35 protein-coding genes and 3 pseudogenes are annotated in these 42,679 nt (G+C 64.0%); 21 read left to right on the top strand and 17 right to left on the bottom strand.

Annotation, left to right across the window (positions count from 1 at the left end; all coding sequences use genetic code 11):
- On the bottom strand, nucleotides 1–1,609 hold a 1,609-nt coding region (gene prpR / locus G3N64_RS22660), incomplete at its 3' end, for a propionate catabolism operon regulatory protein PrpR (protein ID WP_205785911.1).
- A gap of 170 nt (nucleotides 1,610–1,779) precedes the next feature.
- Here prpR and prpB point away from each other — a divergent pair.
- The 4 genes from prpB (at nucleotide 1,780) to prpF (ending at nucleotide 7,901) form a co-directional block, all read left to right on the top strand.
- Nucleotides 1,780–2,673: a methylisocitrate lyase gene (gene prpB, locus G3N64_RS22655; RefSeq protein ID WP_205785910.1), complete on the top strand. Its 894-nt coding sequence runs from the start codon at nucleotides 1,780–1,782 to the stop codon at nucleotides 2,671–2,673.
- A gap of 165 nt (nucleotides 2,674–2,838) precedes the next feature.
- The gene (prpC, locus tag G3N64_RS22650; protein ID WP_205785909.1) at nucleotides 2,839–4,011 is read left to right on the top strand and encodes a 2-methylcitrate synthase; all 1,173 of its coding nucleotides are present in this window, start codon (nucleotides 2,839–2,841) and stop codon (nucleotides 4,009–4,011) included.
- 78 nt (nucleotides 4,012–4,089) lie between these two features.
- The gene (gene acnD / locus G3N64_RS22645) at nucleotides 4,090–6,684 is read left to right on the top strand and encodes a Fe/S-dependent 2-methylisocitrate dehydratase AcnD (RefSeq protein ID WP_205785908.1); all 2,595 of its coding nucleotides are present in this window, start codon (nucleotides 4,090–4,092) and stop codon (nucleotides 6,682–6,684) included.
- Nucleotides 6,685–6,710: 26 nt separating this feature from the next.
- Nucleotides 6,711–7,901: a 2-methylaconitate cis-trans isomerase PrpF gene (prpF, locus tag G3N64_RS22640; protein WP_205785907.1), complete on the top strand. Its 1,191-nt coding sequence runs from the start codon at nucleotides 6,711–6,713 to the stop codon at nucleotides 7,899–7,901.
- 58 nt (nucleotides 7,902–7,959) lie between these two features.
- Here prpF and G3N64_RS22635 read toward each other — a convergent pair whose 3' ends face one another.
- The 7 genes from G3N64_RS22635 to G3N64_RS22605 all read right to left on the bottom strand — a co-directional run bounded on the left by G3N64_RS22635 (nucleotide 7,960) and on the right by G3N64_RS22605 (nucleotide 15,459).
- Nucleotides 7,960–8,898: an alpha/beta hydrolase gene (locus tag G3N64_RS22635; protein ID WP_205785906.1), complete on the bottom strand. Its 939-nt coding sequence runs from the start codon at nucleotides 8,896–8,898 to the stop codon at nucleotides 7,960–7,962.
- 33 nt (nucleotides 8,899–8,931) lie between these two features.
- Nucleotides 8,932–10,086 (bottom strand): acyl-CoA dehydrogenase, encoded by a 1,155-nt coding sequence (locus G3N64_RS22630; RefSeq protein WP_205785905.1) that lies wholly within the window; start codon nucleotides 10,084–10,086, stop codon nucleotides 8,932–8,934.
- A gap of 38 nt (nucleotides 10,087–10,124) precedes the next feature.
- Nucleotides 10,125–11,447, bottom strand: coding sequence for an MFS transporter (locus G3N64_RS22625; RefSeq protein ID WP_205785904.1), 1,323 nt, complete (start codon nucleotides 11,445–11,447; stop codon nucleotides 10,125–10,127).
- 10 nt (nucleotides 11,448–11,457) lie between these two features.
- On the bottom strand, nucleotides 11,458–12,510 hold the full coding sequence (locus G3N64_RS22620) for a porin (RefSeq protein WP_205785903.1): 1,053 nt from the start codon (nucleotides 12,508–12,510) through the stop codon (nucleotides 11,458–11,460).
- Nucleotides 12,511–12,594: 84 nt separating this feature from the next.
- A complete protein-coding gene (locus G3N64_RS22615; RefSeq protein ID WP_205785902.1) occupies nucleotides 12,595–13,395 on the bottom strand; it encodes an enoyl-CoA hydratase-related protein in 801 nt (266 codons plus the stop codon).
- Nucleotides 13,392–14,612: a CoA transferase gene (locus tag G3N64_RS22610; protein WP_205785901.1), complete on the bottom strand. Its 1,221-nt coding sequence runs from the start codon at nucleotides 14,610–14,612 to the stop codon at nucleotides 13,392–13,394. Before G3N64_RS22610 ends, G3N64_RS22615 begins: the two co-directional genes overlap by 4 nt.
- A gap of 64 nt (nucleotides 14,613–14,676) precedes the next feature.
- Nucleotides 14,677–15,459: a crotonase/enoyl-CoA hydratase family protein gene (locus tag G3N64_RS22605; RefSeq protein ID WP_205785900.1), complete on the bottom strand. Its 783-nt coding sequence runs from the start codon at nucleotides 15,457–15,459 to the stop codon at nucleotides 14,677–14,679.
- Between the two features lie 134 nt (nucleotides 15,460–15,593).
- Between G3N64_RS22605 and G3N64_RS22600 the strand changes: the two genes are divergently transcribed.
- Both G3N64_RS22600 and G3N64_RS22595 read left to right on the top strand, forming a co-directional pair.
- Entirely contained in the window at nucleotides 15,594–16,361 is a 768-nt protein-coding gene (locus tag G3N64_RS22600) for a helix-turn-helix domain-containing protein (RefSeq protein ID WP_205785899.1), read from the top strand.
- Nucleotides 16,362–16,447: 86 nt separating this feature from the next.
- Nucleotides 16,448–17,500 carry a CaiB/BaiF CoA-transferase family protein gene (locus G3N64_RS22595; protein ID WP_205785898.1) on the top strand — a complete coding sequence of 351 codons (1,053 nt, stop codon included), beginning with the start codon at nucleotides 16,448–16,450 and terminating at the stop codon, nucleotides 17,498–17,500.
- Between the two features lie 22 nt (nucleotides 17,501–17,522).
- Here the strand turns inward: G3N64_RS22595 and G3N64_RS22590 are convergent, their stop codons facing one another.
- A complete protein-coding gene (locus G3N64_RS22590) occupies nucleotides 17,523–17,966 on the bottom strand; it encodes a PaaI family thioesterase (protein ID WP_205785897.1) in 444 nt (147 codons plus the stop codon).
- A gap of 271 nt (nucleotides 17,967–18,237) precedes the next feature.
- Between G3N64_RS22590 and G3N64_RS22585 the strand changes: the two genes are divergently transcribed.
- Nucleotides 18,238–19,857, top strand: coding sequence for a methyl-accepting chemotaxis protein (locus G3N64_RS22585; RefSeq protein WP_205785896.1), 1,620 nt, complete (start codon nucleotides 18,238–18,240; stop codon nucleotides 19,855–19,857).
- On the opposite strand, the gene G3N64_RS22580 is transcribed toward G3N64_RS22585, so the two are convergent.
- Nucleotides 19,830–20,939, bottom strand: coding sequence for an AGE family epimerase/isomerase (locus tag G3N64_RS22580; protein WP_205785895.1), 1,110 nt, complete (start codon nucleotides 20,937–20,939; stop codon nucleotides 19,830–19,832). The genes G3N64_RS22585 and G3N64_RS22580 overlap by 28 nt on opposite strands.
- Before the next feature lie 115 nt (nucleotides 20,940–21,054).
- On the opposite strand from G3N64_RS22580, the gene G3N64_RS22575 reads away from it, so the two are divergent.
- A complete protein-coding gene (locus G3N64_RS22575) occupies nucleotides 21,055–21,753 on the top strand; it encodes an MgtC/SapB family protein (RefSeq protein WP_205785894.1) in 699 nt (232 codons plus the stop codon).
- 69 nt (nucleotides 21,754–21,822) lie between these two features.
- On the opposite strand, the pseudogene G3N64_RS22570 reads toward G3N64_RS22575, so the two are convergent.
- The 4 genes and pseudogenes from G3N64_RS22570 to G3N64_RS39865 all read right to left on the bottom strand — a co-directional run.
- Nucleotides 21,823–22,251 (bottom strand): annotated as a pseudogene (locus tag G3N64_RS22570) (YqaJ viral recombinase family protein); the annotation flags it as partial.
- A 70-nt stretch (nucleotides 22,252–22,321) separates the two neighbouring features.
- Entirely contained in the window at nucleotides 22,322–22,522 is a 201-nt protein-coding gene (locus G3N64_RS22565; RefSeq protein ID WP_205785914.1) for a hypothetical protein, read from the bottom strand.
- On the bottom strand, nucleotides 22,519–23,487 hold the full coding sequence (locus G3N64_RS22560; RefSeq protein ID WP_205785893.1) for a DUF932 domain-containing protein: 969 nt from the start codon (nucleotides 23,485–23,487) through the stop codon (nucleotides 22,519–22,521). Before G3N64_RS22560 ends, G3N64_RS22565 begins: the two co-directional genes overlap by 4 nt.
- Nucleotides 23,488–23,580: 93 nt before the next feature.
- Nucleotides 23,581–24,177 carry a hypothetical protein gene (locus G3N64_RS39865; RefSeq protein ID WP_346778834.1) on the bottom strand — a complete coding sequence of 199 codons (597 nt, stop codon included), beginning with the start codon at nucleotides 24,175–24,177 and terminating at the stop codon, nucleotides 23,581–23,583.
- Nucleotides 24,178–24,464: 287 nt separating this feature from the next.
- Between G3N64_RS39865 and G3N64_RS22550 the strand changes: the two genes are divergently transcribed.
- From G3N64_RS22550 to G3N64_RS22525, 6 genes are read left to right on the top strand one after another with little or no spacing between them, the layout of a single operon-like run.
- The gene (locus tag G3N64_RS22550) at nucleotides 24,465–26,996 is read left to right on the top strand and encodes a type VI secretion system Vgr family protein (protein ID WP_205785892.1); all 2,532 of its coding nucleotides are present in this window, start codon (nucleotides 24,465–24,467) and stop codon (nucleotides 26,994–26,996) included.
- Between the two features lie 4 nt (nucleotides 26,997–27,000).
- Complete coding sequence (locus tag G3N64_RS22545; protein ID WP_205785891.1) at nucleotides 27,001–27,966, top strand: DUF4123 domain-containing protein; 966 nt, start codon at nucleotides 27,001–27,003, stop codon at nucleotides 27,964–27,966.
- Nucleotides 27,967–28,006: 40 nt separating this feature from the next.
- On the top strand, nucleotides 28,007–30,868 hold the full coding sequence (locus G3N64_RS22540) for a T6SS effector BTH_I2691 family protein (protein WP_205785890.1): 2,862 nt from the start codon (nucleotides 28,007–28,009) through the stop codon (nucleotides 30,866–30,868).
- An 8-nt stretch (nucleotides 30,869–30,876) separates the two neighbouring features.
- Nucleotides 30,877–31,614, top strand: a complete 738-nt coding sequence (locus G3N64_RS22535) for a putative type VI secretion system effector (protein ID WP_205785889.1) — start codon at nucleotides 30,877–30,879, stop codon at nucleotides 31,612–31,614.
- A gap of 52 nt (nucleotides 31,615–31,666) precedes the next feature.
- Entirely contained in the window at nucleotides 31,667–32,401 is a 735-nt protein-coding gene (locus tag G3N64_RS22530) for a putative type VI secretion system effector (RefSeq protein WP_205785888.1), read from the top strand.
- A gap of 36 nt (nucleotides 32,402–32,437) precedes the next feature.
- A complete protein-coding gene (locus G3N64_RS22525; RefSeq protein ID WP_038789787.1) occupies nucleotides 32,438–32,689 on the top strand; it encodes a PAAR domain-containing protein in 252 nt (83 codons plus the stop codon).
- A gap of 50 nt (nucleotides 32,690–32,739) precedes the next feature.
- On the opposite strand, the gene tssF is transcribed toward G3N64_RS22525, so the two are convergent.
- On the bottom strand, nucleotides 32,740–34,551 hold the full coding sequence (gene tssF, locus G3N64_RS22520) for a type VI secretion system baseplate subunit TssF (protein ID WP_205785887.1): 1,812 nt from the start codon (nucleotides 34,549–34,551) through the stop codon (nucleotides 32,740–32,742).
- A gap of 789 nt (nucleotides 34,552–35,340) precedes the next feature.
- Here tssF and G3N64_RS22515 point away from each other — a divergent pair.
- From G3N64_RS22515 to G3N64_RS22500, 4 genes and pseudogenes are all read left to right on the top strand, one after another.
- Nucleotides 35,341–36,538: pseudogene (locus tag G3N64_RS22515) on the top strand (IS3 family transposase).
- 32 nt (nucleotides 36,539–36,570) lie between these two features.
- Nucleotides 36,571–37,794 (top strand): annotated as a pseudogene (locus tag G3N64_RS22510) (ribonuclease domain-containing protein); the annotation flags it as partial.
- 10 nt (nucleotides 37,795–37,804) lie between these two features.
- Nucleotides 37,805–38,197, top strand: coding sequence for a barstar family protein (locus tag G3N64_RS22505; RefSeq protein ID WP_205785885.1), 393 nt, complete (start codon nucleotides 37,805–37,807; stop codon nucleotides 38,195–38,197).
- A 59-nt stretch (nucleotides 38,198–38,256) separates the two neighbouring features.
- Nucleotides 38,257–38,850 carry a hypothetical protein gene (locus tag G3N64_RS22500; protein ID WP_205785884.1) on the top strand — a complete coding sequence of 198 codons (594 nt, stop codon included), beginning with the start codon at nucleotides 38,257–38,259 and terminating at the stop codon, nucleotides 38,848–38,850.
- Nucleotides 38,851–39,009: 159 nt separating this feature from the next.
- Here G3N64_RS22500 and G3N64_RS22495 read toward each other — a convergent pair whose 3' ends face one another.
- A complete protein-coding gene (locus G3N64_RS22495; RefSeq protein WP_241021152.1) occupies nucleotides 39,010–39,507 on the bottom strand; it encodes an Arm DNA-binding domain-containing protein in 498 nt (165 codons plus the stop codon).
- A gap of 124 nt (nucleotides 39,508–39,631) precedes the next feature.
- On the opposite strand from G3N64_RS22495, the gene G3N64_RS22490 reads away from it, so the two are divergent.
- The 3 genes from G3N64_RS22490 (at nucleotide 39,632) to G3N64_RS22480 (ending at nucleotide 42,012) form a co-directional block, all read left to right on the top strand.
- Nucleotides 39,632–41,020 (top strand): flagellar hook-length control protein FliK, encoded by a 1,389-nt coding sequence (locus tag G3N64_RS22490; protein WP_205785883.1) that lies wholly within the window; start codon nucleotides 39,632–39,634, stop codon nucleotides 41,018–41,020.
- A 175-nt stretch (nucleotides 41,021–41,195) separates the two neighbouring features.
- Nucleotides 41,196–41,351: a hypothetical protein gene (locus G3N64_RS22485; RefSeq protein WP_185658149.1), complete on the top strand. Its 156-nt coding sequence runs from the start codon at nucleotides 41,196–41,198 to the stop codon at nucleotides 41,349–41,351.
- A 181-nt stretch (nucleotides 41,352–41,532) separates the two neighbouring features.
- Complete coding sequence (locus G3N64_RS22480) at nucleotides 41,533–42,012, top strand: GNAT family N-acetyltransferase (RefSeq protein ID WP_205785882.1); 480 nt, start codon at nucleotides 41,533–41,535, stop codon at nucleotides 42,010–42,012.
- A gap of 192 nt (nucleotides 42,013–42,204) precedes the next feature.
- Here G3N64_RS22480 and G3N64_RS22475 read toward each other — a convergent pair.
- On the bottom strand, nucleotides 42,205–42,679 hold a 475-nt coding region (locus G3N64_RS22475), incomplete at its 5' end, for an HAD-IC family P-type ATPase (protein ID WP_205785881.1).

Genomic DNA, 42,679 nt, shown 5'->3' with positions numbered 1-42,679 from the left:
CGGCGGCGTCGCGCAGGCGTTCGGCGAGGCGCGGTTCGCGCCGTGCGGCCTGCATGAGCAGCGTGGCGGCGAGCGCCGGGATGTCGGCAGCGCGCTCGCGCAGCGGCGGCAGGCCGACGTTCAGGATGTTGAGCCGGTAATAGAGATCCGCGCGGAACGTGCCGGCCTCGACGGCCGCGAGCAGCGGACGGTGCGTCGCGGCGATCACGCGCACGTCGATGCGGATCGGCTCGGTCGAGCCGAGGCGGATCACCTCGCGTTCCTGCAGCGCGCGCAGCAGCCGGCTCTGCAGCGACGGCGGCATCTCGCCGATCTCGTCGAGAAACAGCGTGCCGCGGTGGGCGGCTTCGAACAGGCCGGTCTTGCCGCCGCGCCGCGCGCCGGTGAACGCGCCTTCCTCATAGCCGAACAGCTCGCTTTCGAGCAGCGCTTCCGGAAACGCGCCGCAATTGACGGCGACGAACGGGTAGCTGCGCCGCGCGGACAGCGCGTGCAGGCTTTGCGCGATCATTTCCTTGCCGGTGCCGCTTTCGCCGAGCACGAGCACGGTCGCGTCGGATTTCGCGTAGCGGCGCACGAGATCGCGCACGCGCGCCATCGGCGCTGATGCGCCGACCACGTCGTCGAGCGCGTAGCGCGCCGCGAACTGCTGCGTGGTGGGCTGCGAACGCAGCGCGCGGTCGAGCCGCTCGACCGCGCGCGATTCCTGGAACGTCAGCACGCTGCCCGACGTGACGCCGCGGTCGACGAGCGGCCCGCGATGCACGACGTAGCGCACGCCGCGCACGGTCGCGAGCGCGTCGCCGTCCTCGCCGCGCAGCGTGCGCAGCTCGGGCCTCAGGTCGACGAGCGCGCGGCCGACGGCCGCCGCGGGTTCGACCCCGAGCGCCGACGCGAGCCGCTCGTTGATCGCTTCCACGCGACCGCGCGCGTCGAGCGCGACCACGCCGTCGCGCAGGTGCTGGAGCAGGTTGTCGAGCCGCTGGCGGCGGAACGCCTCGGCATGCGTCGCATACGCGACTTCGAGCGCCGTATCGACGGCCTTGCGTACCGATGCGTGCGAATACAGGAACACCGCACCCATGCCGGCACTGGCCGCGAGATCGGTGACGAGGCCGGGGCCGACGATCGTCTCGATGCCGCGGTCGCGCAGGTCGTGCACGCAGGCTTCCGCTTCCTGCGCGGACTGATATGACGCAAACTGCACGTCGAGGCCGTACGCGGCGACGAAGCGGCGCACTTCGGGCGGCGTTTCCCCGGCGCTGACGAGCGCGATCCGCGACGCGTCGCGCCGTGCGCGCGCGAGCGCCTGCATCACGTCGAAACCGGTCGGCGACACGACCACCACCGGCACCTGCGCACGCGTCTTCAGGAAGCCGCCGTTCGAACCGGCCGCGACGATCACGTCGGGCCGCGCGGTGCCGGCCTCGGCGATCGCGCTGAGTGCATCTTCATAGGCGCGCGTGACGATGCGCACGTCGGCGCGTTCGTCGAATTCGCCGGCGATCTCGCGAAAGAGATCGCGCAGGCGGCTGATGCCCATCGCCCAGATGCGCGGGCGCACCGCGCGATCGGCCGGGCCGACGGGCTTGGTCGAGGAGAGGTCCATGACGGTCGATTATGCGCGTGAGATTTCATTTTTGAAACATGGAATTGCCAAATTGAAATCGCCAGGCGCTGCCTCGCCCGTGCCGGTTGCTTAAGAATCAGTGGGTTAGCGGCGTTGCGCGCGCTGGCCCGGTCCTTGCTGTTAATGGTCGTTCCTTCAGGAGGCCGTTCATGAGCAATACGCATCTTCAGAGCGCCGGCGCGAAATTCCGCGCGGCAGTCGCGGCGGAGCAGCCGCTGCAGGTGGTCGGCGCGATCACCGCCTATGCAGCCAAGATGGCGCAGGCCGTCGGCTTCAAGGCCGTGTACCTGTCGGGTGGCGGCGTCGCCGCGAACTCGCTCGGGATCCCCGACCTCGGCATCAGCACGATGGAAGACGTGCTGATCGACGCGAACCGGATCACCAACGCAACCGACCTGCCGCTGCTGGTCGACATCGATACGGGCTGGGGCGGCGCGTTCAACATCGCGCGCACGGTCCGTTCGTTCATCAAGGCCGGCGTCGCGGCCGTGCACCTGGAAGACCAGGTCGGCCAGAAGCGCTGCGGTCACCGTCCGGGCAAGGAAGTCGTGCCGATCGAGGAAATGGTCGATCGCGTGAAGGCCGCGGTCGATGCGCGTACCGACGACCAGTTCGTGATCATGGCGCGCACCGACGCCGCCGCCGCCGAAGGGATCGACTCGGCGATCGAGCGCGCGGTGGCCTATGTCGAGGCCGGCGCGGACATGATCTTCCCGGAGGCGATGAAGTCGCTCGACGACTACCGCCGCTTCAAGGCAGCCGTGAAGGTGCCGATTCTCGCGAACCTGACCGAATTCGGCTCGACGCCGCTGTTCACGCTCGACGAGCTGCGCGAGGCGAACGTCGACATCGCGCTGTACTGCTGCGGCGCGTATCGCGCGATGAACAAGGCCGCGCTGAACTTCTACGAGACGCTGCGCCGCGACGGCACGCAGAAGGCGGCCGTGCCGACGATGCAGACGCGCGCCGAGTTGTACGACTTCCTCGGCTATCACGAATACGAGCGCAAGCTCGACGAGCTGTTCGCGCAGGGCAAGAAGTAACGCGCCCGCGCGCCGGGATTCGGTTCCGGCGAGCGTTGCATGGGGCCGCACCAGGCGCTGAAGCGCCCAGTCCGGCCGACCGCGAAGCATGGGGCCGGACTAAGCGCTAAAGCGCCAAGTCCGGCCGACAGCTGATACCCCCGATACACATTGGAGAGCAGAAACATGAGCGAGACGAAAGACGCAGCAGCACCGGCCACCGCAGGCGCATTCAAGCCGAAGAAGTCGGTGGCGCTGTCGGGCGTGACGGCCGGCAACACGGCGCTGTGCACGGTCGGCAAGACCGGCAACGACCTGCACTATCGTGGCTACGACATTCTCGACGTCGCCGAATCGTGCGAATTCGAGGAAATCGCGCACCTGCTCGTTCACGGCACGCTGCCGAACCTGACCGAACTGGCCGCTTACAAGACCAAGCTGCGCGCACTGCGCGGCCTGCCGAGCGCACTGAAGGCGGCGCTCGAGCAGATCCCGGCGTCCGCGCACCCGATGGACGTGATGCGCACGGGCGTGTCGGTGCTCGGCACCGTCCTGCCGGAGAAAGACGACCACAACCTGCCGGGCGCGCGCGACATCGCCGACCGCCTGATGGCATCGCTCGGCTCGATGCTGCTGTACTGGTATCACTTCTCGCACAACGGCAAGCGCATCGAGACGGAAACCGACGACGACTCGATCGGCGGCCACTTCCTGCACCTGCTGCACGGCAAGACGCCGTCGAAGTCGTGGGTCGAGGCGATGCACACGTCGCTGATCCTGTACGCGGAGCACGAATTCAACGCATCGACGTTCACCGGCCGCGTGATCGCGGGCACGGGCTCGGACATCTACTCGGCGATCACCGGCGCGATCGGTGCGCTGCGCGGCCCGAAGCATGGCGGCGCGAACGAAGTCGCGTACGAAATCCAGAGCCGCTACAGCTCGCCGGACGACGCCGAAGCCGACATCCGCCGCCGCGTCGAAAACAAGGAAGTCGTGATCGGCTTCGGCCACCCGGTCTACACGATCTCCGATCCGCGCAACAAGGTGATCAAGGGCGTCGCGCACAAGCTGTCGAAGGAAGCGGGCGACCTGAAGCTGTACAACATCGCCGAGCGCCTCGAGTCGGTGATGTGGGAAGCGAAGAAGATGTTCCCGAACCTCGACTGGTTCAGCGCGGTGTCGTATCACATGATGGGCGTGCCGACCGCGATGTTCACGCCGCTGTTCGTGATCTCGCGCACGTCCGGCTGGAGCGCGCACATCATCGAGCAGCGCATCGACAACAAGATCATCCGCCCGAGCGCGAACTACACCGGTCCGGAAGACCTGCAGTTCGTGCCGATCGAAAAGCGCTGAAACGCCCACCGTGCACACCGGCCGCCCGCGTGACGGGGGCCGGCGTGCGCCGGACGCCATACCCGAGTTCCCCACATCATGAATACCGCCAACCGCAAACCCTTGCCCGGCACGTCGCTGGACTATTTCGACGCGCGCGCCGCAGTCGAAGCGATCGCGCCCGGCGCCTACGACACGCTGCCGTACACGTCGCGCGTGCTCGCCGAAAACCTCGTGCGCCGCTGCGATCCGGCGATCCTTGCCGATTCGCTGAAACAGATCATCGAGCGCAAGCGCGAACGTGATTTCCCGTGGTTCCCGGCGCGCGTCGTGTGCCACGACATCCTCGGGCAGACGGCGCTCGTCGATCTCGCCGGCCTGCGCGACGCGATCGCCGACGGCGGCGGCGACCCGGCCAAGGTGAACCCGGTCGTGCCCGTGCAGCTGATCGTCGACCACTCGCTCGCTGTCGAATGCGGCGGCTTCGATCCGGACGCGTTCGCGAAGAACCGCGCGATCGAGGATCGCCGCAACGAGGATCGCTTTCACTTCATCGAGTGGACGAAGAAGGCGTTCGAGAACGTCGACGTGATCCCGCCGGGCAACGGCATCATGCACCAGATCAACCTCGAGAAGATGTCGCCGGTGATCCAGGCGCACGACGGCGTCGCGTATCCGGACACCTGCGTCGGCACCGACAGCCACACGCCGCACGTCGACGCGCTCGGCGTGATCGCGATCGGCGTCGGCGGCCTCGAAGCGGAGAACGTGATGCTCGGCCGCGCATCGTGGATGCGCCTGCCCGACATCGTCGGCGTCGAGCTGACCGGCAAGCGCCAGCCCGGCATCACCGCGACCGACGTCGTGCTCGCACTGACCGAATTCCTGCGCAAGGAAAAGGTGGTCGGCGCGTACCTGGAATTCCGCGGCGAAGGCGCGGCGAGCCTCACGCTCGGCGACCGCGCGACGATCTCGAACATGGCGCCCGAATACGGCGCGACGGCCGCGATGTTCTTCATCGACGGCCAGACGACCGACTACCTGCGCCTCACGGGCCGCAGCGACGAGCAGGTGAAGCTGGTCGAGACCTACGCGAAGGCGGCGGGCCTGTGGGCCGATACGCTCGCCAACGCGCAGTACGAGCGTACGCTGACGTTCGACCTGTCGAGCGTCGTGCGCAACATGGCCGGCCCGTCGAATCCGCACAAGCGGCTGCCGACGTCCGATCTCGCCGCGCGCGGGATCGCCGGCCAGTGGGAAGAGAAGGCAGGCGAGATGCCCGACGGCGCGGTGATCATCGCCGCGATCACCAGCTGCACGAACACCAGCAACCCGCGCAACGTGATTGCCGCGGCCTTGCTCGCCCGCAACGCGAATGCGCGCGGCCTTACGCGCAAGCCGTGGGTGAAGAGCTCGCTCGCACCCGGCTCGAAGGCGGTCGAGCTGTACCTGGAAGAAGCGAACCTGCTGCCCGAACTCGAGAAGCTCGGCTTCGGCATCGTCGCGTTCGCGTGCACGACCTGCAACGGGATGTCGGGCGCGCTCGACCCGAAGATCCAGCAGGAGATCGTCGATCGCGACCTGTACGCGACGGCCGTGCTGTCCGGCAACCGCAACTTCGACGGCCGCATCCACCCGTATGCGAAGCAGGCGTTCCTCGCATCGCCGCCGCTCGTCGTCGCGTATGCGATCGCCGGCACGATCCGCTTCGACATCGAGAAGGACGTGCTCGGCCACGACCAGGACGGCAAGCCCGTCACGCTGAAGGACATCTGGCCGACCGACGAGGAGATCGATGCGATCGTCGCGTCGAGCGTGAAGCCCGAGCAGTTCCGCAAGGTCTACGAGCCGATGTTCGCGCGTAGCGCCGATGCGGGCGAGCGCGCGGCGCCGCTGTACGACTGGCGCGCGCAGAGCACGTACATCCGCCGTCCGCCGTACTGGGAGGGGGCGCTCGCCGGCGAACGCACGCTGCAAGGCATGCGCCCGCTCGCGGTGCTCGGCGACAACATCACGACCGACCACCTGTCGCCGTCGAACGCGATCCTGCTGGACAGCGCGGCCGGCGAATACCTCGCGAAGATGGGCCTGCCGGAAGAAGACTTCAACTCGTACGCGACGCACCGGGGAGACCACCTGACCGCGCAGCGCGCGACCTTCGCGAACCCGACGCTGATCAACGAGATGGCGGTCGTCGACGGCGCGGTGAAGAAGGGCTCGCTCGCGCGGGTCGAGCCGGAAGGCAAGGTCATGCGGATGTGGGAAGCGATCGAGACGTACATGAATCGCAAGCAGCCGCTGATCGTCGTGGCCGGCGCCGACTACGGCCAGGGCTCGTCGCGCGACTGGGCCGCGAAGGGCGTGCGGCTCGCGGGCGTCGAGGCGATCGCTGCCGAAGGGTTCGAGCGGATTCATCGCACGAACCTGATCGGGATGGGCGTGCTGCCGCTCGAGTTCAAGCCCGGCACGAACCGGACGACGCTCGGCATCGACGGCACCGAGACCTTCGACGTGATCGGCGAGCGCACGCCGCGCGCCGACCTGACGCTCGTGATTCACCGCAGGAACGGCGAGCGCGTGGAGGTGCCGATGACGTGCCGGCTCGATACGGCCGAGGAAGTGTCGATCTACGAAGCGGGCGGCGTGCTGCAGCGCTTCGCGCAGGACTTCCTCGAATCGTCGCAGGCGGCCTGACCGGGGCACACAGGGATAACGCAAACATGGCTCACATTCCTCAAATCAGGATTCCCGCGACCTATATCCGCGGCGGCACCAGCAAGGGCGTGTTCTTCCGGCTGCAGGACCTGCCGGACGCCGCGCAGGCGCCGGGCGCCGCGCGCGACGCGCTGCTGCTGCGCGTGATCGGCAGCCCCGATCCGTACGGCAAGCAGATCGACGGGATGGGCGGCGCGACGTCGTCCACCAGCAAGACGGTGATCGTGTCGAAGAGCACGCGGCCCGGCCACGACGTCGACTACCTGTTCGGTCAGGTCGCGATCGACAAGGCGTTCGTCGACTGGACCGGTAACTGCGGGAACCTGTCGGCGGCGGTCGGCCCGTTCGCGATCAGCGGCGGGCTCGTCGATCCGGCGCGCGTGCCGCGCGACGGCATCGCGACCGTGCGGATCTGGCAGGCGAACATCGGCAAGACGATCGTCGCGCATGTGCCGGTGACGAACGGCGCGGTGCAGGAGACGGGCGACTTCGAGCTGGACGGCGTCACGTTCCCGGCCGCCGAAGTGCAGCTCGAGTTCATGAACCCGGCCGCCGAGGAAGAGGGCGCGGGCGGGTCGATGTTCCCGACCGGCAACCTCGTCGACGATCTTGCGGTGCCGGGCGTCGGCACGCTGAAGGCGACGATGATCAACGCGGGGATCCCGACGATCTTCGTCGAAGCGGAAGCGATCGGCTATACGGGCACCGAGCTGCAGGACGCGATCAACGGCGATGCGAAGGCGCTCGAGAAGTTCGAGACGATTCGTGCGCACGGCGCGCTGCGCATGGGCCTGATCGACACGCTCGATGAAATCGCGACGCGGCAGCACACGCCGAAGATCGCGTTCGTCGCGAAGCCGGCCGATTACGTCGCATCGAGCGGCAAGCGCGTGAATGCGGGCGACGTCGACCTGCTGGTGCGCGCGATGTCGATGGGCAAGCTGCACCACGCGATGATGGGCACGGCGGCAGTCGCGATCGGCACGGCCGCGGCGATCCCCGGCACGCTCGTCAACCTGGCGGCGGGCGGTGGCGAACGCAACGCGGTGCGCTTCGGGCATCCTTCGGGCACGCTGCGCGTCGGCGCGGAAGCGCAGCTCGAGAACGGCGAGTGGACCGTCACCAAGGCGATCATGAGCCGCAGCGCGCGCGTGCTGATGGAAGGCTGGGTGCGGGTGCCGGGGGATGCGTTCTGACGGAGGCCGGTTGGTGCGGTGCAGATGCGGGCGGCTTCGGCCGCCCGCGTCGTTTTCGTCATCCGTGCAGGAACCGGCGCAGCGCGTCGTGGCTGAGGCGGCGTGCCGCTTCGGCCACGCGCGCGCCGGGCACGATGTCGAAACCGTGCACACCGCCGGGCAGCACATGCAGTTCGGTCGGCACGCCCGCGCGAAGCAGGCGCTGCGCGTAGTCGAGATTTTCGTCGAGGAACAGGTCGAGCGAGCCGACCGACAGGAACGCGGGCGGCAGGCCGTCGAGCCGCGTGGCGCGTGCGGCAGCAGCGTACGGCGACACGCCGTCGATGCCCGGCGCGTGACCGAGCAGCGCGCGCCAGCCGAACCGGTTGTTGGCCGCATGCCAGACGAACTCGCCGGCATGCGGGTGCGGCGTGCGCGTGCAGGTGCGATCGTCGAGCATCGGATAGATCAGGTGCTGGAACGCGAGCCGGCATTCGCCGCGGTCGCGTGCCAGCAGCGCCAGCGCGGCGGCGAGCCCGCCGCCCGCGCTTTCGCCGGCCACGCCGATCCGCGCTGCGTCGATGCCGAGCGCGTCGGCGTGGTGGAAGACCCACGCGAGCGCCGCGTAGCAGTCCTCGATCGCGCCGGGAAACACGGTTTCCGGCGCGAGGCGGTAGTCGATCGAGATCAGCGCGCAGCCGAGCTGCGTCACGAGCGACCGGTGCACGGCCTCGAGATCCTTCGCCGCGCCGCGCACGTAGCCGCCGCCGTGCATGTGGACGATCGCCGGGAGCGGTCGCGCGCCGGCCTCGGGCAGGTAGACGAGGACCGGCACGTCCGGCGCGCCGGCGGGACCGGGCACCGCGCGGCGTTCGAGCGTGCTGCCGGCGAGGTCGGGCGATGGCAGCGGCAGCACGCGTTCGCGCGACTGTACGAGGTTGTCGGCACTGAGCGTGACGGTCGGCCAGGCCGCGAGCAGCGGGCGGATTTCAGGATCGACGAGATGCAGGGTATCCAACGCATGGCTCCATCGCGACGGTGGGCCGCGCGCTCACAGCACGCTGCGCGCGACGACCCAACGGTGTACCTCGGTCGGGCCTTCGAAGATGCGCATCAACCGCGCTTCGCTGGCCATCTGCTGCAGCGGCATTTCCTTCGTCATGCCCATCGCGCCGAGCGTCTGCATCGCGTGATCGATGACGCTCGATGCCGTTTCGGTCGCGAACACCTTGACCATCGAGATCTGCGTGCGCGCGTCCTGCCCGGCGTCCACGCGCGCGGCCGCTTCGTAGGTCATGAGGCGGCACGCGTGGATTTGCGTGAGTGCGTCGGCGACCCACCACTGGACAGCCTGGCGTTCCGCGAGCGGCACGCCGAAGGTCGTGCGCTGTTTCGCATGGTCGCACAGCAGCGCGACCGCGCGCTCGGCGCGGCCGATGCACCAGGCGGCCATCTCCAGCCGCCGGTTCGCGAGCCGTGCCTGCATCGGCGCGAAACCGGCGCCTTCCCGGCCCAGCAGTTGAGCGGCGGGAATGCGGCAGTTCTCCAGCACGATTTCATAGGTGGACAGCCCGCCGATCATCGGGATCCGGCGCTCGATGATGAAGCCCGGCGTGTCGCGGTCGACGATGAACGCCGACATGCCTCCGCGCTTGCCTTTGCTCCGGTCGGTGAGCGCCATCACGATTGTCCAGTCGGCTTCGGTCGCATGGCTGATCCAGATCTTCCGGCCGTTCAGCACCCAGCTGTCGCCGTCACGCAAGGCCGTCGTGGACAACGCACTGGGATCCGAGCCGGCGCCCGGCTCGGAGATCGCCATCGCGGCACGCGTGACGCCGCGTGCGTACGGGGCGAGATAGCGCGCGCGCTGCGCGTCGTCGGCCACTTCGCACAGCATGCGCAGGTTCGGCGAGTCCGGCGGCAGGATGTACGGGGTCACAGTTGTGCCGATCGCTTCGTTCACGCCGACCATCGCGATGGCCGGCAGGTCGGCGCCGCCTGCGTCGAGCGGTGCGTCGAGCCCCCACAGGCCGAGCTGCCGCGAGCGCTCGTCGAGGTGCGCGCGCTCGTCGGCGAGCAGCCCGAAGCGCTGGCCGTCGGCCTCGCGCGCCATCACGGCCGCTTCGAGCGGAATCAGTTCGTCCTTCACGAAGCGTGCGACGAGGTCCCGGATCATCCGGTGATCGAGTTCGAGTTCGAAATTCATGAGAGTCGATGAGAGTGAGGGAGGAAATGCCGACGCGGTCAGCCCGCGTCCGGACGAGACGATGCGCGGGCGCGCAGCGTGCCGAGCAACGCGATGGCACCGGCCGCGAGCAGCGCGGCGTTGAAATAGAGTCCGCCGCGCATCGACCCGGTGGCCGTGTTGAGCACGCCCATCAGGAACGGGCTCGCGAACCCGCCGATCGCGCCGGACATCGTGATCGCCGCAATCGCGACCGCCATCGAGCGCTTCGGCAGCGCGAGTCCCGGCAGCACCCAGAACGCCGGTAGCGCCGCGGCATGCGTGGCGACCGCGAGGCAGAGCGCGAGCATCAGGTGCGGCGTGCCGCCGATGCTCGCCAGCCCGGCGAGCGCCGCCGCGCACGCGATCATTGCGATCGCGCCATGTCCGCGCCATTCGCGCCGGCGCTCGGTGCGCCAGCCCATCCCGAGCATGCCGACGATGCCGCACAGGTAGGGCAGCGCGGACAGCAGCCCGATCTGCATCGCGCCATGCAGGCCGCCGCGATGCAGGATTACGGGCATCCAGAACACCAGTGCATAGCCGGCGGCCGCGATCGCGAAATTGGCCGCGCACAGCAGCCAGAAATCGCGGTGGGCGAGCAGCGGCCGCGACGCGTTCGCATCGGGCGTGCCGGCTTCGGCTTGCGTGTGCGCGGCGCGTAGCGCGGCCTTGTCGGCGTCCGACAGCCAGCGTGCGTCGTCCGGCCGGTCATCGAGAACCCGCAGCGCGACGAGGCCGAGCACGCTGCTCGGCAGCCCTTCGACGAGGAACAGCCATTGCCAGCCGCTCAGGCCGGCGGCGCCGTCGAAGTACGAGAGGATGGCGCCCGACACGGGGCCGGCGATCATCCCCGCGAGGTACAGCGCCGTCATGAAGAGCGCGAACGCCTTCGCGCGTTGCTTCGGCGGATACCACGCGCCGAGATAGAACAGGATGCCGGGGAAGAACCCGGCCTCGAACACGCCGAGCAGGAAGCGGCACGCGTAGAACTGCGCGGGCGTCGTGACGAACATCGTCGCGGCCGAGCCGAGCCCCCACAGCACCATGATCCGTGCGATCGTCCTGCGTGCGCCGATCCGCGCAAGCAGTGCGTTGCTCGGGATCTCGAACGCCATGTAGCCGATGAAGAAGATGCCCGCGCCGAGCCCGTAGACGGCGTCGGAGAAGTGCAGTTCGGCCGCCATCTGCGCGTGCGCGAAGCCGATGTTGATCCGGTCGATGAACGACAGCGTGTAGCACAGGATCAGGAACGGCAGCAGCCGGCGCGAGATCCGGCGGTAGAGCACCGGCGTCGCGCCATCGTCGACGGCGGCCGGGTGGGTCGGAAGGGTCGGGGTCATGGACACTCCGTCAGAAGCGGTGAACGATGCCGAGCGCGAACACCTGTTCGGTGCCACCCGGTTGCGGCTGCAGGCCGACGACGACCGTGTTGCGGGCGTTGCCGCCGTTCTTCATATAGAGGTAGCGTGCGTAGAGCGACGTCCGCTTCGACAGCGGGTGGTCGTACCCGATGCCGAGCGCGGTCGCGTCGTTCGCCGAGCCTTTCACGTCGCGGCGCACGACCGACACGAGCACGCGATCGAGCGCACCGACGTCGATCGACGCGCCGGCACTCGCGGTCGAGAACGCGGGCAGGTTCGGCGCCGTGCCGACGCCATAGAGAAACGCGGCGTACAGCTTGACGTGCGCGAACGCGTAGTTGGCCGCGAACACGTAGTGGCGGGTCGTCGACGGGGACACGACGGGCGACGGGTTGCCGGCCGACGTGTCGCCCTGGAAGCCGGCGCCGACGTAGAGTCCGCCGATCCGGTACTGGAGCCCGGCGCCATAGTTGCGTCCGGCCTGCGTGGACAGCGCGTTCGGCGTCGGGAAGCCGTAGGTGGCCATCACGCGCAGGCCGTTCCAGTCGGGGCTCAGATACGACACCGCCTGGTTGAAGCGGGGAATCGGCGGCGTCGTGTTGGGGGTGATCGTGTCCGTCGACGTCGCGAGCAGCGCGAGCGGTGACAGCCGTTCGTTGAGCCCGAACGGATCGCCGTCATAGACGACGTAGAACGACGGCGTGTATTGCCGGCCGAGCCGGAGGTCGCCGTAGCGCGTGTCCTGCAGCGCGACATAGGCCTGCCGGTAGAACAGCGTGCCGCCCTGGAACGATCCGTCGGCCGGCGAGAAGCCGCTCTCCAGCACGAATTTCGTCGACGTGCCGCCGCCGAGATCCTCGACGCCCGTGAGCCCGAACCGGCTCGTCGACGCGCCGCCGCCGCTCTGCCGCACGCTCGACAGGCTGCCGATGCGATCGAATTCGACGTAGCTGTCGACGATCCCGTACAGCGTGACCGATGATGCGTGCGCCGATGTGGCGCATAGCACGCACGCGCCGACCAGGAATGCTTTCCGTTGCATGAAGGTGTCTCCGTTCCATGTTTTTTTCGCGCGCCCGCGTTCTGGGAGCGGTTGCGCGCGTGATGCCGCGGTGCTGCGCCGGGCTCAGCGTCCCTTGAACACCGGCTTGCGCTTCTCGAGGAACGCGCGGGCGCCCTCGATCCGGTCTTCGCTCGCATAGACGTCGGGGCCGACGTCCAGCCGCAGCGCAGCGGCTACCGGCAGCCCCTGGCTGCGTGTCGCGGTTTCCTTGATGCGGCGGATCGTGAGCGGCGCGTTCCCGGCGATCGTCTGCGCCAGTTCGCGCACGGTGTCGTCGAGTGCGGCGCCGGGGACGACGCGGTTCAGCAACCCGGCGCGCTGCGCCTCGTCCGCGTCGAAGCGGCGGCCCGTGAACAACAGCTCCATCGCGATCGCACGCGGCAGCATGCGCGGCAGCAGCACGCTCGCGAAGTTCGCGCCCATGCCGACGCGCGCTTCGGGCAATGCGAAGTACGCGTGGTCGGCGGCGATCCGCAGGTCGCACGCGAGCGCGATCTCGAAGCCGCCGCCGATCGCGTAGCCGTTGATCGCCGCGATGGTCGGCTTGCGCAGCTCGAGGATCAGCTCGTGCACGTTGCGTGCGAGCCCGCGCATCGGCTGCATGCCGCGCATCTCGGGGTCGCCGAGATCGACGCCCGCGCTGTACGCGCGTTCGCCCGCGCCGCGGATCACGATGACGCGGATCGACGGGTTGTCGTCGAGCGTGACGAGTTCGTCGCACAGCAGCCGGATCGCTTCGGCGGACAGTGCATTGGCGACGTGCGGTCGACGGATCGTCAGCCACGCGATGCCGCTTTCGTCGTTGCGCAGGATCGACGGGGCGTCGTCGCCCGTCAGCGAAGAGAACGCGCCGGATGGGGTCATGACGCGCTCCCGGTGGCGTCCGCACGCGTGTCGTGGAGCACGCCCGCTTGCCGCAGCGCGTCCCGGCGCGGCGCGTCGATGCCGAGCGCGTCGAGCACGGTGTCGGTGTCGGCGGCGAACGGCCGGGGCGGCCGGCGTATCGATCCGGGCGTGCGCGAGAGTTTGGCGGGGACGCCCGCGCCGGTGTACGTGTCGGTCTGGACGAACATCGCGTTGTGCGCGGCTTGCGGGTGGCCGAACGCATCGGCGACGGTGTTCACCGGGCCCGTCGCGACGCCGGCGTTCAGCAGCCGCTCGACGATGTCGTCGGCATGCAGTTCGGCGGTCAGCTGGCCGAGCAGCGTATCGAGCGCATCGCGATGCGCGACGCGCTTCGCGTTGGTCGCGAACCGGGGATCGCGCGCCAGCTCGGGCACGCCGAGCGTTTCGACGAGCCGCGCGAACGTGCGGTTGTTGCCGGCGCCGGTCGAGATCGGCTTGTCCTTGCACGGATAGACGCCGTACGGCGCGATCGCGCCATACACGTTGCCGGTCGCGACGGGCACGTCGCCGGTCGCCATCCAGGTCGTGCTGACCGGATGCAGCATCGACAGCGCGGTGCTGAACAGGTCGATGTCGACGTGCTGCCCGAGACCGGAGCGGGTCCGTTCGACCAGCGCGAGCAGGACGCTCGACACGGCGCTCAGGCCCGCCGCGTAGTCGACGACCGGGAACGGTACCTTCAGCGGCATGCCGCCCGGTTCGCCGTTGATCGACATGAAGCCGGCGAGACCCTGCGCGACGGCGTCGTAGCCCGGAAACCGCGCCAGCGGGCCGTCGGTGCCGTATCCGGAGATCGAGCAGTGGACGAGGCGCGGGAAGCGCTCGCGCAGGCAGTCTTCGTAGCCGATGCCCCAGCGTTCGAGCGTGCCCTGCTTGAAGTTGTCGATCAGCACGTCGGCCGTGTCGAGCAGGCGGAACAGCACGTCGCGCCCGTCCGGATGCGACAGGTCGAGCGCGAGATTGCGCTTGTTGCGGTTGAGCCCCCAGTAGTAGCTGGAGATACCGTTCGGCATCGCGGGCCCCCAGTCGCGCGTTTCGTCGCCCTGCGGCGGTTCGATCTTGATGACGTCCGCGCCGTGGTCGGCGAGCGTCTGCGCGCAGAACGGCCCGGCGTAGACGCGGCTCAGGTCGACCACGCGCACGCCTGCGAGTGCGCCTTCGTGACTGCTTGTCATGACGATGTTTCCTTCGATGTGGGATTCGGCTGGCCGGCATGCCGGCATGCGATGCGTCGCGGTTTCAACCGCGCGCGGCGAACAGTGCATTCACGGCTTCGCGGTGTTCGGGGGTGGCGTGCGCGAACGCCTGGTACGACGCCGACAGGTCGAGCAGCGTGTCGAGGCTCGCGTGGCGGCCTTCGCGCAGCAGCCGCTTGGTCAGGCGCAGCGCGGTGCCCGAATGCCGGGCGATGCGGCCGGCCAGTTCGTGCGCGTATGCCAGGAGGTCGCCATCGGGAACGACGCGCGACACGAGCCCGCAGCGCAGCGCGGCCTGTGCGTCCAGCGCATCGCCCGTGAACGACATTTCCGCGGCGACGGCGGCGCCGACGATCTGCGGCAGAAACCACGCGCCGCCGTCGCCGGGCACGAGGCCGAGGGCGATGAAGCTCTCGGCGAAGCGGGCGTGCTCGGCGGCGATGCGGATGTCGCACATGCACGCGAGGTCGGTGCCGGCGCCGATGGCCGGACCGTTGATCGCCGCGATGGCCGGCACTTCGAGATGCTGGAATGCATGCGCCAGCCGCTGGATGCCGCGGCGATAGCGCGTCCGGATCGCCGCGAGGTCGTGCGGGTCCGATTCCATGAACGCGCGCATCGCCTTCACGTTGCCGCCCGACGAGAACGTCGTGCCGGCGCCGGTCAGGACCAGCACGCGGATCGATTCGTCGCGGTTCGCGTCGTCGCAGCATTCGGTCAGCGCGTCGATCGCATCGATGTCCGAAATGGCGTTGCGAGTTTCCGGACGGTTCATCGTGACGGTCAGGATCGGTCCCTGCCGTTCACGGATCAGAAAGGCTGTCATGGTGTCTCCGAGAGTTCTGTCCCGCGGGGCTTCACGCCGCGGGCCGAAGCCTAGTATCGTCACGACGGTTGGCGGCGGGAAATTCCGTTCCACATATGTGGAGGGCTCGCCCGGTGGCGTGAGGAGACGACGGGATGAGCGGAAACGTGGTCAAGAGCGCGGCGCGCGTGTTCGAAGTGCTGGAGCTGTTCAGCGCATTGCAGCGGCCGCTGACCGTGCGGGAGATCGCCACGCGCTGCGGCTATCCGGGCTCGAGTGCGGCGGCGTTGCTGACCAGCATGAAGGCGCTCGGCTATCTCGCGTACGACGACGCCACCCATACGTATGCGCCCACTGCGCGGCTCGTCAATCTCGGCGAAGCGCTCGTCGATTCGACGGCAGGCAGCCGGCGGCACTGGCATGCCGTCGCCAAGCGGCTGGCGGTCCGCACGCGGGAGGCCGTCGTGACCGCGGTGCAGAGCGACTTGTACGTGCAGTACATCGATGCGGTCGAGGGCGCGCATACGATTCCGATCCAGTTCTACGCACCGATCGGTACGCGTCGCGAGATCTGCATGTCGAGCCTCGGCTGGGCACTATTGAGCCTGCAGCCGGACAGCGCGATCCGCCGGCTCGTGTCGCGCAGCATCCGCCGGCTCGGCAAGTCGGGCCGGACGATCGACGAGGATGTCGTGCTCGACAAGGTCGAACAGACGCGCCGGTTCGGCTATTCCTATTCGGCGCATACGGTCACGCAGGGCGCCGCGATGATCTCGATGGTGATCGCGGACGGCTGGAACGGCCTGCCGCTGGCCATGGGTGTGGCCGGGCCGGTCGAGCGGATCGACGCGCAGCGCGACGCGATCGTGCGGGCGATGCGGGAGACGCTGGCCGGGCAGGGGCCGGATGCCGCGGCAGGCTAGCCGGCCGGGGCTGGCGTGCACAGGCATTCGCATAGAATCGGGAGGTTTCGTTGCTCCTGTCCCGGCTGCATTTCAGCGAGGTCGCCATGCCATTGAACACGCCGCTTTCCGGCATCCACATCGTCGAATTCGAAGGTCTCGGCCCCGGCCCGCTCGCGGGCTGGATGCTCGCCGGAATGGGTGCGCGGATCACACTGATCGCGCGCCCGTCCGGCCGCACCAGTGCGCCGGACGCGCTGCGGGCCCGAGACGGCGATCTGCTGCGCGAAGGCAAGACGATCGTCGAACTCGACCTGAAGGCGCCGGCCGGCCGCGCTGCCGCGCTCGACCTGATCGCGCAGGCCGACGCGCTGATCGAGGGCTTGCGCCCCGGCGTGATGGAGCGGCTCGGCCTCGGGCCTGACGATTGCGCACGCCGCAATCCGACGCTCGTGTACGGCCGGATGACCGGCTGGGGCCAGCACGGCCCCCTCGCGGCCGCGGCCGGACACGACTTGAACTACGTCGCGTTGACGGGGCTGCTGTCGCTGTCTGCACCGCGCGACGGCCGGCCGGGGTTGCCGCCGACCGTCGTCGGCGACGCGGGCGGCGCGCTCGGGCTCGCGTTCGGAATCGTCTGCGCGTTGCTCGACGTGCGCGGCGGCGGCCCTGGGCGCGTGGTCGACGGCGCGATCGTCGACATCGTGTCGATGCTCGGTTCGCTGGCGCTGTGGGCGCGCGCGAACGGGCAACTCGACGGCGCGCAGCCGAGCCTCTTTCACGACGCGCCGTTCTACGACGTGTACCGCTGCGCGGATGGCGAATGCGTGACGATCGGCGCGCTGGAGCCGCCGTTCTATGCGCTGCTGGTCGAGCGGCTCGGGCTGACCGACGTCGATCCGGCGTCGCAGTACGACCGCGCGCGCTGGCCCGCGCTGAAGGCACGCTTCGCCGACGTGTTCGCGCAGCAGCCGTCCGCGCACTGGTGCGCGCTGCTGGAGGGGACCGATGTGTGTTTTGCGCCGCTGCTGAGCGTGGCCGACGCGGCCGCGCATCCGCACAACGCGGCACGCGGGATCTATCGTACGGATGAGAACGGCAACGTGCGGGCGCGCGTGGCGCCGCGGTTTCTGCCGTTGACGGGGGACGGGGCGGGTTAGCGCGAAACCGGCTGCCGGCCGCTCACGCCGTCTCCTCCGGCGCATCCGGCATCTTGCCGTCGCCGACGCGGTTGATCGTGCCCTGCGCGATCGCGACGAGCCGCTCGTGATCGCCGTCGATGACGAACACATGACACTGGCAGGTCGCATGATTCCGGCCCGCGTAAATGAGCTTCCCGCGGGCGACGAGCGTGCCGTTCACGGCCGGCCGCAGGTAGTTGATCTTGTATTCGGCGGTGATCACGCGCGGGCCGAGCGCCAGCGCGCCGGCGAACGTCAGCGCGTTGTCCGCGAGATAGCTGATGACGCCGCCGTGCACGAAACCGTGCTGCTGCCGCAGTTCCTCGCGCACGGGCAGGCACAGCGACACCTCGTTGTCGCCGATGTGCATCAGCTCCGTGCCCAGCAGCATGCTGAACGGTTGCGCACGCAATGCGCCGCGCGCGTGATCCGTGATGTCGGTCATCGAACTTCCCTCGAAATGAGTGCCCGCTTGCGCTGAACTCTAGGAAGGGGGATGCGGATAAGCAAGGAAATTCGTCCGCGTTTCCTGCAAATTCTGGCGCGATGCGACGCGATTATTGCGTCGAATGCCAGAGATATCCCTGTTTGCGGGCCATTCCGCGGAAATGCGCGGGCAACGTGCGCGTTGCCGCCATCCGTTCCTAAAGTCCGACGAAGAAATGCCGCTAATGCCGGGGCATTGCCTCATCGTCCGCTTTCCAGGAATCTCCCCCATGTTCGGAAAAATCAAGCTCGCGTCGGGTCTGCTCGGCGTGTTGACCGTGTTCTGCCTGTTCCTGTTCGCGATCGAGGCGCTCGGCTTCTGGGCGCTCAAGTCGACGCGCAGCGGCGTCGACGATCTGTCGAACATCGCGATCACGCAGGTCGATGCGGCCAGCCAGGCGACCCAGCAGCTGCTCGACGCGCGTATCAACCTGTCGCGCGCCGGCACGCGGATGGTGCGCGGCGGCCCGAAGCCGGAAGACATCATCCGCCATGCCGGCGCGTCGCTCGCGGAGGCGGACAAGGCGTTCGCCGCGCTGACGGCTGCGCAGCCGGTCGACGATACCAACCGCGCGCGCGTCGCGGCGCTCGTCGAGCGCTATCGTGCGCTGCGCGGCGCGCTGGGCGAACTCGTGCAGTTCCTCGACGCCGACAACATCCAGGCATTCCTCGATCAGCCGACGCAGAGCATCCAGGACGCCTATATCGCCGAGTTGCGCCGCTTCACCGACTACGGCGGCGCATCGAGCCGCACGGCGCTCGACACGATCGACGGCGGCATGCTCTGGTTCAAGTCGGTCGGCATCGTGCTGCTGGTGGCGATGCTCGTGGCGAGCGCGGCGATCTACGCGGCCGCGCGGCGCGTGGTCGTCGCGCCGCTGGAAGAAGCCGGCCGCCATTTCGAGCGGATCGCGCAGGGCCGGCTCGATGAAGTCGTGCGGGCGGGCGGCGTGTTCGAGATCGACCGGATGCTGCGCAGCCTTGCCGCGATGCAGACGAGCATCGCGGGCACCGTGCGCACGGTGCGCCACGCGTCCGACGCGATCCACCTCGGCGCGGGCGAGATCGCGGGCGGCAACGCCGACCTGTCGGCGCGCACCGGCACCCAGGCCGCGTCGCTCGAGGAAACGGCCGCGAGCATGGAGGAACTGACGGCGACCGTCCGGCAGAACACCGACAGCGCACGCGCGGCGAGCGCGCTGGCCGACGCGGCGCTCGAGGCGACGAGCCACGGCGGCGGCGTGGTCGACAACGTGATCGACCGGATGCGCGGCATCGCGCAGAGCTCGGGGCGGATCGCGGAGATCATCTCGGTGATCGACGGCATCGCGTTCCAGACCAACATCCTTGCGCTGAACGCAGCCGTGGAAGCCGCGCGCGCCGGCGAACAGGGGCGCGGCTTTGCGGTCGTCGCGGGCGAAGTGCGCTCGCTCGCGCAGCGCAGCGCGCAATCGGCGAAGGAGATCAAGGCGCTGATCGAGGATTCGGTCGCGCAGATCAACGGCGGGGCGGAACTCGTCGAGCGCGCCGGCGACGCGATGCGCACGGTGTCGGCGTCGATCACGCGCGTCGTGCAGACGATGTCCGAGATCACCGCGGCATCGGTCGAGCAGAGCGTCGGGATCGAGCAGGTGAACCAGGCCGTCACGCAGATGGATCAGCTCACGCAGCAGAACGCGGCGCTGGTGGAGGAGGTCGCGGCGGCGGCCGCGTCGCTGAACGACCAGACCGCGCACCTGATGCAGGCGGTGTCGGTGTTCGAACTGGGCGATGGCCGCGCCGCACGCGGCGAACGCGCGGCGCTGTCGGCCGCCGGGACGGGTTACGAAGCGGCCGGCAGCGCCGCGTAGGCGGTCGCGAGGTGGTAGGGCGTCGTCGACGGCATGTCGGCACGCGACACCTGCCCGTCCGCCGTCTTGCACTCGAACCAGCCGCGCGGATGCAGGAAACGCGCGGCGAAGCGTTCGATCTGCCGCGCGAGCGGCGCGGAGGCCGGCGTGCCGCCGTGCGTCGCGAGCGCGCGCAGGTATTCGGTCTGCGCCCAGATCCGCTGCGCGCCGTCGATGCACGCGCCTTGCGCGTCGAGCGACGCGCAGACGCCGCCTGTCTGCGCATCGACGCCGTATTGCTCCGCGAACGCGAACGCGCGCGCCAGCGCGCCGGGGAGCCCGGTCTGCGCGAGCCGCGCGCCGGCCGCATCGACCAGGTAGAACCACTCGAACTGATGGCCGGGCTCGAAACGGTTGTCTGCCGCGCCGAGCGGCAGCTCGGCCACGCAGCCGGTCACGGTGTCGACGAACGTGCGCTCGACGGCTTGCGCGGTGTGCGCGAGCGCGTCGTCGAATGCCGTATCGCCGAATGCATCGGCAGCCGCAAGCCACGCTTCGGTCAGGTGCATCAGCGGATTCTGCAGCGCCCCGCTGCCGGATGACGAGAAATCGGCGTGGCGCGCCGCGTCGAGCAGCGCATCGCCGGCGCGCGGCGCGAAACGGTCCTGAATCAGCGCGGCGGTCTCCTCGGCCGCCTGGCGCGCGGCGGCGTCGCCCGATGCCGCATACCACGCGGCACACGCGAATACGATGAAGGCGTGCGTGTAGAGATCCTTGGTCGTGTCGAGCGGCGCGCCCTGCGCGTCCACGCTGTAGATCCAGCCACCGTGGCGTGTATCGCGAAAGCGCCGGCCCAGCGCATCGAACAGCGTGGCCGCGTGCGCGGTGTCGCGGGCCTGCGCGAACACGAACAGTTGCCGGGCGCAGGCCATTGCGCGATAACGGCTCACGGGCAGCGGCGCGTGGGTGGCCGGATCGACGGCTTCGAACGGCAGTTGTAATGTGTGGTCGAACCCTGAACCCCGCCAGATCGGCAAGACGACGTGCGCGAAATGGTGGCGCAGCTGGGCGGCCTGGGCGGAAGCGGAGTCGAAAACGGACATGACGGGGTTGAGCGCTGGGTTCGAAACGTGTCGGCGCGGCCCGGAGGATCGGCGCGGCCGAGGCCAAGGATAAAACATTCCGCACGGCCGGCACCAAAAAAAGGAGATAAATCGCATGCTGAGCAACCTGGAACTCGTGATGCGGCTCGTTCTCGCGGCGGCGCTCGGCAGCGTCATCGGCTTCGAGCGCGAGCGCCTGTCGTGGGCGGCCGGCCTGCGCACGCACATGCTCGTTTGCGTCGGTTCGACGTTGATCATGATCGTGTCGGCGTTCGGGTTCGCCGACGTGCTCGGCAGCAGCGAGCACATCGTGCTCGATCCGTCGCGGATCGCCGCGCAGGTCGTGTCGGGCATCGGCTTCCTCGGCGCGGGCTCGATCCTGCTACGCGGCGAGATCGTGCGCGGGCTGACGACGGCCGCGAGCCTGTGGTCGGTCGCCGCGATCGGTCTCGCGGTGGGCGGCGGGCTCTACGTCGCGGCGATTTCGGCGACGATCATCATCCTGATCATCCTGGCCGGCATCAAGCCGCTGGAGCGGCGCTACTTCACGGTGCGCCAGCGGCGCCAGGTCGCGCTGACGGTCGTGAGCGGCGCGCTGACGTTCGATTCGCTGCACGCGGCGCTCGGCCCGGACAGTGCGCGCGTGAAGCAGTTCATCGTGCAGCGCGCCGACGACACGGGCGAGCACGACGAGGTGCGTATCGCGCTCGCGCGGGTGTCGGAACTCGAATACCAGGCGATCTGCGACAAGCTGCGCGCGCTGAAGGGCGTCACGCGTTTCGAAGAGGGTAACGGGCTGTCGGGCGACGAATAGGCTGAATCGGCAACGGGGCATGCGACAATGGCCGACCACCGATTCCGTTCGACATCCGGTTCCGCGCCCGCGGGCCCCGCCATCCGATTTCCATTCCAGAATCTGTACGTCCGGAGCGCCGACGATCTCGCGATCGATGTTCGCGAGCATGAACGGGATCGAGGGATGCCGCAGCACGGCGTTCACGCGCCGAACCCGGTTGCCGGTCTGCTTCGTGTACGACGCTGCTACGATCGGCTCTAGTAGCGTTCCCCAATACGTCGGCGACGTCGTATCGTCCGGATCGGGACGAGGAAGGCCGTCGGCACGACCGGTTTTGTCGAGCCACAATTCCAGTGCGCTCATGTAGGGGTTGAGGCCGACCGCAGCGGCGGCATCCGATCCGCCGATGCCGGTTCTGCGCACGGCGAGCCAGTCGTCGCGACTTAGTTCTTGCGTCTTGACGAGCTTCAGTGCGGGCTTACGTGCACGGGGTGGTTCAGGGTGAGGTGTCGTCATGGTTTACTCCGAAAACAAAAAAGCCCGGCAGAGCGAATCTGACCGGGCGAGAGGTGAGGGGGGACGCGAGCTATTCGGAACCGATACGGCGAAGGGCGTCTTGCAATGCGTCGTGCGCGAATGTCACGAGCTTGCCGTTTCCGAGGTGGACAGTCGTACCCTGAGGTTTGATTTGCAGAATCGTGACGTAACGGCCGCCGAACCGTAACCCTGCTCCGCGCGGAATCTGAATTCGCATGTCGACGGCCAGAGGCGAAGTCGGCTTGGTCATGCGACAAGCTTCATCGCCTCGTCCCAGGCACGCTCCTTGAGCGTTGCACCCGCGCCGAACCAGGCTGCATCGAGGCGGTGATCGTCACTACGTGCGCGGCGATGATGATCCACGTACTCGGTGACTGCGTTGAGCAATCCCCACGCCGTACCTGACGCAGACGCCAGATCCGAACCTTTCCCGCGTCCGGCATAGAGCTGCCCCACTGCCTTGATTGCGCGCTCGTTGACGGCAACCGTGTCGCGATCGGGGAGATTGGCGGTCGAGTAGGTCAGTACGCGGCGCAGGAACGCTTCGGCCGCCGAGTCCGTCACCTTGCGTTCGGAGAGCGCCTTGGTGCGAACCATGAACGCGTCCCAGGTGGAGACGGCGATGCCGAGCTGGCGCTTCACGGCGGTGGCATCAAACTGAGAGCGGTGCGACACCTTGATCGCGCCAGCACTGTTCCCCAGGGCGATTTGCAACGTATTGTTGCAGACGACACGTACCGATGTGAATTGTGCCGTGGTGGCGAGCGTGCCGTCGCAGGCCGTCGCAAGCAGGAGGTAGCCGTTGACCTCATCCTTGCCTTTGAGACTGCCGGACTGCCCCGTGCGTGCGAGCGCCCAGAGCTTGCGGCCTTCTTTCAACACACCGGCCGTCTCGAGCTGGAACCCGCCGATTTCCGTCAGATCGCGATAGAACTCCAGAATCTCTTCAGGCTGCACGACTTGATAGCGCGCCGACACGACGGACAACGGTGCTTTGTTGTCGGATCGGTACAGCACCTTCTGTTCCGGAAACGCGTGGATCGAGCCGACACTACGATTGCCTGCAGCGACGAAACGAACTTCGGCTTCTTCGATCCGCCAGTCCATGCCGGCGGCACGCCTCCAGACTTCGAGCGGTTGTTTCGGGGCGAGCTTGTTTCCAAGACCGTGCCAGGGTTCGGCACCTGCGTAGGCCATCGATTGAACGAGATGCATGGTTGCTCCTTGAAAATAGACGAGGGCATACAGTCCGGCGAGCGCCGGACGGAAAGGGAGTCGGGGGAGGATGACGAGAGGGAGGCGAGCCGTTCAGCTCAGTGAGGCACTGAAGGCGTGGCCGCACGCGAGACAGACGTGGTTGTCCAAAACGCTGTCATCGATTGCTGCGCCGACAGCGGACCCGGCCGCGCAGCCCGCGGTGCTGCCGACGAGGCCGGCAATCACAGCACCGGCGAGTCCGCCGAAGACCGTGCCGAGTGGCCCGGCGATCGAGCCAACGACCGCACCGGTCTCCGCGCCAGCGAGCGCGGCGGCCTTGGCCGGAGTTGGATCGGGCTTACCCGGTTCGCCCATCAGCGATTCGATCGCGTCGTGCAGGTCGTGGCGAGCTTCGGTCACGGGGGATGCGTAGGCGGATTCTTCGCGCCGACTGAACGGAGGGTAGCTATCGCCCGATTCGGCGCTGGCTTCTTGCGCGGCGTGGAAAACGTGATCGTGGTAAGGCGCGTACGCTTCCCATTCGTCGAATTCATCGACCGGAATAGGGGCTGGGGAAGTAGGCGGTGTCGACGAGTTTGGACGGGCAGGACGGTCCTTCGTTGTCAACCAGTAGAAGCCGAACCCGAACATGGCGACGAGAACGAGCCCGAGGCCGATTTGGATGACGAGGTAGAGCGTGGGATTCACGAAAACTCCTGAGCAAAATGCGCCGACATTGGATTGCGTCAGCGGAGCGGCCGTAGCTGGTCGTGTTCAGGAAAGTGATATGTGATTTAAAAAATCTGGCTCACGAAAAATCGGAATTTTTTGCCTGAAAGATTGTGAGATTTCGGCAATTTCACGCCCGAACGTCAGGCCGTCAATTTATTTGAGATAGGTCGGTGCGAGAGGTGCCCTATCGTCTTGTTCCGAAAGGCATTTATAATCAGCCCTCGGCAGAAACCCCACCTGAATACCAACCAAGGGAAAGCTGCATGGGCCACACCGCACTTTATAAGACGTTGCGTCTGGGCGACGCGCAATACAATCGTCTTGTCAAACTCGACACGCCGCTTGGCGTCGACTGGTTATTGCCGCTCTATGTGAAAGGGACGGCTCGACTCGGTCGCGATTACGAATTCGTGATTGATGCCGTTTCACCACGCGGTAGCCAGATTGAACTGAGTGCGCTACTCGCCAAGCCGGTCACGCTCTGGATCCAGCAGACGGACGGCTCATACATGCCGATCCATGGCTACGTTCACCGGTTCAGCCGGCTGGGAGCGGATGGACCGTTGACTTTTTACAAACTGGCGTTCTCGTCCTGGCTCTATTTCTTGCGCCTGCGCCGCGACATGCGTGACTGGCAGGAGCAGAACGGCGAGCAGATTCTGGTGGACGTTTTCAACGAGCACCCGCAAGCGCGGGGCGCGTTCCGTGTCGATCTGCACAAGCCGCTGCCGTCCTATTCGAATCGCGTGCAGTGGGAATACGACCTGAATTTCGTCTATCGCAGCATGGAGGAGGTAGGCGTATTTCCGTACTTCGAGCAAGCCGAAAATGGCCGATCGCACACGATGGTTGTGACGGACGACGTTTATTTCGTCCCTCAACTGAAACAACCCGTTGTCGAGTTCGGTCCTACGGAAATCAGTGGGGAACTGGACGGGTTCGCGCAGTGGAAGGAGCAGCTTCAGATCGACAGTGCGCAGCTGACGTCGCGCTCGTTCGACTATAAGCGCCCCGATCTCCCTCGGCAGGTACAGGGCGTGACGGATGTGAACGGCGAGTTGCCGACCGATGGGGAAATCTACGATTACCCTGGCGCGTACATGTGGTCGGATCGTGAGCAAGGTGAGCGTCTTGCCCAGGTTCGGCTTGAAGAGCGCAAATCGCGGATGAAACGTTTTCATGGAATAGGCGGCTTGCGCTGCGCGATGCCGGGGCGGCGCTTCGAGCTTCGTGGTCATCCGGTGCATGATTCAGGCAGTCAACCGGATCGCGAATTCGTTCTGCTCGGGGTTGATTGGCTGATTTGCAATAACCTGCCTGGTCTGGACGAGGCGGACCAATTTCCCGACGGACTGGCTGCGGAAGTTGCGCAAGCGAAAGCTGGCGCGACGGTTCGCCACGCAGACGGCAGCGAAGGTTTCTTTCAGGTGGTGGTCGAGGCGCAACCGCGCAACGTCCCGTTCCGTAGCCCGTTCGAACACAAGAAGCCGGTGATGCAGTTGCAGAATGCAATCGTCGCCGGGCCGAGCGGGGAAGAGGTGTATACCGATTCGCTGAACCGGGTGAAGGTGTGGTTCCACTGGAATCGCCGCAATGGCCAGGATGAACGTGCATCGTGCTGGGTGCGCCCGACGTTTCTTGATGCCGGCTCCAATCGTGGTGGGATTCAACCACTACGCAAGGGCGACGAAGTGGTCGTCGGTTTCATGGAAGGTGACTGCGACCGGCCCGTCATCATCGCGAGAATGTACGGGGGGGCTACGCAGCCGGTGTGGCACACGAATGGTTTGCTGTCCGGCCAACGCTCGCGTGAGTACGGCGGTACCGGCTACAACCAGCTCGTAATGGACGACTCGACGCAGCAGAATCGGGTTCACCTTTACTCGAGCAGCTATCAGTCCCACTTGCACCTAGGGTACCTGATCCAGCAGACCGACAATACGCGCGGTGCTTTCCTCGGGAGCGGGTTCGATCTCAAATCAGACGCCTACGGCGCCATCCGGGCGGGGCAGGGCTTGTTCGTATCTACCCACCCGACAGCGGCAAATCAGCCGTTGAACGTAACGGCTGCGTCCGAGCAGTTAGCCAGTGCGGAAACCGTTGTGGATTTGACGTCGCAGGCGAGCTCGGCGAATCAGGCCGAAAGTTTGCAGGAAGGGCAGGACGCACTCAAGAAGTTCACCGATGCGACGCACTATAGCGTGAGCGGCGGCGCTGGCAGCGGCGGTCGTACGGGCGGCGGAGGCACGGGTAACGCGAATGGCTTTTCGACACCGATCATGCTGATGGCGAGTCCTGCGGGCTTGGGGCTGTCGACTCAGGATTCAGCACAACTGACGGCCAATCAGCAAGTCAATATCGTCAGCGGTAAGAGCACGCACGTGGCGGCCGGCAAATCGCTGATCGTAAGTGTAATGGAGAAGATTAGCCTGTTCGCGCAGAACGCAGGGATCAAGCTCTTTGCGTCCAAGGGCAAGGTCGAAATTCAGGCGCAGAGCGACGAGATGAAGCTCGCCGCGCTCAACGACGTGACGATCACGAGTTCGAACGGGAAAGTCGTGATTTCGGCGGAGAAGGAGATCTGGATCGGCGCGGGCGGATCGTACATCAAGATCACGCCTGATCTGATCGAGAACGGGACGAGCGGGCAGATTCTCGAGAAGTGTGCGAATTGGGACAAACCGGGAGCGTCTTCGATGCGCCTGCCTGCACAGATTGCCAGCGTGCCGAAGGGCTGTTCGTGGAAGACTGCTGCGGCCTCAGCCGATAGCGCGTCAAGTATCGTATTGGAGTGACTGGATGGAAGCGTTCGAACCGCTTGAAGACGCGAACCGTAAGTCCGTCGACTCGATGGTGAGTGTCTTGCGTGCCTATTTCGACCAGCACAATGAATCGCGCTGTTGTCTCGTTGTCGATCCGAGCCAGCGTCCGTTGCCTCAAAGCGACGAAGGCGCACCGTCGTTCGATGATCAGCCTAGCGCCGTCATCACGATTGCACACGAGGCCTTTCCTGGAGATCGTTGCCCATATTTGATCGAATTGAATTTATCGACATCCGAAGGTGTAGCGTTGTTGGTTGAAAGCGTTCGGGTAGCCTTCGCGGATCGACAACCGGACGCGGTAGCAAAGGGGCTGGGGCAGCGAATTGGAGGCTGGTTGGCGAGCGATGCGGCACTAGAACAGATCGCCGGATACTGGTCGGATAACGTACTGCAGATCGACGATCAGGGGCGCCGATGCGCGTTGCGCTTCTACGACGCTCGTGCGCTGAGCCTGATGTGGCCGATTCTGTCGGATGGGCAAAAGCGGGCGTTGCTGGGCCCGGTCAAGGCCTGGCACGCGTTGGATGCACGTGCAAAGCCATGTGTCTATGCGTCGGAAACTGCGTTGCGTACCGAACTGGATCTGACTGATAGGCAGTGGTCTGACATCCACCGCCATGGGCTAATTAATCGAGCGCTCGCATTGCATATGCTGGCTACACAGCGGCAGCCGCAATCTAGCGAAGTGGAGACTGCGATTGCGAGCGCGACCCGTGCGGAACAGCATGGACTTGTTGATCGCGAGGACAAAATCGCATTCATCGGTCATGCGCTGACATGGCATCCATATTTCGATCGTCATCCGAGCGTTGCGCACGCATTGCGCCAGCGTGCATCGGACGAGTTCTATACGGCGGCAGTCGGTGAATTGAGCGAAGACGAAATCGAAGAGATTCGACGCGGGATGTGGTACGACGAGTCGGTGACCGTTTCGTCTTCCTAGCCTCAGCAGAACAAATCTAACTCCCATATCGAGAGAGCGAATGGATACAGCAAACCAGTGCGACAACTGCGAAAAGACGGGGCTACCTATCTTGCCGGTTCGGTACACGGTCGTGCCGAATACCGTTGCGGCAAAATTGCCAGCTGGCATTGGCGGGCACGGGGTGACCGACGTCAAACTTACGGAACACCGATACGCGGTGCGCACGTTGCGTGCAGGTTGGGTGTATCTGTTCTACGTAAAGGGTGCGCGAGGCAGCAACTACTGGGAAGCATACAACGTGACGGAGGACGGGCGTTTGTGGAAGCAGTCGCTCCCGTTACCGGCCGAGCCGACGACTCATCCCGCGTGCGCAAAGAAAGCAATCGCAGTGCCGATGGACATCATTGCGATCGAGAGGCCGGAGAAGTGTACCGACCGTGTGTATATCGCGTTTTCGCAGCATGCGTGGCATCGCGATACGTTCGAGCTGTACAAGAAAGATGCAACGCTTCGTCAGCAACGTATGCAATGGATCGAACCGTCGAAATGGATCTCGACCGGCCACGATGCGCAAGGGCACGCTGTCGTTGCAACCCAACAAGGCATCGATGACGTCATCGAATATATGCCGGGTCTCGATCCCAAACTGTTGCAGCCACCTACGCAGACGCTTAGCGACGAAACTGGCAAATACAAGCCGGAAGTAATGCGTCAGGAGACGACCTGTTACCCGCTGCATATTCGTCAGGCTTCTCCTGGGTCGGCCAGTGACGCGTTGATCAGAGTGATGAGCGACGTCGGCCAGCTCGATAAGGGCAAGCATCATCCACCGATGCTGTTGGCATTGTGGGACGGTATCGGGAACGTTCATGAATTGAATGGCTTCCGAAACGACGCTGGGAGCTGGCTGCTGACGTACACGCGTGAGCGAGTGAGACAGATCGATGCGCTCGAGTCGATTACTGCTGCGGAAGGAGCGGTACGCAACGGTGCAGTCGAGTCGAAAAGCCGCTCGCGATCGGCGTGGACGGCCGGTTGGGAAGCGATGAAGAATAATCCGTATGCTGCAGACGGGGTTCCTGATGCTCTGGTTGTATCCCCGGAACAGCAAGCGATGTCCGATCAGAAAATTGCAGCCGCTGGAGTGATCACACCGGCCGAGGCAAAGAAGATAGGCGATGCCGCTTGGCCGAAGTATTACGGCAAACTCGACCCACGCACGCTGGGCGTGTTTCGGCCGTGGTACGAGTCAGTGCAGAAGGCCTCGCACCAGTTGCAGGCCATTCGAACGCCGGATGTTGGCGCGTGGTTGAAGGCCTCGACGTTCCTGGTCACGCTGCACGATTATCACGAAAACGATTTCGACGATGGGCTGGCCTTTGCCGCCGTCATCGATGGTGCGTTGTGGGGTTTACCGTCGGAGGAAAAGGGCGCCAAGTTGATTGAAGATTTGGTCAACAACATGGACCCCACGCAACCGTCGAGTCTGGTCTGGCGGGCATATGCGTACAACCAGCAGGATCAGAAGGAGGAAATCAAGGCGCTGCTGGCGAAGGCTACTGAATATAAGGCGCAGCCGCCGAGTGTTGGGGATCAGGTCAGCCATTGGGCCGACTTTGTGTCATCGTATCTCATCAAGAATGCGAAGGCGTTCCTGAAGTTTTGCGACAAGATGACGGATGTGCTGAAGCGGGGGACAACGGCCGCGTCGGGTTCGGAGTATGTGGTGAAAGGAGTTCATGCCGATCAGCTCGCCGTGACGATGGGCAATGGCCTGTTCAAATGGAGTAAAAGTGCGGAATTGGCTGATAGCGTCGGCATGTACCTGATTCGTGGCACGTTGATGATACGAGGCGGGATTGCGCAGGCGGACACATTCAAGCTCATCAAGGCCGCGATTGCGGCCGAGCCCGCGATGCGCCTGGCTTTGCAGATGGGTTATCGCGAGCTGCGGCAGCAGGGTATGCCGCCGCCTCAGGCGTATATGCGTTCGCTGCAAGCCGTAGGATCGGATAAGCGTGTCAAGAGTTTGACGGACATGTGGGAGGAGGTCAGCAAGTCGCAAAAGGGAGCGTCGACACAATTGAATGCCCGGCTGGCTAGTACGCTTGTGGTAATCGAGATGCTGAACTTCGGATGCTTGCTTGCCAAAGCGGACAAAAATAGCGATGACTATGCGCTGCTGGTTGCATCCGGGGTGTCGGTGGTGGGTGCGGTTTTTACGGTTTCGGAGAAGGCGCTCAAGGCGTTCGGGAGTGAGGCAGCGCAGACACTGCGCAATCTGAAAGCGATAACGAGTTTCTTGGGGGGAGTTTCGGCGATGATTCAAGGAGTTGTCGATCTCCACAAGGGATTCGATAAAGCTAAAACTAATAATTACCGTATTGCCGTCCTTTATTTCGTCAAGGCAACGCTTGGTATTGGCACGGGCCTGTCGTACCTTCTTACCGCTCTGACATCGTCGGCTCCACTGCTCGCTCGTCTTGCTGGTAGTGGGAGCCGTATTGTGATTCTGGCAAGGGGAGGTGCTGCGGGCATTGCCGGTGCGACCGCCCGACTCGGATCGTTCACAACCCCCGAGGTTGCGGAGGCCGGCGGGTGGTTTGCTCGACAGGGTGCGGCAAAGAAGGCTGGCATGACCGCAGTCGGTACAGCGGTGGAGGAGGCTGGCATAACGGTCGGTTGGCGAGGGGGATTGTTGCTCCTCGGTCGAGGTGTTTTGATCTTGACTGGTTGGGAAGTCGCCGTGGCAGTGGTCGCTATTCAGTTTTTGATTTGGTATTTTTCGGACGATGAGTTGCAGACATGGCTTGAAAAGTGTGCATTCGGACGAAAACCTGCGAATCCGGCTTGGGACGCGGGAAAGCAGAGCGATGAATTTGAAAAGGCATTGAAAGTAATGGGTCTTTCGACTGACTGAATGGATTAATGATGGCAGACACGGCACAATCCGCCCCTACACAGCTTTTGAGAGGGCATATCCGGAATCTTCGGAGCACGAGGCAGTCCCAGGAGTTTTTGTTTACAGATGCTGATCGGATGGCGATGGGGGTTACGGCTGTTGCTGCGGGGCTGGCGGGTCTTGGCGGTGTAGCTATTGGGTTGGCTGCGTCCGCAGATGATACGGCCGAGGAGGCTGATCTGCTCGAATTTGAACTGGATGGTAAGAGCATTCGTGCTTGGGTATGGGTATCCGTGTTCAAAGAAGGCGACGAAGTCGAGATTGTCGCTGAACGACTGGGTCAGGTATGGCATGCATTTGGCATCAGGCGTGTCAGCGATCGAATCGTGGCGCTGCATCCGCATTGCAGTCGAGGCCGATATGCGCACTATAAGGCGACTGTGCGATGGTGGTTTTTGATCTATTTGTCGATGATGTCGATCATGATTATTTTGGGGGGGGTCATGTCTTTCTTTGATCCCGTTGATAACTGGTTGGGGATTTTTTATATGTATGCGGGTGGGGGGGCTATAGTTGCCGCTATTTTTGGCGTGATTGCATTCAACATATCTAGAAAATTCATGGGATTCGTGCGCCTCGCTGAGGGGATTTTTTCTGGTTTTGGTTGGAAGAATGTGAAGAACATCGATCTGCCAGCGATCACCAAAAAGAACAAGAAGCCGGGGGATCCTGGAGCATTAGGTATCTTGTATTTTCGTTATTAGCGGACGTCCGATAACTCGGCAGCGGGGTTTCGGTTGACGGGGCGAATTAACGATGACAGACACAGCACAATCCTCCCCTACTCAGCTATTGAGAGGGCATATCCGGAATCTTCGTAGCACGAGGCAGTCCCAAGAGTTCTTGTTTACAGATGCTGATCGGACAGCGATGGGGGTAACGGCCGTTGCGGCTGGCCTTGCGGGGCTTGGCGGTGTGGCTATCGGGCTGGCCGCGTCTGCGGACGATACCGCCGAGGACGCTGATCTGCTTGAATTTGAACTGGATGGGAAGAGTATTCGTGCGTGGGTATGGGTATCCGTGTTCAAAGAGGGTGATGAAGTCGAGATTGTCGCAGAGCAATTGGGCCAAGTATGGCATGCATTTGGAATCAGACGTGTCAGCGATCGAATCGTGGCGCTACATCCACATTGCAGTCGAGGCCGATATGCGCACTATAAGGTGACGGCGCGATGGTGGATTGGACTGACGGGCGCATTTTTGTTGTGCTTTAATATTTTTGCTGTAATTGTTTTGTATTTTAGCGGCGAGAACGATTGGCTTGGTGTTTTGAATTTATTTTTGGGGGGCGGGGTGATCGTTGCGGCCATCACTGGCATAATTTCAGTTCGTATAGGCAGGAAGATGATGAAATTCGTTCGGCTTGCTGAAGGAATTTTTTCTGGTTTTGGTTGGAAGAATGTGAAGAGCATTGATCTGCCGGCGATCACGAAAAAGAGCAAGAAGCCGGGAGATCCGGGTGCATTAGGAATTTTGTATTTCCGCTACTAACAGTAGTTCGCTCACTCGAAGGTTGGGGCCTTATCGATGATGAATCTCATCCGCGTCGGCGATGATACCGACCACGGCGGCAAGGTGATCACGGGTTCGTCGACGATGCGTTTCGACGGTCGTTTCGTTGCTCGCAAGGGGGATGAGGTAACTTGCCCCCAACACCCGGACGTCAAACCGAATTTGATCGAAGAGGGCGATGAATCGATGACGGATAACGGGGTACCGATTGCTCGGCACGGTCACCGGGCGACCTGCGGTTGCCACCTGATTTCGAGCCTTACCTGATCGGCACGCGCTACGGCGTGACGTGAACTTCGCGGTTTGGACGCGGGAGATCACGCGAGCATGATTGTGCCTGGTCGTGGCGTGCAACGTCGAATTTCCGCGCCTGTGTTGGCTGACATCACGACAAGTTGAACAAAGCTGGTCGTCGGCGCGTGCACCGTGAAGAAGTGATCCATCACGCTGATGAATGCGTTCAAACTGACGGCGGGAAACGCTTGTTCGTCGACCGTCAACGTTACTTCCAAACCCCGAACGAAACTCGGCATTGGTTTTCCTGGAAGCCAGAGTTGTTTGGTTCGATGGCTCAAGTTCGTCAGTCCGTCGAGGAATTTCGCGTGTCCAGCGGATTGAGTGGTGAATTGGCGGAACAGGCGTTTCAGCTCCGCAAGCCCGGTGCGGGTCAATTCGATCGAGTGCGGGGCGAACTGCGTGATGAGCCGCCAAGCTGCGTCGCCTTCGCTCGACAATCGCGCGACTTCTGTCGGTGCGTCCAGCATCACGATGCGCGACACCATCGTTCCCTGCTCGTTTACCAGATCACCATCCTCGGCGCCGGCCCGCATCGTGCGAGGGAAATCGCCATTCGAGCAGGTGACATCTGCCGTTATCTGTTCGATTCCGGTGTCGGCGGCCGGTCGGCCGTCGAGTCCGACCAAGCTGAGCGCGGTTTCTTTCTTTCCCGGTGGCGAGGCCGCGTTATGGTGCGCGAGAACCCAATAGGGACCGGCCGGTTTGCCGGAACTGCCGTGCATGAGCGATGTGAACGGATGAATGACGTTCGCTCTGGAACTGCCTGTCGTGGCACGAACCGACTCGACAGACCAAACTTCGACACCCGCAACGCCCGTATTCTGGGATTGCACGGGGTACGTGTTCGTGATCGGACTCCGCTTGAGTGGCAGCGACGAAAGCCGGAACAGATTGACGATCGGTGTGCAAAAGAGCCTCAGATTGTCCGCCGACAGATTCTTTAGTCGTTGTGCCGTCCACGAATCTGGATGAACGCCGCAAATGGCGAGATGCAAGGTAAGTTGCTGGCTGGAGCCTGCCGTATGCGCGAGCGCGGCGAGATCGACGTCGACGAAATCGAATTTCTTGGGGAACGCAAAATATTCGCTCAGTAGCCGCAGGGCTGGTGGACCGTCGTCTTCGTCGAGAAGCTTCTCGGCCTCATCGTAGCCGGCGGCGGCGAGCGGCGGTGTGGTCAGCGTTGACCAGCGACGTTCGGCGTTTTCGACGAAGGCGGCTGCCGTGCGCATCGTCATCGTATCCATTGCCGCGCCGACGACTTCGCGAGGGCCGTTGACATGGATGCGCAACGGGCTGGGGACGGTGTCGATGCGAAAGTCGGGGCGGGTAACAGCAAAGGTGATGGACAGCAGACCGGTTGTGCCAGCGGGCAGGACGACGTCGGAGGGGACTGCCGTTGCCGGGGCGTAGCGCGCAGCCGAAATTCGCACGGGAGCCAACGTTACGTCATATACGGTTCGGAAAAGGCAGTCTTCCGTTTTGCTCGCCAGTTCAGTGCCGAGGGCAATGAGCGATGGCTCAGTGAGCTTTTCGAACATGTCTGAGACATCGAACTGCGCGATTGCGCATGCAGGAACCGTTCGGAGATACTGGGGATACAGCATGCCGAGGAGGGCTTCGGCGAATTGCGGATAGTTGTCGTCAAGCCGGCTTCCTATATCCGCAGCGAGGAGAGCGAACGACTGCAGCATTCGTTCGACGTGGGGATCTTCGGAGCGGTCGCCGGAAATCCCGAGGCGAACGGCAATTTTGGGATAGCGTGTCGCAAAGATCGCAACTGACCGGCGCAGCAGTGAAAGTTCTCGTTCGTAGTGCGGAAGCAGATGATCCATTGCGTGAAATAATGAACCGGCCGGACAGTAAAACGCCAAGTCTTCCTCTGGCGCAGCTGCGCTGAATGTGTCGGGCACGCCAACGTTTGACGTTGCTATGATAACCGCTTAGACGGAAGGGCCTACACGTCGATCGTCTCGGCGGCCCGCTGGATTCCGCGATCAGCGGGACCGGAGCGTCTTGTGCCGCCCACAACGTATCTTTGTCGCACATGCCAGTTCAACAAGACGAATCGCATCCGGTGCTGGGCCGTAGTCGCGCCTTGCGCAATGCGGCCGAAAAGCATGGCCTGATTTGCCTGGATTCGACCTATCGAGGACTGCGGGGAAAACACCGCTTCGCGTGCGAATATGGTCACGTAACCCGTATTAGCCCGCGCAACTTGATTCGTCAGCGGGAACTCGGTTGCCGGGAATGTGCACAGATTGCCGCTACGGCACGCATGCACCATCTTGCGCAGACGGTCGATTCGATCTGCCTGAATGCAAAGTGGCGAGGCACGGCTGCACAATACCGTTTCCGCTGCAATGCTGGGCATACTTGGTCATGCCTCGGTCAGTCTCTGCTGCGCGGGGCGGGGTGTACGGTCTGTGCCGCGTTGAATGGCCAGTTGACAGGGGCGCCGCTCCTGAATGGCCTGAAGCGATTGCAAGACGCCGCTGCGCAGCATGGAGGCGTTTGTTTGTCGAGGCGATACAAGGGCGTCCAGGCCAACTATAAGTTTCGATGTGCTGATGACCCTTCCTCGATTCCACGTACAGCAAGAAGTTTGATAACTTTTTGACTGTATGGAGAAGAACATGGCAGAGAACGTAGTACCGAGACGGCAGTACACGAAGGAATTCAAGGTTGAGGCGGTGCGGCTCGCTGAGAGCGTCGGTCAGCATGAAGCCGCTCGCAGGTTGGGTGTGCCGGTGGCGACGCTGGGGAACTGGTGCCGTGATCAACGCGATGGCAGTGCGCAGGCTGCAGCGGGGCCGGCGCCGAGCGCACCGAGCTCAAGTCGTCGCCCGGTCAGCGACCTGGAGGCCGAGAACAGCCGTCTGCGTAAGGAACTGGCCAGCGCAAAGTTGGATATCGAAATTCTTCGAAAGGCGACGGCGTACTTCGCGAAGGGGGCGCGGTGAGGTACGCCTGGATTGACGCACATCGCGACCAACACAGCGTAAGTCGGCTTTGCCGGGTTCTGGATGTGTCGCGCAGCGGCTATTGCCAGTGGCGCGGCCGAGAGCCAAGTCGGCGGGAACTGGCCATGCCATGTTGGACGCTGAGGTCGCCGCCATTCATCGTGACAGCCGCGGTAGCTATGGCCGTCCTCGTATCGTGCGAAAGTTGCGTGCTCAGGGGCGGCCGGCGAGCGCTGAACGCGTGCGTCGCAGCCTGCAACGCCAGGGGCTGCGCCCGGTCTACAAGCGCCCGTATCGGGTGACGACGGATTCGACGCATCGCCTGCCGGTGGCGCCGAATCTGTTAGATCGGCGTTTCGACGGCTGGCGGCCCAATCAAGCCTGGGTAAGCGACATCACCTTCGTCAGGACCAGCGAGGGCTGGTTGTATCTGGCGGCGATCCTGGATCTGGCGAGCCGGCGCATCGTCGGCTGGTCGATGTCCGAGCGGATCAACGCGGATCTGGTCTGCCAGGCGTTACGCAGCGCGTGCTGGCAACGCAAACCGCCACCGGGATTGCTGCTGCACTCCGATCGCGGAGCCCAATACGCCAGTCGCGCGTACCGGAAATTGACCGCCGCGTTCAAGATAAACGTTTCAATGAGCCGCCGCGCCAACGCTTGGGATAACGCCCCGATGGAGAGCTTCTTCAAGACGCTGAAGGTCGAAAGAATCTACCAGACTCATTACGACACGCGTGCCCACGCCCGCCTGGATATCGTCGATTGGATCGAGGGCTATTACAATCGGCAACGCCTGCATACCTCGATCGACTTCCTCACCCCCGTCGACTACGAGGCTAGCTTGATCGCCGCATGAGATGCTGTACGTGAAAACGAGGCAGGGTCACTTCGTCAGTGTCGGGCGCCGGCGGTGTCACGCCGATGGTGTTCCAGAACGACAGCGGCGACCAGAGTGCGACGACGAAGAGCGCGGTGAGTGCTGGCGCGATCAATATCACGAAGCCGAACGAACAGACTCAGGACCTCGCGAACCTGAACCGCGATGCGACGAATCTGAACGGGACGGTCGCGAAGACGCCCGACATCCAGAAGACGTTGTCGCAGCAGGCCGATACGATGAACGCAGCGCAGGCAGCCGGGCAGACGATTTCGCAGGGGATCGGGCTGTACGCTGATGGCAAGCGCAAGGATGCGATCGACGCGGCCAAGGCCGCCTACGAGCGCGGCGACCTCGTTGCGATGCAGTCGTACATCGACCAGGCGCAGAGTTGGGATGAGGGCGGTGCGTCGCGCGCGGGCTTGCAAGCAACCGGCGGTGCGCTGATCGGCGGGCTCGGTGGCGGCAGTGCGCTCACTGCAATCGGCGGCGCAGCGGGAGCCGGCGCGTCGTCGCTGCTGGCGAACCAGGCTGAGAAGATCAGCAAATCGGTTGGCGATACGACCGGCTCGCCGCTTGTCGGCAACATCGCTGCGAACGTCGCGGCAACGGTCGGTGGCGCACTGGTTGGCGGCAGCGCCGGAGCGGCCGCCGCATCGAACGTCGAGCTTTACAATGCGAACGAAGACAGGAACCGCAGAGAAGATCAGAAGGAAATTGCTGAACTCCAGGACCAATTGCACAAAGAGCAGGCCATGCTCGGCCAGCGAAGCACCATTCAGAAGAACGATGGAGGGAGTGCTGTTGTTCCGGGTTCGTTGAATAGTGCAGTTGGAGCGGCAGGTGGGGGGAAAGCGGCGGGTAAGTCTCCTATCGGAGCATCGACCACTACGTCTGGTACAACGCCGATGATCGGCGGGGTTACAGTTGTTGATCGACGAACCGGCGCTGTCTATCAAGGGACCGTAGATCTACAACCGACATTAGATAGAATTGCAAATGGCGGCGCTCCAATTTCCAGGAATGACGGTACGACCTTCGAAAACCGTCCTGTAAAGGGGGCTCAACTCTTACCCGTAAAACCGGATGGTTATTACAAAGAGTATGTTGTCCCGACTCAGGGAGTCAATGGGCCGGGTCCGCAGCGAATAATTACGGGGAAAGGTGGAGAAATCTATTACACTCCAGATCACTACGACTCGTTTGTGCCGATCAAACCAAGCAAACCCCAATAGGCGATCTATCGTGACCTTGGCTGATAATTTTACGTTTGCGCAATCGCCAGCGAATTTCGCTGAAGACGATGCATTTCTCGCAAGAGTTTCCGGGGATATTCGGACTGCGGAACGGCTTTTTGAAATTTTTTATCGAGAATTAAACTTGCCAGGCTATTTTGGGTTTAATTGGAATGCGTTATTTGACTGCCTTCGAGATTTTCATTGGATCGATGAGCGACGCGTAGTAATTATTCACGAAAATTTTCCCGAACTAAATTTTAGTGAAATGAAAGTGTATCTCGAGGTTTTGCGTGATGCCGTGCTTGATTGGAAGCCGGGTGAATCGCATTTGCTACAAGTTGTATTTGATGAACGAGATCGTTATAAAATTGAGCGGATCATGTCCGGGGAAGATTCCTGAAATATTAATCTGGCCCTCTTCTGAATTTTGATTTTAATTGTGGGAAAATGAGGGGTGTAATGGATCGTGCTGAATCGAACTTCAGGTCGGTAGTGGGAATTTTGAAATCAAAAATAGCTCTCGCTATTATTTTTTGCTCGACGGCAGTTAGTTTCTTAAGTGCCTGCAGTATGCATGAGATGATTTATGGTTTGGATCCATCGAAAATTACACCCATTGACGCAACGTTGACGGGCAATATGGCAAACGACGTTTCGATTTTCTACGGAACATATCGTCTCTTGAGTGGCTCACTCGGGCGTGGTGTTGTGGCTCTGGAGGTCACCCCAAGTCAATATGGGAAGCCGATATTTTCATTCATAAATGACAAGGGAATTCCGCTTATTAGAAACAGTCCGCCATCATGTAAAATTGATAAGGGTGCTGCAAGCTTGGTGGGATCGATTCGATGCGGAGAAATTACGTTTTTCCAGACGAATGCATTCTTTAGCTTAAATTCAGCCGTTCACTCAAAGAATGACGCTCCCGGCACCTATTCCGGAATTGTGGATTATAAGATTGTCGAGTTCAAGCCAAATTGGTACACATTTGATGTGCGTTGGCCGGGGCAGCGCCCTGAAAGCCGCAGCGCTCTTCTGGAAAAAGTGAAATAGAAATGTATTCTTTAAGCGGGTTGCGCCTAGTGTGACAGATGAAATAATTTTATTTATCTGATAGTCGAAATCATTTGAAACCTAAACTCTCAATGAAGATGCACACTGGCAGTGCAGTCTGGGAGCACTTTCTCACGTGGCGAAGGAAAGACTAGCGTCTCATGCAATAGAGGTGGCCTCGCAGTCACCGGGGCTAATAGCGTCGAGCTTGCGGTTGCCGAGCTTGGGGAAGACATAGGCCTCTAGGCTGCTGATCCATTGAGTTGCATGCTTGTCGCTTTTCCAACTGGGCTTTAGTTCGTCGTGGACTTGGCGGGCGGCTTTCTCGAAGGTGAGGGTTGCGGCGGCCACGCTAGCTGCTTCTCGATCTCTATTGCGCTGGTCGATTGGGTCTTCGCCGTTATCGATAAGTTTGCGCATCGTCAGCGCTTTCTCGCGTGCCTCAGCGATGGAGATTTCGGGGTAGGTGCCCAGACCTGCGTCACGTCGCTTACCGGTCACGGGACTGGTGAAGCGCAGGGTCCACTTGCAGCCAGACTTCGTCGGGGTGAGCAGCAGTCCGGTTACCTTGCCGTCGAAGACGGGTTTGTCGGTTGGTTTGAGCGCTTTGGCTTGTTTGTCGGTTAGCATCGGTTTTTGGCCCATCGCATAGCCCATCGAGAATCACTGGATAGGGCTGGATGGTGTCAGAGTAAATTGGACGGGTTGATGATGCAAGTTATTGATTTCGTGAAAGATAATTGGATTTCGATGGATGTTATTGGACAATAATTTGGCAGACATGACCGAATCCGTTTCCACGCCTCGCTCCCGCTCCCGTTCCAATCGTTCGTCGGCCCGTTCCCGCCAGCGCTCGGCCGCTGCCGCGGGCAGTACGTCCGCGAGGGCGACGGCGCGCTCCGGCAGTGCGCCGGCCGACGCGTCGCGGGACGAACGGACGCTCGACCTGTTCGGCGATCCAGTGCTCGAGCCGGGCGAGCGCGCGCCGGTTGCGGTGCGTGAGGACGCGATTGCGGAAACCGAAGCGGCGGCCGGTATCGCGGACGACGTGGCCTCCGGGCGGCAGCCCGCGCTGGACGGGTTCGGCGCGCCGGAGGGGGCGACCGCGGCAGGGCATGCGGAAGCGGCAGACGGTGCTGTGACGCAGGAAGTCGCGACCGTGGCCCGTGGCGTTTCGTCGCCTGAAGGTGGGGATGTCGCAAACGCCTACGCCGTCCCGGCTTCCGGCGGTGTTGCAATCACGGCAGTCGATGTTTCTCTGGCCGAGGGCGTTGTAGCGAAGGCCGTCGATGTGCCTGCAGTCGACGGCGTCACGACGGTGGCGACCAAGCTGCAAGCGGCCGACGGTGCTGCGGCGAACGCGACCGAATCGCAAGCGGCTGGCGGTGAAGTCGCGACGGCTGTTGTTGCCGCGGCTGCGGTCAAAGCCCGCGAAGGGCGATCTGCCGGCGACGCCGTGAAGGAGCGTCGTGCGTCGTCGGGCGGCAAACGCCGGACGGCCGCCGGCGCAAGCGACGCGACAGCGGAGCAATCCGCGCCGGTCGTGACGAGCGTCGACACGGTGTCGGAAGCGGCCGGGGCGAGTTCGGCGCCGGACGCGGTGTCGATGGCCGAGCCGCAGTCGTTGGCGCAGCCGGCCAAACCGGGGGGCGCCGCGAACACGGCGAACCCCGCAAAGGCCCATGACGTCGCGCCGCAGGCCGACGCTCCCATATCCCCCGTCACGCAGCCGATGGCTTCCGCTGCCTCCTTTGTCACGAAGCCGTCGGCGGAGCGCGCGCAACCGGCCGCGCCGGCCTTCGATCCGGATACGCACCTGCGCCCGCTGACCGACCGGCTCGCCGCGCTGCAGGCCGACGTGGACGGCCTGACGGGTACGGCCGATCGCGAGATGCGCCGCGTCAACCGCTTGCTGCTGGCGCTGGCTGTCGTCGTGCTGGCCGGGCTCGTCGCGCTGGTGCTGCAGACGCGGCAGATCGCGCACCTGAAGCAGGACGTGGCCACGAAGCAGCAGCGGATCGATCGCCTCGCGGCCGATCTGTCGACGCAGCAGGCAACGCTGATGACGCTCGAGGAACATCACGAAGCGCTGCTGTCGCAAGTCGACCGGCTTCAGCGCAATGCGAATCGCGAGGCAGCCGTGGCGAAGCGTGCTCGCCGCACGCGTTAATCGTTTCGACCCTATCCTGGAAGCCCGACGGAACAAGGATCGCCATTCTGTATCGGCGATCGGCCGTCGAGCGCGTGCGGCAAACTGATGCGGTGCGCTGGCAGAGTTAAGGGAAAACCCTTAGAATGGAGTCCATCTAAGGGGAAACCCTAGTCATATCTGTCAGGAGTCTCACATGAGCTTCATCCTCGCCCTGCTGCAAAAGATCGACGACCTTTTCGTGTCTCCGCACCTGCCGCTCGACGCCGAATACTCGTACGCTGCGCGTCACGCCGAAGCCGAGCGCGTGCGCCGTGCGCACCTCGTGCCGATCGTCCTGTACCGTCGCTGATTCGCTGATTCGCTGATTCGCTGATTCGCTGATTCGCTGATTCGCTGATTCGCTGATTCGCTGATCCGCTGTCTGCGCGGCGCCCGCCGCACCTGCCCGCCCGCTTTCTGCCGCCGCATCGCGCGCCGGCGCGACCGTCCCGCTACACTGGAAGTCCGATTTCGTTCACGGTGACCGGGCCATGCTGCAGATGCGGCCGATGACGGCCAGCGAATTCCACGCGTACCGCACGCGAGCCATCGACGGCTACGCGCGCGATCTCGTTTCATCCAGTCAAAATGCTGTCGAAGACGCCGCCAGCCGGGCGCGTGCCTGTTTCGACACGCTGCTGCCGGACGGCCTGCGGACCTCCGGCCAGACCCTCGTCGTGCTCATCGACGGCGCCAGCGGCGACGCGGTGGGCGACCTCTGGTACGCGATCGTGCCCGAAGGGCCGAACCGCACGCTGTTCATCTACGACCTCGACATTGCCCCGTCCCGGCGCCGCCAGGGCTGGGCTACGCGTACGCTCGAGGCACTCGATGCCGAGGCGCGCCGGTACGGCGTCACCGAGATCGGGCTGTCGGTGTTCAATCACAACGCGGCGGCCCGCGCGCTGTATCGCGCGTGCGGCTTCGTGCCGATCACGACGACCTTGATCAAGCCGGTCATTTCGGACTGAATTCACCGGCTGGCAGCGGGTCGTCATCGTCATGCGCTGGCGATTCGACTCGCCGCGACCGGCCAACGCTGGCCGACCTCACGATCCTTCCTGTTCGCCAAGCGTCAAGCGCCAAGCGCCAAGCGCCGAACGCAAGCACCAGGCACCGAACGGCCATCCGACCAGCCGTCCAGCAATTGCCACCCTCCCGCATCACCGCGCGCGCCCCTTCCATCTCCGCAACAGCAACGCGTTGGTCACGACGCTGACGCTGGAAAACGCCATCGCCGCGCCCGCGATCACCGGGTTCAGCCAGCCGAGCGCCGCGAGCGGCACGCCGACCAGGTTGTAGACGAACGCCCAGAACAGGTTCTGCTGGATCTTCCGGTACGTGCGCCGGGAAATGTCGATCGCGTCGGCGACGAGCGCCGGGTCGCCACGCATCAGCGTGATGCCGGCCGTGTGCATCGCGACGTCCGTGCCGGTCGCCATCGCGATGCCGACATCGGCTGCGGCGAGCGCGGGCGCATCGTTGATCCCGTCGCCGACCATCGAGACGATTCCGCCGTGCGTGCGCTTCAGCTCGGCGACGACGCGTGCCTTGTCGTCGGGCAGCACCTGCGCATGCACCTCGCCGATGCCGAGCGACGCCGCGACGGCTGCCGCGCTGCCGCGGTTGTCGCCCGTA

The sequence above is a fragment of the Burkholderia sp. Ac-20344 genome (genome assembly GCF_017104975.1).
Classification (GTDB): Bacteria; Pseudomonadota; Gammaproteobacteria; order Burkholderiales; family Burkholderiaceae; genus Burkholderia.
This window is presented reverse-complemented; position numbering and strand designations above follow the sequence as displayed.

Excerpts from the sequence above, each read along its gene's own strand:
- prpF (WP_205785907.1), top strand. The coding sequence starts at position 6,711 with ATGGCTCACATTCCTCAAATCAGGATTCCCGCGACCTATATCCGCGGC.
- acnD (WP_205785908.1), top strand. The coding sequence starts at position 4,090 with ATGAATACCGCCAACCGCAAACCCTTGCCCGGCACGTCGCTGGACTAT.
- prpB (WP_205785910.1), top strand. The coding sequence starts at position 1,780 with ATGAGCAATACGCATCTTCAGAGCGCCGGCGCGAAATTCCGCGCGGCA.
- G3N64_RS22575 (WP_205785894.1), top strand. The coding sequence starts at position 21,055 with ATGCTGAGCAACCTGGAACTCGTGATGCGGCTCGTTCTCGCGGCGGCG.
- G3N64_RS22525 (WP_038789787.1), top strand. The coding sequence starts at position 32,438 with ATGATGAATCTCATCCGCGTCGGCGATGATACCGACCACGGCGGCAAG.
- G3N64_RS22565 (WP_205785914.1), bottom strand. The coding sequence starts at position 22,522 with ATGACCAAGCCGACTTCGCCTCTGGCCGTCGACATGCGAATTCAGATT.
- G3N64_RS22600 (WP_205785899.1), top strand. The coding sequence starts at position 15,594 with ATGAGCGGAAACGTGGTCAAGAGCGCGGCGCGCGTGTTCGAAGTGCTG.
- G3N64_RS22490 (WP_205785883.1), top strand. The coding sequence starts at position 39,632 with ATGACCGAATCCGTTTCCACGCCTCGCTCCCGCTCCCGTTCCAATCGT.
- G3N64_RS22480 (WP_205785882.1), top strand. The coding sequence starts at position 41,533 with ATGCTGCAGATGCGGCCGATGACGGCCAGCGAATTCCACGCGTACCGC.
- G3N64_RS22545 (WP_205785891.1), top strand. The coding sequence starts at position 27,001 with ATGGAAGCGTTCGAACCGCTTGAAGACGCGAACCGTAAGTCCGTCGAC.
- G3N64_RS22495 (WP_241021152.1), bottom strand. The coding sequence starts at position 39,507 with ATGGGCTATGCGATGGGCCAAAAACCGATGCTAACCGACAAACAAGCC.
- G3N64_RS22625 (WP_205785904.1), bottom strand. The coding sequence starts at position 11,447 with ATGACCCCGACCCTTCCGACCCACCCGGCCGCCGTCGACGATGGCGCG.
- G3N64_RS22540 (WP_205785890.1), top strand. The coding sequence starts at position 28,007 with ATGGATACAGCAAACCAGTGCGACAACTGCGAAAAGACGGGGCTACCT.
- G3N64_RS22630 (WP_205785905.1), bottom strand. The coding sequence starts at position 10,086 with ATGAATTTCGAACTCGAACTCGATCACCGGATGATCCGGGACCTCGTC.
- G3N64_RS22485 (WP_185658149.1), top strand. The coding sequence starts at position 41,196 with ATGAGCTTCATCCTCGCCCTGCTGCAAAAGATCGACGACCTTTTCGTG.
- G3N64_RS22590 (WP_205785897.1), bottom strand. The coding sequence starts at position 17,966 with ATGACCGACATCACGGATCACGCGCGCGGCGCATTGCGTGCGCAACCG.
- G3N64_RS22585 (WP_205785896.1), top strand. The coding sequence starts at position 18,238 with ATGTTCGGAAAAATCAAGCTCGCGTCGGGTCTGCTCGGCGTGTTGACC.
- tssF (WP_205785887.1), bottom strand. The coding sequence starts at position 34,551 with ATGGATCATCTGCTTCCGCACTACGAACGAGAACTTTCACTGCTGCGC.
- G3N64_RS22620 (WP_205785903.1), bottom strand. The coding sequence starts at position 12,510 with ATGCAACGGAAAGCATTCCTGGTCGGCGCGTGCGTGCTATGCGCCACA.
- G3N64_RS22610 (WP_205785901.1), bottom strand. The coding sequence starts at position 14,612 with ATGACAAGCAGTCACGAAGGCGCACTCGCAGGCGTGCGCGTGGTCGAC.
- G3N64_RS22580 (WP_205785895.1), bottom strand. The coding sequence starts at position 20,939 with ATGTCCGTTTTCGACTCCGCTTCCGCCCAGGCCGCCCAGCTGCGCCAC.
- G3N64_RS22500 (WP_205785884.1), top strand. The coding sequence starts at position 38,257 with ATGGATCGTGCTGAATCGAACTTCAGGTCGGTAGTGGGAATTTTGAAA.
- prpC (WP_205785909.1), top strand. The coding sequence starts at position 2,839 with ATGAGCGAGACGAAAGACGCAGCAGCACCGGCCACCGCAGGCGCATTC.
- G3N64_RS22615 (WP_205785902.1), bottom strand. The coding sequence starts at position 13,395 with ATGACCCCATCCGGCGCGTTCTCTTCGCTGACGGGCGACGACGCCCCG.
- G3N64_RS22535 (WP_205785889.1), top strand. The coding sequence starts at position 30,877 with ATGATGGCAGACACGGCACAATCCGCCCCTACACAGCTTTTGAGAGGG.
- G3N64_RS22560 (WP_205785893.1), bottom strand. The coding sequence starts at position 23,487 with ATGCATCTCGTTCAATCGATGGCCTACGCAGGTGCCGAACCCTGGCAC.
- G3N64_RS22530 (WP_205785888.1), top strand. The coding sequence starts at position 31,667 with ATGACAGACACAGCACAATCCTCCCCTACTCAGCTATTGAGAGGGCAT.
- G3N64_RS22595 (WP_205785898.1), top strand. The coding sequence starts at position 16,448 with ATGCCATTGAACACGCCGCTTTCCGGCATCCACATCGTCGAATTCGAA.
- G3N64_RS22550 (WP_205785892.1), top strand. The coding sequence starts at position 24,465 with ATGGGCCACACCGCACTTTATAAGACGTTGCGTCTGGGCGACGCGCAA.
- G3N64_RS22605 (WP_205785900.1), bottom strand. The coding sequence starts at position 15,459 with ATGACAGCCTTTCTGATCCGTGAACGGCAGGGACCGATCCTGACCGTC.